The organism is Fulvimarina fulva (genome assembly GCF_039652615.1).
Lineage (GTDB): Bacteria > Pseudomonadota > Alphaproteobacteria > Rhizobiales > Rhizobiaceae > Fulvimarina.
Map to the genome: position 1 here is coordinate 1 of NZ_JBDJAC010000001.1, position 57,671 is coordinate 57,671.

45 protein-coding genes (1 of these 45 running past the window's edge) are annotated in these 57,671 nt (G+C 62.6%); 30 read left to right on the forward strand and 15 right to left on the reverse strand.

The window, feature by feature from the left end; genetic code table 11:
- The coding region (locus tag ABDX79_RS00005) for a WD40 repeat domain-containing protein (RefSeq protein ID WP_346218211.1) at positions 1-649 on the forward strand (649 nt) is incomplete at its 5' end.
- A gap of 60 nt (positions 650-709) precedes the next feature.
- Here the strand turns inward: ABDX79_RS00005 and ABDX79_RS00010 are convergent.
- On the reverse strand, positions 710-3,892 hold the full coding sequence (locus tag ABDX79_RS00010) for an EAL domain-containing protein (RefSeq protein WP_346218212.1): 3,183 nt from the start codon (positions 3,890-3,892) through the stop codon (positions 710-712).
- Positions 3,893-4,222: 330 nt separating this feature from the next.
- On the opposite strand from ABDX79_RS00010, the gene ABDX79_RS00015 reads away from it, so the two are divergent.
- Positions 4,223-6,316 (forward strand): PhoX family protein, encoded by a 2,094-nt coding sequence (locus ABDX79_RS00015; protein ID WP_346218213.1) that lies wholly within the window; start codon positions 4,223-4,225, stop codon positions 6,314-6,316.
- A gap of 144 nt (positions 6,317-6,460) precedes the next feature.
- Here ABDX79_RS00015 and ABDX79_RS00020 read toward each other — a convergent pair whose 3' ends face one another.
- Entirely contained in the window at positions 6,461-7,225 is a 765-nt protein-coding gene (locus ABDX79_RS00020; protein ID WP_346218214.1) for a L,D-transpeptidase, read from the reverse strand.
- Positions 7,226-7,327: 102 nt separating this feature from the next.
- Between ABDX79_RS00020 and ABDX79_RS00025 the strand changes: the two genes are divergently transcribed.
- Positions 7,328-8,245 (forward strand): LysR family transcriptional regulator, encoded by a 918-nt coding sequence (locus tag ABDX79_RS00025; RefSeq protein ID WP_346218215.1) that lies wholly within the window; start codon positions 7,328-7,330, stop codon positions 8,243-8,245.
- Positions 8,246-8,362: 117 nt separating this feature from the next.
- Here the strand turns inward: ABDX79_RS00025 and ABDX79_RS00030 are convergent, their stop codons facing one another.
- Complete coding sequence (locus ABDX79_RS00030) at positions 8,363-9,838, reverse strand: diguanylate cyclase domain-containing protein (RefSeq protein WP_346218216.1); 1,476 nt, start codon at positions 9,836-9,838, stop codon at positions 8,363-8,365.
- Positions 9,839-10,176: 338 nt separating this feature from the next.
- On the opposite strand from ABDX79_RS00030, the gene ABDX79_RS00035 reads away from it, so the two are divergent.
- Together ABDX79_RS00035 and ABDX79_RS00040 are read left to right on the forward strand one after the other, a co-directional pair.
- Complete coding sequence (locus tag ABDX79_RS00035; RefSeq protein ID WP_346218217.1) at positions 10,177-11,712, forward strand: cryptochrome/photolyase family protein; 1,536 nt, start codon at positions 10,177-10,179, stop codon at positions 11,710-11,712.
- Positions 11,713-11,797: 85 nt separating this feature from the next.
- The gene (locus ABDX79_RS00040; RefSeq protein WP_346218218.1) at positions 11,798-12,682 is read left to right on the forward strand and encodes an alpha/beta fold hydrolase; all 885 of its coding nucleotides are present in this window, start codon (positions 11,798-11,800) and stop codon (positions 12,680-12,682) included.
- On the opposite strand, the gene ABDX79_RS00045 is transcribed toward ABDX79_RS00040, so the two are convergent.
- Positions 12,679-13,206, reverse strand: a complete 528-nt coding sequence (locus tag ABDX79_RS00045) for a DUF1499 domain-containing protein (protein WP_346218219.1) — start codon at positions 13,204-13,206, stop codon at positions 12,679-12,681. The genes ABDX79_RS00040 and ABDX79_RS00045 overlap by 4 nt on opposite strands.
- A 180-nt stretch (positions 13,207-13,386) precedes the next feature.
- Between ABDX79_RS00045 and ABDX79_RS00050 the strand changes: the two genes are divergently transcribed.
- On the forward strand, positions 13,387-13,962 hold the full coding sequence (locus ABDX79_RS00050) for a superoxide dismutase family protein (protein WP_346218220.1): 576 nt from the start codon (positions 13,387-13,389) through the stop codon (positions 13,960-13,962).
- A 137-nt stretch (positions 13,963-14,099) separates the two neighbouring features.
- Complete coding sequence (locus ABDX79_RS00055; RefSeq protein WP_346218221.1) at positions 14,100-15,116, forward strand: mechanosensitive ion channel family protein; 1,017 nt, start codon at positions 14,100-14,102, stop codon at positions 15,114-15,116.
- 80 nt (positions 15,117-15,196) lie between these two features.
- Here the strand turns inward: ABDX79_RS00055 and ABDX79_RS00060 are convergent, their stop codons facing one another.
- Positions 15,197-15,409 (reverse strand): hypothetical protein, encoded by a 213-nt coding sequence (locus ABDX79_RS00060; protein WP_346218222.1) that lies wholly within the window; start codon positions 15,407-15,409, stop codon positions 15,197-15,199.
- Between the two features lie 579 nt (positions 15,410-15,988).
- Here ABDX79_RS00060 and ABDX79_RS00065 point away from each other — a divergent pair.
- On the forward strand, positions 15,989-17,194 hold the full coding sequence (locus tag ABDX79_RS00065; protein WP_346218223.1) for a pyridoxal phosphate-dependent aminotransferase: 1,206 nt from the start codon (positions 15,989-15,991) through the stop codon (positions 17,192-17,194).
- A gap of 88 nt (positions 17,195-17,282) precedes the next feature.
- Here ABDX79_RS00065 and ABDX79_RS00070 read toward each other — a convergent pair whose 3' ends face one another.
- A complete protein-coding gene (locus tag ABDX79_RS00070) occupies positions 17,283-18,680 on the reverse strand; it encodes a sensor histidine kinase (protein ID WP_346218224.1) in 1,398 nt (465 codons plus the stop codon).
- A 371-nt stretch (positions 18,681-19,051) separates the two neighbouring features.
- On the opposite strand from ABDX79_RS00070, the gene ABDX79_RS00075 reads away from it, so the two are divergent.
- The 10 genes from ABDX79_RS00075 to ABDX79_RS00120 all read left to right on the forward strand — a co-directional run bounded on the left by ABDX79_RS00075 (position 19,052) and on the right by ABDX79_RS00120 (position 31,523).
- Positions 19,052-20,431 (forward strand): aspartate aminotransferase family protein, encoded by a 1,380-nt coding sequence (locus tag ABDX79_RS00075; protein WP_346218225.1) that lies wholly within the window; start codon positions 19,052-19,054, stop codon positions 20,429-20,431.
- 93 nt (positions 20,432-20,524) lie between these two features.
- Positions 20,525-21,040 carry a hypothetical protein gene (locus tag ABDX79_RS00080; protein ID WP_346218226.1) on the forward strand — a complete coding sequence of 172 codons (516 nt, stop codon included), beginning with the start codon at positions 20,525-20,527 and terminating at the stop codon, positions 21,038-21,040.
- A gap of 90 nt (positions 21,041-21,130) precedes the next feature.
- Positions 21,131-22,069, forward strand: coding sequence for a LysR family transcriptional regulator (locus tag ABDX79_RS00085; RefSeq protein ID WP_346218227.1), 939 nt, complete (start codon positions 21,131-21,133; stop codon positions 22,067-22,069).
- 326 nt (positions 22,070-22,395) lie between these two features.
- On the forward strand, positions 22,396-22,869 hold the full coding sequence (locus ABDX79_RS00090; RefSeq protein ID WP_346218228.1) for a formate dehydrogenase subunit gamma: 474 nt from the start codon (positions 22,396-22,398) through the stop codon (positions 22,867-22,869).
- Positions 22,866-24,419, forward strand: a complete 1,554-nt coding sequence (locus tag ABDX79_RS00095; RefSeq protein ID WP_346218229.1) for a formate dehydrogenase beta subunit — start codon at positions 22,866-22,868, stop codon at positions 24,417-24,419. The genes ABDX79_RS00090 and ABDX79_RS00095 overlap by 4 nt, the downstream gene beginning before the upstream one ends.
- 40 nt (positions 24,420-24,459) lie before the next feature.
- Positions 24,460-27,306, forward strand: a complete 2,847-nt coding sequence (gene fdhF / locus ABDX79_RS00100) for a formate dehydrogenase subunit alpha (protein WP_346218230.1) — start codon at positions 24,460-24,462, stop codon at positions 27,304-27,306.
- A 109-nt stretch (positions 27,307-27,415) separates the two neighbouring features.
- Positions 27,416-28,261 carry a formate dehydrogenase accessory sulfurtransferase FdhD gene (gene fdhD / locus ABDX79_RS00105; protein ID WP_346218231.1) on the forward strand — a complete coding sequence of 282 codons (846 nt, stop codon included), beginning with the start codon at positions 27,416-27,418 and terminating at the stop codon, positions 28,259-28,261.
- Between the two features lie 26 nt (positions 28,262-28,287).
- Positions 28,288-28,536, forward strand: a complete 249-nt coding sequence (locus ABDX79_RS00110) for a formate dehydrogenase subunit delta (RefSeq protein ID WP_346218232.1) — start codon at positions 28,288-28,290, stop codon at positions 28,534-28,536.
- A 351-nt stretch (positions 28,537-28,887) separates the two neighbouring features.
- A complete protein-coding gene (locus tag ABDX79_RS00115; protein WP_346218233.1) occupies positions 28,888-30,210 on the forward strand; it encodes a hemolysin family protein in 1,323 nt (440 codons plus the stop codon).
- On the forward strand, positions 30,207-31,523 hold the full coding sequence (locus ABDX79_RS00120) for a hemolysin family protein (RefSeq protein ID WP_346218234.1): 1,317 nt from the start codon (positions 30,207-30,209) through the stop codon (positions 31,521-31,523). The genes ABDX79_RS00115 and ABDX79_RS00120 overlap by 4 nt, the downstream gene beginning before the upstream one ends.
- A gap of 233 nt (positions 31,524-31,756) precedes the next feature.
- On the opposite strand, the gene ABDX79_RS00125 is transcribed toward ABDX79_RS00120, so the two are convergent.
- The 4 genes from ABDX79_RS00125 to ABDX79_RS00140 all read right to left on the reverse strand — a co-directional run bounded on the left by ABDX79_RS00125 (position 31,757) and on the right by ABDX79_RS00140 (position 37,242).
- Positions 31,757-32,347: a hypothetical protein gene (locus tag ABDX79_RS00125; RefSeq protein WP_346218235.1), complete on the reverse strand. Its 591-nt coding sequence runs from the start codon at positions 32,345-32,347 to the stop codon at positions 31,757-31,759.
- A gap of 144 nt (positions 32,348-32,491) precedes the next feature.
- A complete protein-coding gene (locus tag ABDX79_RS00130; RefSeq protein WP_346218236.1) occupies positions 32,492-33,646 on the reverse strand; it encodes an osmoprotectant NAGGN system M42 family peptidase in 1,155 nt (384 codons plus the stop codon).
- Between the two features lie 5 nt (positions 33,647-33,651).
- Positions 33,652-35,448 carry an N-acetylglutaminylglutamine synthetase gene (gene ngg, locus ABDX79_RS00135; RefSeq protein WP_346218863.1) on the reverse strand — a complete coding sequence of 599 codons (1,797 nt, stop codon included), beginning with the start codon at positions 35,446-35,448 and terminating at the stop codon, positions 33,652-33,654.
- Between the two features lie 18 nt (positions 35,449-35,466).
- Entirely contained in the window at positions 35,467-37,242 is a 1,776-nt protein-coding gene (locus ABDX79_RS00140) for an N-acetylglutaminylglutamine amidotransferase (protein ID WP_346218864.1), read from the reverse strand.
- A gap of 311 nt (positions 37,243-37,553) precedes the next feature.
- Between ABDX79_RS00140 and ABDX79_RS00145 the strand changes: the two genes are divergently transcribed.
- Together ABDX79_RS00145 and ABDX79_RS00150 are read left to right on the forward strand one after the other, a co-directional pair.
- Complete coding sequence (locus tag ABDX79_RS00145; RefSeq protein ID WP_346218237.1) at positions 37,554-38,054, forward strand: peptidase associated/transthyretin-like domain-containing protein; 501 nt, start codon at positions 37,554-37,556, stop codon at positions 38,052-38,054.
- Between the two features lie 3 nt (positions 38,055-38,057).
- Entirely contained in the window at positions 38,058-38,678 is a 621-nt protein-coding gene (locus ABDX79_RS00150) for a ferric reductase-like transmembrane domain-containing protein (protein ID WP_346218238.1), read from the forward strand.
- A gap of 69 nt (positions 38,679-38,747) precedes the next feature.
- Here the strand turns inward: ABDX79_RS00150 and ABDX79_RS00155 are convergent, their stop codons facing one another.
- Entirely contained in the window at positions 38,748-39,788 is a 1,041-nt protein-coding gene (locus ABDX79_RS00155; RefSeq protein WP_346218239.1) for an alcohol dehydrogenase catalytic domain-containing protein, read from the reverse strand.
- 173 nt (positions 39,789-39,961) lie between these two features.
- Here ABDX79_RS00155 and ABDX79_RS00160 point away from each other — a divergent pair, with 173 nt between their 5' ends.
- The 3 genes from ABDX79_RS00160 (at position 39,962) to gph (ending at position 41,788) form a co-directional block, all read left to right on the forward strand.
- Positions 39,962-40,477: a MaoC family dehydratase gene (locus ABDX79_RS00160; protein ID WP_346218240.1), complete on the forward strand. Its 516-nt coding sequence runs from the start codon at positions 39,962-39,964 to the stop codon at positions 40,475-40,477.
- A gap of 76 nt (positions 40,478-40,553) precedes the next feature.
- The gene (locus ABDX79_RS00165) at positions 40,554-41,111 is read left to right on the forward strand and encodes a thioredoxin family protein (protein ID WP_346218241.1); all 558 of its coding nucleotides are present in this window, start codon (positions 40,554-40,556) and stop codon (positions 41,109-41,111) included.
- Positions 41,108-41,788, forward strand: coding sequence for a phosphoglycolate phosphatase (gph, locus tag ABDX79_RS00170; protein ID WP_346218242.1), 681 nt, complete (start codon positions 41,108-41,110; stop codon positions 41,786-41,788). Before ABDX79_RS00165 ends, gph begins: the two co-directional genes overlap by 4 nt.
- A 527-nt stretch (positions 41,789-42,315) precedes the next feature.
- On the opposite strand, the gene trxA is transcribed toward gph, so the two are convergent.
- From trxA to rcdA, 4 genes are all read right to left on the reverse strand, one after another.
- Complete coding sequence (trxA, locus tag ABDX79_RS00175; RefSeq protein WP_346218243.1) at positions 42,316-42,633, reverse strand: thioredoxin; 318 nt, start codon at positions 42,631-42,633, stop codon at positions 42,316-42,318.
- Positions 42,634-42,691: 58 nt separating this feature from the next.
- Positions 42,692-46,354 carry a double-strand break repair helicase AddA gene (gene addA, locus ABDX79_RS00180; protein ID WP_346218244.1) on the reverse strand — a complete coding sequence of 1,221 codons (3,663 nt, stop codon included), beginning with the start codon at positions 46,352-46,354 and terminating at the stop codon, positions 42,692-42,694.
- The gene (gene addB / locus ABDX79_RS00185) at positions 46,351-49,500 is read right to left on the reverse strand and encodes a double-strand break repair protein AddB (RefSeq protein WP_346218245.1); all 3,150 of its coding nucleotides are present in this window, start codon (positions 49,498-49,500) and stop codon (positions 46,351-46,353) included. The genes addA and addB overlap by 4 nt, the downstream gene beginning before the upstream one ends.
- Positions 49,501-49,579: 79 nt before the next feature.
- On the reverse strand, positions 49,580-50,110 hold the full coding sequence (gene rcdA / locus ABDX79_RS00190; RefSeq protein WP_346218246.1) for a protease adaptor protein RcdA: 531 nt from the start codon (positions 50,108-50,110) through the stop codon (positions 49,580-49,582).
- Positions 50,111-50,556: 446 nt separating this feature from the next.
- On the opposite strand from rcdA, the gene ABDX79_RS00195 reads away from it, so the two are divergent.
- The 7 genes from ABDX79_RS00195 to ABDX79_RS00225 all read left to right on the forward strand — a co-directional run.
- The gene (locus tag ABDX79_RS00195; RefSeq protein ID WP_346218865.1) at positions 50,557-51,543 is read left to right on the forward strand and encodes an NAD(P)H-quinone oxidoreductase; all 987 of its coding nucleotides are present in this window, start codon (positions 50,557-50,559) and stop codon (positions 51,541-51,543) included.
- Positions 51,544-51,662: 119 nt separating this feature from the next.
- Complete coding sequence (locus tag ABDX79_RS00200; protein WP_346218247.1) at positions 51,663-52,694, forward strand: sodium:calcium antiporter; 1,032 nt, start codon at positions 51,663-51,665, stop codon at positions 52,692-52,694.
- A gap of 163 nt (positions 52,695-52,857) precedes the next feature.
- The gene (locus ABDX79_RS00205) at positions 52,858-53,574 is read left to right on the forward strand and encodes a DUF1013 domain-containing protein (RefSeq protein WP_346218248.1); all 717 of its coding nucleotides are present in this window, start codon (positions 52,858-52,860) and stop codon (positions 53,572-53,574) included.
- A gap of 126 nt (positions 53,575-53,700) precedes the next feature.
- The gene (locus tag ABDX79_RS00210) at positions 53,701-53,991 is read left to right on the forward strand and encodes an HlyU family transcriptional regulator (protein ID WP_346218249.1); all 291 of its coding nucleotides are present in this window, start codon (positions 53,701-53,703) and stop codon (positions 53,989-53,991) included.
- A 176-nt stretch (positions 53,992-54,167) separates the two neighbouring features.
- Positions 54,168-55,979 carry a chloride channel protein gene (locus ABDX79_RS00215; protein WP_346218250.1) on the forward strand — a complete coding sequence of 604 codons (1,812 nt, stop codon included), beginning with the start codon at positions 54,168-54,170 and terminating at the stop codon, positions 55,977-55,979.
- Between the two features lie 36 nt (positions 55,980-56,015).
- A complete protein-coding gene (gene aroQ / locus ABDX79_RS00220) occupies positions 56,016-56,453 on the forward strand; it encodes a type II 3-dehydroquinate dehydratase (protein WP_346218251.1) in 438 nt (145 codons plus the stop codon).
- A gap of 96 nt (positions 56,454-56,549) precedes the next feature.
- Positions 56,550-57,671: the 5' portion of an FAD-binding oxidoreductase gene (locus ABDX79_RS00225; protein ID WP_346218866.1), read on the forward strand. The gene runs 300 nt beyond the window's last position; the window shows 1,122 of its 1,422 coding nt (coding positions 1-1,122); it begins with the start codon at positions 56,550-56,552; the stop codon falls past the right edge of the window.

Below are 57,671 nucleotides of genomic sequence, written 5' to 3' on the forward strand. Positions count from 1 at the left end.
ACATGGGAGGGGTGTCCAAAGCGCCGTTTTCTCGCCTGACGGGCAGATGATCCTCACCGGCGGCGACGATGGAACCGCGCGCCTTTGGGATGCGGGGACGGGTTCTGAGGTGCGCCGCTTCGAGAGACATGGGAGGGGTGTCCAAAGCGCCGTTTTCTCGCCTGACGGGCAGCTGATCCTCACCGGCGGCGACGATGGAACCGCGCGCCTTTGGGATGCGGGAACGGGTTCTGAGGTGCGCCGCTTCGAAGGACATGGAGATTGGGTCAGAAGCGCCGTTTTCTCGCCTGACGGGCAGCTGATCCTCACCGGCGGCAACGATGGAACCGCGCGCCTTTTGGATGCGGGGACGGGTTCTGAGGTGCGCCGCTTCGAGGGACATGGGAGGGGTGTCCAAAGCGCCGTTTTCTCGCCTGACGGGCAGCTGATCCTCACCGGCGGCGACGATGGAACCGCGCGCCTTTGGGATGCGGCGACGGGCGAAAAGCTGCAAGCCATGGTCGGATTGCCCGACTCCTGGGCCGTCCTCAACCCCGACCTGACCGTTCGCACCATAGGGCCGAACGCGTGGAAGTATGTCTATTCAGTTGAAAAGGACGAAACTGGCCGAGACAGGGTCGTCGTTCCGGAATTCATGCGCGCTGAGTGAGACGACCGGCCAAGCTCGCCTTCGAGACCTATGGTTGGGAGGCTCTGGGCGCCCGGATCTTCAGGCGCTGACTGCCTCGCGCCTTTCGCCGCCGGACCGTCCCAAAAGGGCGAGACAGAGTTCCGGCGGGAGTTCGCGCATCGCCTCGCAAACGGGGGATGGACGCGCGATGAGGAAGCCCTGAACCTCCGTGCAGCCCTCGCGGGCAAGGCGGAGGAGGTGCTCTTCGGTTTCGATCCCCTCCGCGACCACCGAGGCTTTCAGGCCGCGCGACATGGCGATCACCGATGATATGACGTGCCAGGCCTTTTCCTCGGTCGACTGGACGAAGCTCTTGTCGATCTTGATCGTGTCGAAGTTGAAGCGGGTGAGATAGCTGAGCGAGGAATAGCCCGTGCCGAAATCATCGAGGGCGAAGCGCAGGCCGAGTGCGCGCAACTCGCCGAGAATGCGCAGGGCGCGCCGGTCATCGTCGATGAGGACGCCCTCGGTGATCTCGATTTCAAGGCGCGCGGGATCGAGGCCGGAGGCCTTCAGATTGCGCTGGATCATGGGCACGAGGTTGGGATCGAGGAACTGGCGCGGGCTGACATTGACGCTGATCGCGGTATCGGTGAGCTCCTCGCTCGCGATGCGGCAGGCCTCCGCGAAGACCCATTCTCCGAGCTCGACGATCTGGCCCGAGGCTTCCGCGATGGGGATGAAATCGGCGGGCGAGACGAAGCTGTCGCCGCGCCGCCAGCGCAGGAGAGCCTCATAGGAGGCAATGCGCCCGGCCTTCAGATCGACGCGCGGCTGGACGTAGAGTTCGAAGTCGCCGCGCTCGATGGCCTGGGCGAGATCGGTCTCCAGCTCCTGACGCATGCGCTGGGCCTGGCCCATCTTCTCCTCGAATAGTTTGAACCCGTTGCGGCCCTCGTCCTTCACCGCATAAAGCGCGAGGTCCGCGTTCTGCAGCAAGGTTTCGGCCGTCACGCCGTCACGCGGGAAAACGGTGACGCCGATGCTGGCACGGGGCTGGATGATCGCGCCCGTGGGCAGGGTGAGGGGCTGCGAAATCGCGGCGAGCGCCCGGTGGGCGAGATCGGCCGTCTGGGCCGGAAAGCTGAGGCCCGTCTGGATGATGGCGAATTCGTCGCCGCCGAGGCGGGCGACGGTATCGCCCTTGCGCACGCAGGTTTTCAGGCGCTCGGCGACGGCGACGAGCACGGCATCGCCTGAAGGGTGGCCGTGGATGTCGTTGATGTCCTTGAACTTGTCGATGTCGACGAGGAGCAGCGCGGATGCCGTGAGGCCGTCCGGGTCGCCGAGCGCCTCCCCGAGGCGGCGATTGAAGAGTTCGCGGTTCGGCAGGTCCGTCAGCGTGTCGTGAAGGGCGAGGTGGAAGATGCGCTCACGCGCCGCGATCTTCTCGCTGAGGTCGAGAATGCTGACGATCGAAACCTGGCGACCTTCGAAATGGGTGGTGCGGACACGCACCTCGACGGAAACCGAACGGCCGTCATCGGCACGAAGCGTCGTTTCGGACGAGGTGCCATCGGACGCTTCGAGCCACTCGCCGAGACGGTCGAGCCCGTTGGTTTGCGCGAGCTGTTCCACCGTCCGCCCGGACAGGGCTTCGGAATTGGCGCCAAACAGCGCCTCGGCGGCGGGATTGACGCGGCGAACGCGCCCCTCGTGGAACAGCAGGATCGTCTCGGCGGTGATCTCGCCGAGGGCTGCGAACCGTTCGGCCTCGTGGCGGTTGCGGGCCGTTTCGGAGAGCTTGCGGCGTTCAGATTCCGACTTCTGAAGCCGGTCCATGAGGGCGTTGAGGCGGCGGGCGAGATCCTCCGAATCGTCGCCGGCCTGAACCGGGACGCGGAGCGCTTTGTCCGACACCGACCGGGTGAGGGAATCGAGCGCGAATTCGAGATTGCCGGTGCCGAGGCGCACGCCATGCTCGCTTTCGTTGAGACCGAGCGCCTCGTCGGCCGCAGAGACGCGAACCCGCATGAGACCGTCGACGAGCAGGATGAGGATGAGCCCGCAGCCGAAGGCCCAGACGAAGTTGAGGCCGACGCCGGCGGCCTGGATGTAAAACTGGTCGAGGCGCGATCCGGCCGGAAGCAAGGCTTCGGGAGCGACGAAAACGAGCCCGATCGTTCCAACGACACCCGCCACACCGTGGGCGCCCACGGCCCCCACGGCATCGTCGAGCTGGAAGTGCTTTTCGATCGTGCGGTTGGCAAGATTTGCAGCCGAGCCGCCCAGCGCACCAAGGAGGAGGGCTCCGTCCGGCCCGACGAGGTGACAGCCGGCGGTGATCGCGACGAGACCGCCGATCATGCCGTTGATCGCGCGGTCGGGCCTGAGTGCGCCGCGCCACCAGGCGGTGCCGTAGCTGACGACGCCGCCGGCTGCTCCGGCAAGGATCGTGTTGAGAATGATGCCCGGCACTTCCGGCGATGCCGCGAGGGTGGAGCCGCCGTTGAAACCGATCCAGCCGACAAAGAGTATGAGCGCGCCGGCGGAGGACAGCACCGTGCTGTGGCACCCGAAGCGAACCGGACAGTCTCCCTCGAAGCGGCCGGCGCGCGCACCGAGAACGATGATCGAGGCCAGCGCCATCCAGCCGCCGGTGGCATGAACGACGGTCGAGCCGGCGAAGTCCACGAAGCCTGCATTGGCGAGGAAGGCGCCGGGGGAGTCTCCGAGGGCCGCACCCCAGGCCCAATGGGCAAAGACCGGATAGATGACGCCGGCAAGAATGACGCAGAGAAGGATATAGGCGCGCAGGCCCATGCGCTCCGCGACGGCGCCGGAGATGATCGTCGCCGCGGTGCCGCAGAACATCACCTGGAAGATGAAGAAAGCGATGTCTTTCGGCGCAATGGCGTTGAGGAAGATGAGGCCCTTGTCCCAGCCGACATAGCCGTTGGGATAGGACATGCCGAAGGCCAGCATATAGCCGATGCCCGCGAAGGCCATGGTCGCAAAGGCGATGTCGAGAAGGTTCTTCTGTGCGACGCTGACGGCGTTCTTGGTGCGCACGGAGCCAGCTTCGATCATCATGAAGCCGGTCTGCATGAAGAGGACGAGCGATGCCGCAATGAGGACCCAAGTGGTGTCGAGAGCGGTGGCCAGACCGATGAGGCGCGCGTCGACGCCTCCGCCCGCGATCTCTCCGGCCTGGGCATGGGCTGTATCGGCAATGAAGACCAGCGCGACCGATGGGGCGAGAACCGGGACGGCGTTTCGCATCGAATGCTCCTCGTAACAGATGCAAATTATTTCGATACCTTCAAGTTTTCGTAAATTGCCGCGAAAGTTCGCTCTGCCTCCTGAAAGGCAGATTGCTCGTGGTGCCTGCAATGCAATCGCTCTGCGAGATGGAGCGCCGAACGGGATCCGCGAATCCGGGGTTCGGCGGGTGCGGCGCAGCATTTTCCGTCATCCACCTGTCATGAGAGGTTTATAACGGTTCCAGACAGGCCGAGGCGCCGACCGCCCGTGCGGAAAGGGCCGCATGGCGCGATGTGTGTTTCGCCGCGCCCAGCCTGCAGATTTCTTCCACCATAAGGGGCCACCTCAATGAACGAGCACGTGACACCGAAAGCCAATTTCAAGACAAGCCAGCTGGAAGAGGCCGACGGACCGGGCCTCAACCCGACGTCCAACGCGACCATGGGCGAGATTATCGCCAAGCGCTTCTCCCGCCGCTCCTTCCTGCAAGGCTCCATGGCCGCGACGGCGATTGCGGCGACCGTTTCTCCGATGGCTCTGATGGCCGCGGACGAAGCCCATGCCCAGACGAAGGCGATGCCGTTCTCCTTCGACGAAGTCACGGCTGGCGTCGACGCCGATCATCATGTGGCGAACGGCTATGACGCGGACGTTCTTCTGCGTTGGGGCGACAAGATCTTCGCCGATGCGCCGGAATTCGATCCGAAGAACCAGACGCCGGAAGCCCAGGAAAAGCAGTTCGGCTACAATAACGACTTCGTCGGCTATATTCCGATCGACGGTTCGTCCGAGCACGGCTATCTCGTGGTCAATCACGAATATACGAACGAACATTTGATGTTCCCCGGCATCGTGACGGTAAAGGGTGGCGCGCAGGCGGCAGCCGCAGGCGACGTCGCACCGGACGATGAAACGGCCGGGGCGAGCGAACCGACCTCGACAGAGGCCGCGTTGACGCCTCCGGAACCTGCAGAACTCGTCGTCGCGCCGGCCGACCAAAAGCGTGTCGACATCGAAATGGCCGCCCATGGCGGCACGATCATCGAGATCCGCAAGGAAAACGGCAAGTGGCAGCCGGTCCTCGATGGTGCGAACAACCGTCGTATCACGTCGAAGACGGAGATGGAGCTGAGCGGCCCAGCCGCCGGCAGCGACCGCCTTAAGACCAACGCAGACTCGACCGGCACCAAGGTGTTCGGCACGCTCAACAACTGTGCTGGCGGCGTCACGCCCTGGAACACCTACATCATGGCCGAGGAGAACTTCCACGGCTACTTCATCGGCGAACTGCCTGAGGGTCATCGCGAGGCCGAGAACTACAAGCGCTACGGCGTTCCGGATGGCTCCTACGAATGGGGCAACTTTCACGACCGGTTCGACATTTCCAAGGAGCCGAACGAGCCTAACCGCTTCGGCTGGGTGGTCGAGGTCGACGTCGAGAACCCAAACTCCACGCCGAAGAAGCGCACGGCTCTCGGTCGCTTCAAGCATGAAGGCGCAGAAAGCATCGTCGCGCCGGACGGCCGTGTCGTCTTCTATCTCGGCGATGACGAACGTTTCGACTATGTCTACAAGTTCGTGACCGCCGGCAAATACAACCCGGACGATCGCGCCGCCAATATGGACCTTCTCGACGACGGCACGCTCTATGTCGCCAAGTTCGATGAAGACGGCGGCGTCGAATGGATGCCGCTGACGTTCGGCGAAGGCCCGCTGACGGCCGAAAACGGCTTCGAAAGCCAGGCCGACGTTCTCATTGAAACGCGCAAGGCCGCCGATCTGCTCGGCGCAACGCCGATGGATCGTCCCGAGGATATCGAGCCGAACGGTTCGAACGGCCGCGTTTACGTCATGCTGACGAACAACACGAAGCGTGAAGAGGCGAACGCCGCCAATCCGCGCCTCGACAACGCGTTCGGCCACATCGTCGAAATCGCCGAAGAGGGCGGGGACTTCGCGGCGACCAAGGGAACCTGGGAAATTCTCGTCAAGTGCGGTGATCCTTCCATCGCGGATGTGGGGGCCACCTTCTCGACCGAGACGACGGATAACGGCTGGTTCGGCATGCCCGATAACTGCGCCGTCGATAGCGACGGTCGGCTCTGGATCTCGACTGACGGCAACTCGGCGGACAAGACCGGTCGCACGGATGGCCTCTGGGCCATGGAGACCGAGGGCGAAGGCCGGGGCACCTCGAAGCTCTTCTACCGCGTGCCAGTGGGCGCCGAGATGTGCGGACCGCGCCCCACGCCGGATCTCGCGACCTTCTTCGTCGCCGTCCAGCATCCGGGCGATGGCGGCGAGGAATGGGAAGGCTTCGGCCGTCCGTCCTATTACGAAGATCCCTCGACCCGCTGGCCCGACTTCAAGGACGACATGCCGGTTCGTCCGTCCGTTGTCGCGATCACCAAGCAGGGTGGCGGCAAGATCGCCTCGTCCTGATCCGGACCATCCGAGCGTGAATGAAGGGCGCGCTCCGAGGCAGGAGCGTGCCCTTTCACTTGGCGGGTCGGCGAAGCGTGATGGCGTGCCTGCCCGATCGGTATCGACTGACTGCGGGGCCTTCGCGTGATGCGGGAGCCGGGATCAGAGTGACGCGATCCGATCGTTCATCGCGGACTGATGAACGACGATGCGGGCGTGATGGGGTACGCGTTCGTAAAGATCGATGACATCCTGATTGACGAGGCGGACGCAGCCCGATGAATTCGCGCCGCCGATCGTCCACCATTCCGGGGTGCCGTGAAGGCGGTAGAGCGTGTCCTTGCCGTTCTTGAAAATGTAGAGCGCGCGGGCCCCGAGCGGATTGTCTATGCCGGGCGCCATGCCGCCGTTCTCGACGGAATAGATTTCCAGCGAGGGTTTACGGTCGATCATTTCCCGCGGCGGTTTCCAGCGCGGCCAATGCTGTCGCCAATGGATGATGCCTTCGCCGCCCCATTCAAAGCCGGCCCTTCCGATGCCGACGCCGTAGCGCATCGCCATGCCGTCCGCTTCCACGAGGTACAGATATCGGTTCGGCGTATCGACGACGACGGTGCCTTCGGGCTCTCCGGTCGGGTTCGCAACGCGCTGGCGATAAAAGCGCGGCTCCATCTTCCAGTAGGGGATCGCGGGGAGCTTGTGACCATCATCGACCAGCGCCGCGTATCGGGCGTCGAGTTCGTCGGTGCGAAGGGCTGTTTCGAGCGGATCGACGGGCGAGCCACGGGCGGCATTGCCGGCGGATTGCGGTGCGGCTGCGACAGGTGCCGCGATCTGCCGGCCGGGTGTCGTGCAGCCCGCAAGCCCTGCGGCGGCCCCGGTCAACAGGAATGACCGGCGCGAAATGAGGGAGCGGATGGTCGTCATGGATCGCCTCTGTGCCGTCACCTTTTGGATGCGACTTGAGAAGAGCACTCGCTCGCATTATGAGCAACGGCAATCGGGGTATGGTATCCATAACCATCAGGAATGATGATGGATGTAACATCGGCACTCAGGGCTTTTACGCGGACGATCGAGCGCGGGTCGATGACCGGCGCGGCGGAGGATCTCGGCGTGAGCCAGCCGGCCATCTCGAAGCATCTGGCCAATCTGGAACGCCATGTTCAGGCCCGGTTGCTGGAGCGCTCGCCGCGCCATGTCCGCGCGACAGCTGCCGGCCAGGCGCTTTACGAGGCGACAAGGCACGGGCTGGCGGCGATCGATGCGGCGATGGAAGGCATTCGCGTCGAAACCGGGGCGATCGAGGGGTCGTTGCGCATTCACGCTCAAAATTGCATCGGTGGGAAGGTTATCCATCCGATCGTGATGGCGTTTCAGCGTGATCATCCGCAGGTCTCGGTCGATCTCGTGCTCGAGAACCGGGCGATCGATCTCGTCTACGACAATTTCGATATGGCGATCCGCTATTCACGACCTGTGAATCAGGACGTCGTGATCCGCAAGCTGGGGACGGTCGAGCGCGTGTTGGTGGCGAGCCCCGCCTTTCTCGACCGGTTTGGCGGGATCGAACGGCCCGAACAGCTTGCGACGATGCAACTCGTGACCACGGCGCAGGTGATTTCCTCGCGCAAGACCCTGACGCTGATGCGGGACGGCGTTCAGCACGAGATCCCGGTGACACCGTTCATTCATACGAACGATGCGAATGTGATCCTGAACACGCTGCTCGAAGGTCATGCCTGCGGGCCGATCCAGACGCTGTTCGCGCGCGAGGCGCTGATGGACGGGCGTCTGGTGCGAATCCTGCCGGACTTCTCCGTGAAATCTGCGGAGATGGTGCTGGCCTATCCCTCGGTGCGCTTCATGCGGCCGGTGGTGCGTGCCTTTGCCGACCGACTGGTACAAGAGTTGAAGTTGGTGGAGGGTGTCGCCTGGCGCCGATGATGTAGAGCCGCACGCAGTATTTCGGCACCACCTGATGCCGGACGCCTGCCTTCAGGGGATGGTTCGCTCGAAGCAACAGGACCGCACTTTCTCGCCCCATGCTGGTGTCGCCGGCCTTCAGCCCGTCATCGAAGTCGGAGAGGTCGAATGGGTCTGAGCCTCACGCTGCTCCGCGAAGCGATCACGTTCGCGCCGGAGCATTTCCAAGACGATATCGGCGTAGAAGATCACCTGACGCTTACCTCGCGTCTTGCCGTGACGCAGCGCCTCGTCGGCTTTCTTCAAGAGAATATCGGGAGTGTCGCCGTCTTGCGGTGCAAGGGAAATTCCGATGGTTGCGCCGACGCAGACAGTGTCCGCACCGCCAAGGGAGATGGGCCTTTCGACAGACTCGATGATCGATTGTCCGATCGCCGCGATCTTTATCGGATCGAATTTGCTTTTCAGAAGGAGAATGAACTCGTCTCCTCCCAAGCGCACGGCGACTTCATTCTCGGCGGCAAAGGTGGAAAGCCGTGCGCCGATCTCTTTCAGCACATCATCTCCGACCTGATGGCCATGAACATCATTGATCTGTTTGAACCCGTCGAGATCGAGATAGAGAAGACAGAGGGTGTCGTCGGACGTGTTTTTCCCGCTCAGATCCGACGGCTCGAAGAAGTCATTGAGGAGGGCTCGGTTTCCAAGACCCGTTAGGCTGTCATGGGTCGCCCGATACTGGCTGACGCGGAGCCTATGAGCACTGGCCTTGGCGGTTTTTGCGAAATAGCGCATCAGGACAATGAAGACGGTGAACAGCACCGCCCAGATCGGTATGGCAGTTTTCAGCAATGTCGTCCCCGGCGTCGCGCCATCCCAGGTCAGGTGCCCGAGCGTCTTTCCATTTGCGAGGATCAAAGGGATCGACGTGCCGTTTCGCACGTCGTTGTCGAGGCTTTCGCTTCGCATGCGCAGGTCGGGGAGAAGATAGGTTTGTCCGATTTCGCTCAAGGTCGACGCATCCAGCGTCTGAGCGAAGATCAGAAGATAATAGTCTTTTCGGGGCTCTGGAAGTTCCGCAGTTGGCGTAATCGGCGCGATGGCGGTGACGACGGGCGCGCCATTGTCGGAAAGGAGCGCTGAAGCCGTTTTTTCTGAATCGCCGCTTCGGTATTTTGAGATGAGGTCGTCGACCCCGCCCTTGAGGATCGTCCGTAGATCGGCATCCGTGCGCACACCCCCGACATTGGCATAAATCGTTTCTCTGTCCGGAGTGATGATTGCCGAAACATTGAAATGATTGTTCTCGAAGACCCAATGGCCGATATTCTCATCGGCCCAGGCGTAATCCCTTTCGACCACAAACTTTTGAAACACGTCCTCCCAGGTTGAATAGTCCCAGGCGAGGTCTTCGATTTGCTTCCCACGAACGGTGAGCGCCGAGCTGGCGAGTTGCGCCTCGCGCTTTTGAGCACTTGTTGTCTGATACTGGCTCAAGAGAAGGATCGTGACAAAAAAGACGCCGAGAAGCATGAACATCAGCGCACCGATGCGCGAGAGGGCATCGTTGATGCTCTGCTCAGGATTTCTGGTGCGTGGCGAGTTCTTGGTCATGACTCGCGTTGTAGGAGAATTTCTTGAAGAATTCGTAGGCGAGCATCCTTGCTGATGTTGCGGTTTTCGCCCGATTTTCACCGGTGAGCCGTGGCTGCGCGCCGCAGTTGATGCCGTCCACTTTCCGGCCAACTCATCCGTGAAAGATGCGTAAGGGACGGCATATGGGACGATACCTGATCTACGGTGGCAATAGTGGGACCCGTTCGGCCATCGCGAGGCGGCTTACCAAGGCTGACTACGATCTGGCTCTTGCGGGCCGCAACGAAGCGGTGCCGAAACATATCGGTGGCGATGGTAAAGGCACTTCCAACGGCGTCCTGGGGGATTGATCCGATATGACAACCCTGCGTTTCGTTCTCGGCGATCAGCTGAGCCGCGATCTTTCGTCCCTCAAGGATATGAAAGGCGGCGATATCGTCTTCATGTGCGAGGTGGCGGACGAGGCGAATTACGTGCGCCATCACCAGCGCAAGATCGCCTTTCTGTTCTCGGCCATGCGGCACTTCGCGGACGACCTCAGGGATCGCGATGTGACGGTGGACTACATCACGCTCGACGATGACGAGAACACTGGCTCGTTCACGGATGAGCTGAAACGGGCGGTGAAGCGTCATGAGCCGGATCGCGTCGTCGTGACCGAGCCGGGGGAATGGCGCGTTCTTGAGATGATGAAGGACTGGCGGGAAGAGCTTGGCTGCGAGGTCGAGATCCGGCCCGACGACCGGTTTATCTGCGACCACGAGACTTTCGATGCCTGGGCCGAAGGCAACAAGGAGTTGCGGCAGGAGTATTTCTACCGCGAAATGCGCAAGTCCACCGGCTACCTGATGGAGGGCGACGAACCGGCCGGCGGCAAGTGGAATTACGACCACTCCAACCGGGAGCCCCTGAAGGAACGGATCACCGCGCCGGAGCGGCCGACCTACAGCGTGGATGAGACGACCGAGGCGGTGCTCGATCTTGTGGCGAGGCGCTTCGGCAATCACTTCGGGACGCTCGAAAATTTCGACTATCCGGTCACGCGCCGACAGGCCTTGCATTATCTGCGCTGGTTTCTGGACGAGGCGCTGCCCGATTTCGGCACCTATCAGGACGCGATGCGTGAGGGCGCGCCGCTCTTGTTCCACTCCCATCTTTCAGCCCTGATCAATTGCGGCCTGCTCGACCCGCGCGAGGTCTGCGATCGGGCCGAAGACGCCTATCGGGAGGGACACGCCCCCATCAATGCCGTGGAGGGATTTATCCGCCAGATCATCGGCTGGCGCGAGTTCATTCGCGGTGTCTACTGGAACCAGATGCCGGACTATGCCTCGTCCAACAAGCTGAACGCCCAGCGCAAGCTGCCGGATTTCTTCTGGACCGGCGAGACCGAGCTGAACTGTCTAAAGCAGTCGTTCAAGGAGGTGCGTGAGAGCGCCTACAACCATCATATCCAGCGGCTGATGGTGATCGGCAATTTCTGCCTGCTCTGCGGCTTCGATCCGCGCGAGGTGCAGGAATGGTATCTCGTGGTCTATCACGACGCCTATGAGTGGGTGGAAATGCCGAATGTGGTCGGCATGATCCTTTACGCCGATGGCGGGCTCTTTGCGTCCAAGCCTTATGCCGCTTCGTCGAACTATATCGACAAGATGAGCGATTATTGCGGCAACTGCACCTATTCACCGAACAAGAAGGTGGGCGAGGGGGCGTGCCCCTTCAACGTGCTTTATTGGGACTTCATCGCCCGCAACAAGGAGCGGCTGAAGGGCAATCCGCGCCTCAACCGCACCTATGCGACGCTCGACCGGATGAACGAGGAAAAGCTGAAGCAGTCACGCAAGGAAGCACGCGAGTTTCTCGACGGGTTGGTCGCGACGGGCGATTACTGAGGCGGGAGAGACGAGCGTCGCGCGCTTTCCTGTTGCGGCCAGCCGTCTAGCTTCTTCGGCACAGACCGGTTCGGGAGCCAATTGAATGTTCGAGAATTTCGAAACGCGCATGATCGAGGGCGAGGGTGCCGAGATTTTCGTGCGAACGGCCGGCAAGGGGCCACCGCTTCTGCTGCTGCACGGCTATCCGCAGACCGGGGCGATGTGGCATGGACTGGCCCCGCGTCTGGCAGAGGACTTCGCGGTCGTCGTACCCGATCTTCGCGGCTATGGCCGGTCGTCCGCGCCGGCGAACGATGCAGAGAACCACGCCTATTCCAAGCGCATGATGGGCCTGGATATGCTGGCCGTGATGCGGGCCTTCGGGCACGAGACATTCATGATTGCCGGCCATGATCGCGGCGGACGGGTCGGCTACCGAATGGCGCTCGATCACCCGGACGCAGTGACGAAACTCTCCGTTCTCGACATCGTGCCGGTGGCGGAGGTCTGGGAGCGGATGGATGCGGCGGCCGCCCTCAAGACCTATCATTGGCCGTTCTTCGCCCAGCCGCATCCGATGCCAGAGACGCTGATTGGCGCCGATCCGGTCTATTTTCTCGAGCACACGATGGCGAGCTGGACGAAGGCGAAGGATCTGTCGGCTTTCGCTGGTGCGGCAATGGACGAATACCGTGATAACTTTCGTCGTCCGGCCGCTATCGAAGCCTCCTGCAACGACTACCGCGCTGGTGCGACGATCGATTGGCGGCTCGACCGGGAAAATCGGGAGGCGGGACGCAGGATCGCATGCCCGACGCAGGCCCTTTGGGGTGCTTCCGGCATCCCGGCAGGCGGCGCCGATCTCGTGGAGATCTGGCGCCACTGGTGCGAGATAGTCGAGGGCGAGCCGGTCGATGCCGGCCATTTCATCGTGGAGGAAGCGCCGGAGGAGACCTATGCGGCGCTCTCGCGATTCCTGCGAGGTTAACTCGCCGGCAGGGCTTTCGGGCGCAGGGCGTCGATGATCGTCTGAATGCGTTTTTGGTTGGCGCCAAGATCGGATCGGCCGAGAAGCGCACGGGAGTAAAGAAGCAAACCCGCTTTACCCTCGACCGGCCGGACGGCGAGATTGAGCGTATCGGGATAACCCATCAACGGCGTGCGCACGACGTAGCGCTTGGCGAGCGGGTTCTGCCCGTCGTCGACGCGGTGGACCGTGCCGGACAGCGCGCCACCCCGGATGATCTCGTCGGCTTCTTTCAGAAGTGCTTCCGGCGTCGTGTCGTAGAGCGGCAGGGTGATCTCGGCAGGGGTCGCGCAGGCCGCAATCGAACAGGCGAGCGCGTCGTTGGGGTTCGGGCTTCGCTCGATCGCATCAAAGTCGACGGACCCCTGATCGGGATCGCCGGCGAGACGCCAGACGCGCTCGGGCCCGAGGAGATAGAATGTGCCGGCGGCGGCAACGCCCGCAATGCCGAGGCCGATCAGGGCCCTGTTGAAGATTTTTCCCATGGGTGGATACCTCTCTCGCGTTCTCGCGGGTCGGCCTTTGCAGCCGCCGCCTCCTCGCGCAAGCCGGAACAATCGTCAGGGGCCCGCCGTTCCCACCCCGACGCACGATGTCCGGTTCTCGCTGAGAATGGTGAAGCCGGATGTCCTCGACAGAAAAAAACATGCCCGGGAGGCATCCTCATGAAAACGATCGCACTTTCCGCCCTCGCTTCCGTTGCGCTCCTCGCGACACCGGCCCTTGCCCAGACCGATCAGTCGTCCAGCGACATGGGCAGCGCTTCGAGCGAAAGCGGTTCGAGCACCATGGAGCCCATGGAGGTGACAATGAATGCACCGGACGGATCGAACCGCGGAACGGTGACCGTGATTCCGACGCCCAACGGCCTGCTGTTCGAAGCGGAGCTGACGGGTCTCGAGCCGGGTCAGCATGGCTTCCATATTCATGAGACCGGTCAGTGCGGCAACGATTTCTCGGCGGCCGGCGGCCATTACAATCCGACGAACAAGGAGCACGGCTACAAGAGCGAAGGCGGTCCCCATGCCGGCGACATGCCGAACTTCACGGCTGACGACAGCGGCAATGCGACCTTCGCAGTCTTCAACCCGAATCTCTCCGTTTCGGATGGCGATGCACCGGTGATGGACAGCGACGGTTCGGCCATCATGGTCCATGGCGGCGCGGACGACTACCAGTCCCAGCCGTCGGGCGATGCCGGCGACCGTGTCGCCTGCGGCGTCATCGGCGGTTCTCAGTAAGCGCGTGTCAACGATGTCGCGCCCGGCTGTTCGCCGGCTCGGCACGCGATACTTTTAGGCTGTCGAGAGCGTCGGACGCAGGTCCGGCGCTTTCTTCATGAGTGCTTCCAACTCTTTCCAGACAAGGTTTTCAGTCGATGCAGGCAGTTGCTCAAGAGGCCGGGCAGGGGGCTGCAAGCCCCGATACACTGAACCAGGCCGTGGACTTCGATCCGTCGATCGCGCTCGGCAAGGTGGAGTCCTGGGTCATCGGCATCCAGAAGCTGCTTCCGAATATCGTGGTGGCGCTGGTCGTCATCGCAATTTTCTTTGTCGCCGGATGGCTGTTCGACCGCTTGTTCAACCGTTGGGCGCACCGCCGGGGCCGGGACAACCTTGGCGATGTGCTCGGGGCTTTCATCAAATGGGTCATCATCCTGTTCGGCATCCTCTTGGGCCTGACGATCGTGATCCCCTCGCTCAATCCGGCCGATCTCCTGGCCGGCCTCGGTATCGGATCGGTGGCGATCGGTTTCGCCTTCAAGGACATCCTCCAGAACTGGCTCGCAGGCCTGCTTCTTTTGATCCGTCAACCCTTTCAGGTGGGCGACCAAATCGTCGTCAACGGCTATGAGGGGACGGTGGACTGGATCGAGACGCGGGCGACGATCATCACGACCTATGACCGGCGGCGGGTCATCATACCGAATGCGGACGTCTATTCGAATGCTGTGACGGTCAACACCGCGCACGAAAAGCGGCGGTCGCAATATGATGTGGGGATCGGCTATGGCGACGATATCGAGACGGCGCGAACGGTCATTTTCGATGCCCTTAAGCGGGCCGAAGGCGTCGAGGCCGATCCAAAACCCGATGTGCTGGTCTGGGACCTTGCCGCCTCCTGGGTGACGCTTCGGGTGCGGTGGTGGACCCATTCCGTCCGCACGGACGTGGTTCATGCACAAGCGGCCGCGCTGAAGGAGATCAAGTCCGCGCTCGACGCGGCGGGGATCGACATGCCCTTCGAGACGCGCGTGACGCTCTGGCACGACCAGACCGAGACACTCGATGGTCAGAGAGGCAAGCAGCGCGAGGGTTGGCCGCTCAAGCCGGATCAGGACGCGCCGGGTCCGGCGCGGCTTGAAACCGTCAGCCATGACGAAGCCGGGCGCTGAGCCGCCCGAACGCAAAAAGGCGCGGATGGTCAAACCAGCCGCGCCCTGCGATCACTATCATTTGTTTCGGCTGAAAACGCTCAGAGGTTCGGGGCGCCGCCAACGCGCATCGCGATACCGGCATGCCCGCATTCGTCGATGATCAGCCGCTGAAGCATGATTGTCGCGGTGGTGCTTTCGCCGTCGATTTCCTCCGACATCCGCGCCGCGAGGCTTCCGACATCGATCACCGCTTCATGGGAACGACGCAGTTCGACCTCGCGCCGGACTCGTTCACGTAGATGATAGCTCATTCTGGCACCCATCCTCTCCACGGAGCGCGGGTTGTGTCCCGTCGCTAGCGAGCCTTTTGGGGTTGGCCCGCAATTATGATTTTGCGCATCGAAAGCCTTCGATCGTCGTCCGCCAGCCATAGGTTCGTCCGGCGCCGCCGCGAATTTCGCCGCAGGCCGATTGAAACAGATCTCTTACCCCCGGAAGCTTGTCCGAAGGTGGCGCTAAGATAGTAACGCCAGTGAAAGCCTCATAGGCTCAAGTGGTTAACGGATGCGATCAGGCAGGTCGGGCGTCTTTGGCATTCGCCCGGATTGCTTAGGGATTCTAGATGACGGCGGCATGAACAGGAAGGGCGAACTCTGTGCCCGACCACGATATTTTCATGGTTTGTTCCGCGAAACGGGCCTTGCGCGCCGGCTCTGACAGAGACGTGAGATTTGTGCCGAGAGCCGTGATCGATCCGTGATTCTTTCGGTGTTTTCGCGGATTGACCTGCTTGCGCAAGGGAAGTGGGAGGACTAGGGTCCGGCCGCATTTCGCACCTGCAATGCGGTCGCGAAAGATCCACCTATTATCATGCAGCCGGAGTTCTTCCCATGGCATTTCTTGCCGACGCCCTCGACCGCGTAAAGCCGTCCGCCACCATCGCCGTCACGCAGAAGGCGCGCGAATTGAAGGCGAAAGGCATGGACGTCATCGGTCTCGGCGCGGGCGAGCCGGATTTCGACACGCCGGACAATATCAAGGAAGCCGCGATCGCAGCGATCGCACGGGGCGAAACGAAGTACACGCCGGTGTCCGGCATTCCGCAGCTGCGCGAGGCGATCGCCGCCAAGTTCAAGCGCGAGAATGGCCTCGACTACGAGCCGGCCCAGACCATCGTCGGCACAGGCGGCAAGCAGATCCTTTTCAACGCCTTCATGGCGACGCTCAACAAGGGCGACGAGGTCATCATCCCCGCGCCCTACTGGGTGAGCTACCCGGAAATGGTCGCGATCTGCGGCGGCACGCCGGTCTTCGTCGAAGCCGGGATCGAATCGAACTTCAAGCTGACGCCGGAAAAGCTGGAAGCGGCGATCACCCCGCAGACCAAGTGGTTCCTGTTCAACTCGCCCTCCAACCCTTCGGGTGCGGCCTATACGAAGGACGAGATCAAGGCGCTGACCGACGTTCTTCTGCGCCATGAGCATGTGTGGGTGCTGACCGACGACATGTACGAGCATCTCGTCTATGGCGATTTCACCTTCCATACGCCGGCGCAGGTGGAGCCGCGTCTATACGAGCGGACGCTGACCATGAACGGCGTCTCCAAGGCCTATGCGATGACCGGCTGGCGGATCGGCTATGCCGGCGGCCCGCTGCATCTGATCAAGGCGATGGACATGATCCAGGGCCAGCAGACCTCGGGTGCGGCGTCGATTTCGCAATGGGCCGCCGTCGAGGCGCTGAATGGGCCGCAGGACTTCATTTCGAAGAACCGGGAGATCTTCCAGGGTCGCCGCGATCTCGTGGTCGGCATGCTGAACCAGGCGAGCGGCATCGAATGTCCTTCGCCTGAGGGGGCCTTCTACGTCTATCCCTCGTGCAAGGGCCTGATGGGCAAGAAGACGCCGGACGGCAAGGTGCTGAACACGGACGAGGATTTCGTGACGGCGCTTCTGGAGACCGAGGGCGTTGCGGTGGTGCACGGCTCGGCGTTCGGTCTTGGGCCGAACTTTCGGATTTCCTACGCGACGTCCGAGGCACTTCTCGAAGAAGCCTGCTTACGAATCCAGCGCTTCTGCGGCTCTCTGAAGGACTGAGGCTCAATGAGCCCGCCGGCTTGAACAGTCATGTCGGCGGACCTTTGTAACCAATCGTTTCTTGGGGCTGCCGGAGCCCCGAGAAATGTCAAAGCACGCCTTCGAGCCGATAGACGAAGCCTTCCGGTCGGTAGTCCAGCATAGCCGCTCCGGCGAAATAACCCGGAACGCCGCGCTCGAGCAGTTGGCGGCCGAAGCCCTTGCGCTCGGGGTTCGTAACCGCCGGACCGCCAGTCTCCACCCATTCAAAAGTGAACGCCCGGTCGCCGTTCCCATCGGCGTGGGTGGACCAGCGGAGCGAAAGCTTGCCGCCATCGACGGACAGCGCGCCATATTTGACCGCGTTCGTCGCGAGCTCGTGCATCGCAAGCGACAGGCCGAGGAGCTGGTTCGACCTTAGAACGGTTGGGACACCCTCCACGGAGAGGAGGGTGGTCTTGCGAAGATGCGGCTCGACGGCAGCCGAGACGACATGGTGGATCGACGAGCCGCTGATCTCGTCCTTCAGGAGAATATCCTGGGCGCGGTCGAGGGCCTGAAGCCGCTGCGCGATCGCAGTCTGTCCCTCCGCTGGCGTCCGCGTGTAGCGAAGGGTCTGTGATACGATCGCACCGACGACGGAAAGCAGGTTCTTGATCCGGTGGGCGAGTTCGCGATTGACGAGCTGGCCGCGCTCCTGTGCAAGCTTGCGATCGGTGATGTCGACGACCGCTCCCGAGAAGCGGGAGACCACACCCGTTTCGTTGCGGCTCGCGCGTCCACGCGCCAGCATCCATCGAAGGGATCCGTCCGTGCCGGCGATGCGAAATTCGCACTCGAATTCCAGAGCGCCGGAAATCGCAGCGCTGAATTGCTCGCGATAGAGCGCGACGTCATCCTCGTGGATGCGGTCTTCGATCTCGCGCGGATCGAAACCTTGCATTGGCGAGGTCTTCTTCAGACCGTACAGCTTGAGAAGGTTTTCATCCGCGTGAATGCGGTCGGCACTGATATCGTAGTCCCAAACCCCGACGACGCCCGTGGCACTCAAAGCAGCTGCAAGACGTTTCTCGCTCTCGGCGAGGCGGGTCTGTAGCAGCTTTTCCTCCGTGACGTCGCGAGAGATGGACAGAAGGCGAGAGATCTTGCCGTCTTTCTCGAAGATCGGCGAGACCCGGACGTCCCACCACTTCATGGTGCCGGCAAGGGTCGGCGCACTACCCTGGAAATGACCGGTTCCTCCGGCCTTGGCCGTCGCGATGGCGCGATCTACCTTTTCGCGCCACTCGTCGATCCAGAAAGCCGGCCACGGACATCCACGGACGGCTTCAAAGTCGCCGACTTCCATAACGCGTTTGCCGCCCTCGCTCATGAAGAGGAGATTGGCATCAAGATCCAGGATCTTGATGCAATCGAGAGAAGACGCGAGGACGGTGCGCAGGAACGCAGTATCCGCTTCGACGCTTTCGGCACTGGCGAGGAACTCGCAATCAGCAGTATGGAGCATGTGAGGCAAACTCCCGGCATCGATCACGCGATGATCGCGAAATCGTGTAGGCTTTGATGTAAATGGGTTTTTCAGGTTTCACAACCTCCGTTGTCGAAATGGCTACGATTACAGGGTTTTGTGGGTTCTGCGCGTATTCTGACGAAACTCTTTTCACGCCGAAGTGATCTGCAAGCGCGCAGTTTGACAGAAATGAACGGGTTTTCCCGAGGCATTCGGGCGAGAACCGCAGTCTCTGCGGGAGAACGAGAAATCGTTGCGCTCCGCGAAGACCTTTATGTTCTCGATCCGGTGCCCGATCGGACTTGCGCGGTGGTCGAGCTTCCGATTTGGTCGCGACGACCGAGACATATTCGCCGAAAGCCCTCCAAATGCCCCCACTGCCGAATTCCATCGAAGCGCGCGATATCGCGCATCATCTGCATCCCTATACGAATGCGCGGCGGCACGAGGAAGTCGGGCCGATCGTGATCGCGAAGGGCGACGGCGTCTATGTCGAGGACATCGACGGCAAGCGCTATATCGAGGCGATGAGCGGGCTCTGGTCGGTCGCCGTCGGCTTTTCGGAAAAGCGACTGGTGGATGCGGCCGCAAGGCAGATGGCCGAACTGCCTTATTACCACGCCTTCACCCACAAGACCCATGCGCCGGTCGTCGATCTCGCCGAAAAGCTGATCAAGCTGGCACATGTCCCGATGTCGAAGGTGCATTTCACCAATTCGGGCTCAGAAGCGAACGATCTCATCATCAAGCTTCTGCGGTATCGCTCGAATGCTATGGGCGAGCCCCAGCGCAAGAAGGTGATTTCCCGACTTCGCGGCTATCACGGCATCACGCTGGCATCGGCGAGCCTGACAGGTCTGCCGGCAAATCACGCCTCCTTCGACCTGCCGATGGAGGGCATTCTCCACACGATCTGCCCGCATTACTGGCGCGAGGGCCGCGAAGGTGAGAGCGAGGAGGAATTCGCAAGCCGCTGCGCGGCCGATCTCGAAGCGATGATCGAGTGGGAAGGGCCCGAGACGATCGCCGCCTTCATCGCCGAGCCCGTGATGGGGGCAGGGGGCGTCGTTGTGCCGCCCGCGACCTATTGGCCGAAGATGAAGGCGGTTCTCAAGAAATACCCCGACATCCTGTTCATCGCCGACGAGGTGATCTGCGGATTCGGGCGAACCGGCGAGATGTTCGGCTCGGTGACCTACGATCTGGAGCCCGACTTCATCACGGTTTCCAAGGCGCTTTCGTCATCCTATCTGCCGATCTCCGCGGTGATCATGAATGACCGGGTCTATCAGCCGATCGCCGACGAGACGGCGCGGATCGGAACCTTCGGCCATGGCTTTACGGCGTCCGGCCATCCCGTCGCGGCGGCCGTGGCGCTGGAAAACCTCAAGATCATCGAGGAGCGAGATCTCGTCGCCAATGCGCGAGAGCGCGGCGTGCGGCTGCAGGAAGGATTGCGCAGCCTCATGGATCATCCACTGGTCGGGGAGGTGCGCGGTGTCGGCCTGATCGCGGCGGTCGAACTCGTCATGGACAAGGCCGGAAAGACGACCGCGCCGCACGCGCCGGGTTTTCTTGGCCCAAAGGCCTTCGCCCATATTCAGGAGCGCGGCGTGATCTCCCGCGCGATCGCCGGCGATACGCTTGCCTTCTGTCCGCCGCTGATCATCGAGGACGACCATATCGACACCATCGTTTCGACCGTGCGCGAGGGACTGGATGCGCTGGCGGCGGAGATGGGGAAGTAGGGGTTTGAAGAAGGGTTCGGCGAACAATCGAAGCCCTCGGGCGTATTGATCGAAGCGTTCGAACGCGAACGACATCTATCAGCTGAGGGCGACATGACCGTCGAGACACATCTATTCTCCGCCACCAAGGACATCCCGAACAGCTACCTTCCGCTTCTTGTCGTCACCGGCGAAATCGAGGCTGACAACGCGACCGCAGACGGCGTTCAGAAGCGCTTCCGGGAGAATGGCTGGCAGGGGACATGGGTCTATACGGTTTTCGACTACTGGCATTTTCATCTCGATGGCCATGAGGTGCTCGCCTGTGTGTCGGGCGAGGCGGTGGTCGGGTTCGGCGGCGACGAAGCGGATGGCGGTATCGCTTTGCCGATGGCGCCGGGCGATACGGTGATCGTTCCCGCCGGCGTCGGACACAAGCGACTGAAAGCGAGCGACGATTTTCAGGTCGTCGGCGGCTATCCGCCCGGCCAGTCCGGCACGATCACGCGGGCAGGTTCGGTCGATGTCGAGGCTGCGAACGCGAAGATCGCCAAGCTCGCGCTGCCTGAGACCGATCCCGTGACGGGCGCAGCACCCGGTGCGATCGGCGCCTGGTCCGGGCGCGCGTAAAAATATGTGAGGCCGCCCCACAACTGGAAGGACTGGACCGAACCGGCAGCGCATGGGCTATAGTCGCGGCGGGACGGGAGGCCCACACACGTGATCGACAAGCTCGAATACCTGATCATGCTTTCGCATGAGCGCCATTTCGGGCGAGCAGCCGACAAGCTCGGGATCACGCAGCCGACCCTGTCGGCCGGCATCCGGCATCTGGAAGAGCGCCTCGGCGTCACCCTCGTCAATCGCGGGTCGCGGTACAAGGGCATGACGAGCGAGGGCGATCGGGTGCTCGCCTGGGCCCGTAAGATCACCGACGATGTCAGGACGATGCGCGAAGAAGTGCGCAGCGTGCGGCGCGGCCTCACCGGGCATTTGCGGATCGGTGCGATCCCGACCGCGCTGTCCCTGGTCGCCCGCCTGACGACCCCGTTCCGCGAGCGCCATGCGGATGTCACCTTCGACGTGACCTCCATGTCGTCTGTCGATCTTCTGGCGGCAGTGGAGGATTTCGAGGTGGATGTCGGGCTCACCTATCTCGAGGACGATCGTCTGCGGCGCATCGACTGCAAGCCGCTTTACGACGAGCGCTACAGCCTCGTGACAACGGTTGGCAGTCCGCTTTCCGAGCGACAGGAAGTGACATGGGAGGAGGCGAGCCGCGTGCCGCTCTGCCTGCTCAGTCACACCATGCAGAACCGGCAGATCCTGAACCGGCATCTTGGCGTGAAGGACGGGACTTTCGAGACCGTTCTGGAATCGAATTCCATGCTGGCGATCCTGTCCCAGGTGCGGATGGCCGGGCTCGCGACGATCATGCCCCATCACGCGACGGTGATGCTGGGGCTGGCGCCGCCCATGGTGTCGATCCCGCTCGTGAAACCGAGCGTGAGCTATCCGATCGGCCTCGTCACGGCGCGGCGTGATCTGCGGCCTCCGATCGTCGCGGCGTTCTGGAGCGAGGCGGGGGCAGGGTTGGACGACATCACCGAATTGGGCGACATTCCCGTTGCGGCTCCTGCGATCCGGCCCGGTCCCTGAGACGTGCGGCATCGGAAGATATGTCGCATCGCGCTTGAGGCTGCACTCCCCGCTCGTGCGGGCAGACGCTTGCGGACATGATTGCGAAAGGAAATCCTATCGATAGAACCCTTCCAAGCTGGCAAAATCGCGGGGAATTGCATGATTTTCGTCCTCGCTGGTAAGGTTCGGGTCATTTGCGCTGTGGAACGGACCATGCGAGCCGACGATCCTGACTGTACATCAATAGAAAAAATCTATCGAAACATGGAAAGCGGCGCTTGATCATGGGTTTGCGTCCGTGGTTCCCTCATCCAAAGACCCATTCGCACCCGGGAGGAGCCGGCGTGGCTCATCACGTTGAATTCGACGAAGACGACGCGGCCGCGCTCGTCGAGGAGCATAAGCATCTGGAGGGTCCGCTCCTGCCGATCCTCCATGCCTTCAATCATCGCTATGGCTATATCAGCGACGAGGCCGTTCGGCTGATCGCGGGGGAATTGAACCTCACGCGCGCCGAAGTCTACGGCGTCGTTTCGTTCTATCACGACTTCAAGCGAGAGCCCCATGGGCGGCACGTTCTGAAGGTCTGCCGGGCTGAAGCCTGTCAGGCGGCCGGCGGCGACGCAATCGCCGATTCGCTCGAACGGGCGCTCGGGGTGAAGTTCGGCGAGACCTCGGCCGATGGCGCCGTGACGCTCGAAGCGGTCTATTGCCTCGGCCTTTGCGCGACCGCGCCTTCGGCCATGCTCGATGACCGGATCGTCGGCCGGCTGAACGACACGCGCGTCGAAAAGCTCGCGGCGGAGGCGCTGCTATGATCAAGGTTTACATCCCGCTCGATTCCTTCGCCGTCGCCAACGGCGCCGACGAGATCGCGGAAGAGCTCAAGAAGCTTAGCGATGATCGTGGTCTCGGCATCACGATCGTGCGCAACGGCTCCCACGGCATGGCCTGGCTCGAACCGCTCGTCGAGGTGGAGACCGCCGAGGGGCGGATCGGTTACGGGCCGGTCGAGCCCGGCGAAATGGAGGCGCTGCTCGATGCAGGCTTCCTGACAGGCGGCGACCACGACAAGCGGATCGGCGACGTCTTCGAGCATCCCTTCATGAAGGGGCAGACGCGCCTGACCTTCAAGCGTTGCGGTATCACGGACCCGTTGTCGCTCGATGACTACGAGGCCCATGGCGGCCTTCTCGGCCTGCGCCGGGCGATCGAGATGGGCTCCGAGGCGATTGTCGAGGAAGTCAAGGAATCCGGCCTTCGCGGCCGGGGTGGTGCAGGCTTCCCGACGGGCATCAAGTGGGAAACGGTCATGAAGACCGAAGGCCCGAAGAAATACATCGTCGCCAATGCCGACGAGGGCGATTCCGGCACCTTCGCCGATCGCATGATCATGGAGGGCGATCCGTTCTGCCTGATCGAGGGCATGACGATCGCAGCCCTCGCGACCGGTGCCACAAAGGGTTACATCTATCTTCGCTCGGAATATCCGGTCGCGATCCGCGTCATGCGCGAGGCGATCAAACGGGCCGAGGACTTCGGCTGGCTCGGCGTTTCGGTGCTGGGTTCGGCGCACGCCTTCGACCTGGAGGTCCGGGTCGGTGCCGGCGCCTATGTCTGCGGTGAGGAGACCTCGCTGCTCGACAGTCTTGAGGGCAAGCGCGGCCAGGTTCGGTTCAAGCCGCCGCTGCCGGCGATCAAGGGCCTGTTCGGCAAACCGACCGTCATCAACAACGTGATCTCGCTCGCCTCGACGCCGGAGATTCTGGCCAAGGGTGCGAAGGTCTACAAGGACTTCGGCATGGGCCGCTCTCGCGGCACGATTCCCTTGCAGATCGCGGGCAACGTCAAGCATGGCGGGCTTTTCGAGGTCGCCTTCGGCCTGACGCTCGGCGAGATCGTCGATACGATTGCCGGTGGCACGAATTCCGGCCGTCCGATCCGGGCCGTTCAGGTTGGCGGGCCGCTGGGGGCCTATTTCCCGCGCTCGCTGTTCGACACGCCCTTTGACTACGAGGCCTTTGCCGAGAAGAAGGGCCTCATCGGGCATGCGGGCATCGTCATCTTCGACGACACGGTCGACATGATGAAGCAGGCGCGGTTCGCTTTCGAGTTCTGCGCGGTCGAGAGCTGCGGCAAGTGTACGCCGTGCCGGATCGGTGCCGTGCGCGGGCTCGAAACGGTCGAAAAGATCATGGCCGGCGAGAACGTGGACGAGAGCCTCGAACTGGTCGAGGATCTTTGCAACACGATGGAATTCGGATCGCTTTGCGCCCTCGGCGGCTTCACACCTTATCCGGTGATGAGCGCGATCCGGCATTTCCCGGAAGATTTCAACGGCAAGTCGATGCGCGAAGCGGCCGAATAAAGCCTGCGATCGCGCGTTTCGCCTATGGGAGGACGATTTTATGTCCCTGATTGAAGAAAAAGATTACGGCACGCCGGCCTCGAAGTCCGAAAAGACCGTCACGCTGACGATCGACGGCAAGTCCGTCACCGTGCCGGAAGGCACCTCGATCATGCGGGCTGCTGCGGAAGCCGAGATTTCCGTGCCGAAGCTCTGCGCCAGCGACATGCTCACCGCATTCGGATCGTGCCGCGTCTGCGTGGTCGAGATCGAGGGCAAAAACACGACGCCCGCCTCCTGCACGACGCCGGTGGGCGATGGCATGGTCGTTCACACGGAAAGCGACCGGTTGAGCCGCATCCGCAAGGGTGTGATGGAGCTCTACGTCTCCGATCATCCGGGTAACTGGGACGAGCGCAAGGGCGGCGGCGACTGCGAGGTCCACGATGTCGCCGAGCGCGTGGGCCTGTCCGAGGTTCGCTACGATCCGTCAGAACGGAACCATTTCGACGCGCCGGTCGATGAGTCGAACCCCTATTTCACCTTCGATTCGTCCAAATGCATCGTCTGCTCGCGCTGCGTCCGCGCCTGCAACGAGGTGCAGGGAACCTTCGCGCTGACGGTCGAGGGTCGTGGCTTCGACAGCCGGATTTCGGCCGGCACGCCGGTCGACGAGTTCCTCACCTCCGAATGCGTCTCCTGCGGTGCCTGCGTGCAGGCTTGCCCGACCGAGGCGCTTCAGGAAAAGACGGTGAAGGAAAAGGGACTTCCGACCTCGTCGAAGGTCACCACATGCGCCTATTGCGGCGTCGGCTGCTCCTTCAAGGCGGAAATGCAGGGCGAAGACGTCATCCGCATGATCCCCTACAAGGACGGCAAGGCCAATCGCGGCCATTCCTGCGTGAAGGGCCGCTTCGCGACCGAATACGCCAAGCATGAGGAACGCGTCCTCGAGCCGATGATCCGCGAGACCTACAAGGACCCGTGGCAGGTCGTCTCCTGGGACGAGGCCATTTCCTTTGCGGCGAACAAGATCAAGGATATTCAGGCGAAATATGGTCGCGGTGCCGTGGGCGGCATATCGTCCTCGCGTTGCACCAACGAGGAAGTCTACGTGGTCCAGAAGATGGTCCGCGCCGGCTTCGGCAACAACAATATCGATACCTGCGCCCGCGTCTGCCATTCGCCGACGGGCTATGGCCTCGCGACCACCTACGGCACGTCGGCAGGTACGCAGGACTTCGATTCCATCGAGTATACCGACGTCATCCTCGTCATCGGCGCGAACCCGACGGATGCTCACCCGGTCTTCGCCTCGCGCATGAAGAAGCGCATCCGCGAGGGCGCGAAGGTGATCGTCATCGATCCGCGCCGGATCGATCTCGTCAAGACGCCCCATGTTCAGGCCGATGTCCATCTGCCGACGCGGCCGGGCACCAATGTCGCGGTCCTGACGGCACTCGCCCATGTGATCGTGACCGAGGGGCTCGTCGACGAGGCGTTCGTGAAGACCCGCTGCGAGGTCGACGAGTTCGACGACTGGAAGGAGTTTGTCTCCGCCGACAACCGCTCGCCGGAAGCCGTCGAGATCGTCACCGGCGTGCCGGCAGACCTGGTGCGGCGCGCGGCTCGGCTTTATGCGAAGGGCGGGAATTCCGCGATCTATTACGGTCTCGGTGTCACCGAGCACAGCCAGGGCTCGACATCGGTCATCGCGATCGCGAACCTTGCCATGGCGACCGGCAATATCGGCCGCAAGGGCGTGGGCGTGAACCCGCTGCGCGGCCAGAACAACGTGCAGGGCTCCTGCGACATGGGCTCGTTCCCACATGAGATGCCGGGCTATCGCCACATCTCGCAGGACGAGACGCGCAAGATCTACGAGGATCTCTGGAACGTCAAAATCGATAAGGAGCCGGGGCTTCGGATCCCGAACATGTTCGATGCGGCGGTCGAGGGCACGTTCAAGGGGCTCTACTGCCAGGGCGAGGACATTCTCCAGTCCGATCCCGATACCAAGCATGTGTCGGCCGGTCTGGGCGCGCTCGACCTTCTCATCGTGCAGGATCTGTTCCTGAACGAGACGGCGAACTATGCCAACGTCTTCCTGCCGGGCTCGACCTTCCTGGAAAAGGACGGGACCTTCACCAATGCCGAGCGCCGCATCAACCGCGTGCGCAAGGTGATGGAGCCGAAGAACGGCTATGCCGACTGGGAGGTGACCCAGCTGCTCGCTAAAGCGATCGGTTTGGACATGAACTATTCGCACCCCTCCGAGATCATGGCCGAGATCGCCGCGACGACGCCGTCCTTCGCCGGTGTCACCTACGAGCTTCTCGACAGGGAGGGCTCGGTGCAGTGGCCTTGCAACGAAGAGCATCCGGTCGGCTCGCCGGTCATGCATGTGGGCGAGTTCATGCGCGGCAAGGGCAAGTTCGTGCGGACGGAATATGTCGCGACCGATGAGAAGGTGGGACCGCGCTTCCCGCTGCTTCTGACGACGGGCCGTATTCTGACCCAGTACAATGTGGGCGCGCAAACCCGGCGCACGCAGAACACGGTCTGGCATCCGGAGGATCTCCTCGAGATGCATCCGCACGACGCCGAGCAGCGCGGCATTCGCGACGGCGATTTCGTGAAGCTGCAGAGCCGCGTGGGCGAAACTTCCCTGAAGGTGCTGATCACCGAGAAGATGGCGCTCGGCGTCGTGCACACGACGTTCCACCACCCTTCGACGCAGATCAACGTCATCACTACGGACTTCTCCGACTGGGCGACGAACTGCCCGGAATACAAGGTGACTGCGGTGCAGGTCTCTCCGACCAACGGCCCGACCGAATGGCAGGAAGACTATCGCGAGCTGTCTGAGCAGAGCCGGCGGGTTCGTCCGCTGGAAGCTGCGGAATAACAGGCTTGGGGCCCGGCCGGGTAGAGCGCCCGGCCGGCCTCGTTTTCTGCAAGCTGGAATTCGGATAAGAGCCCGTAAACGACACGTGTTTTGAGAGTTTCGCTCTTTCATGAATGAAGAGATCAAGCCCGCCCGTTCTCTCGCCTCGATCGCCTTTCGCGACGGGGCGTTTCGCCGTGAAACGCGCAGCGTTCCGGCCGAGCGTGCGGTTGCCATCTCGATCGGCGGATCGACCCATGCCGTGATGATGGCAACGCCCGCCGAGATCGAGGATCTCGGGGTCGGGCTGGTTCTCAATGAGCGGATCGTCGACCGGTTCGACGAGATCGATGCGGTCGAGATCGTGGAGACCGAGGCGGGGACGGATTGTCAGGTTCGTCTCGTGCCGGAGCGGGCCGAGACCTATGTGGCGCGCAAGCGGCAGATGACCGGGCCGGTGGGCTGCGGGTTGTGCGGTGTGGAGTCCCTCGAGCTCGCGGGCCGCGTTCTACCGCAGGTGACAGCCGGGGAGGTGATCTCGCCGCAACGTCTGGTGCGTGCGATGGACGAGATGTCCGCCAGGCAGACGCTGTCGCGCCTGACCCGTGCCGTGCATGCGGCTGCCTTCCACGATCGCGACGGTTCCATGGTGGTCCTGCGCGAGGATGTCGGCCGGCATAACGCGCTGGACAAGGTTACGGGGCATCTGGCGCGAAACGGTGTCGATCCGGCATCCGGCTTCATCACGATCACCAGCCGTGTCTCGGTGGAGCTGATCCAGAAGGCGGCAGTGATGGGCTGCGGTTTGATCGCGGCGATCTCCGCCCCCACCGAACTTGCCATTGCCGAGGCCGAGGCCGCGAAGGTGACGCTGGTCGCCGTCCTGCGTGGCGCGGAGTTCGAAATCTTCACATCACCGGAACGGATCGAGGGCGCTCTGGAACCTTTCGGTGCGACCGAAACCCTGCTGGCATAAACGGAACCCGAGTGGGAGAGACTTTCATGGAGCGCGACAAGCTCGTCTATATGGGAAACCAGATCGCCAGATTCTTCGAGACGACGCCGGAAGGTGCGCGCTCGGAGGGCGTTGCGGACCATATCAACAAGTTCTGGGAGCCGCGCATGCGCACCCAGCTCTTCGAAAAGGTCGATGCCGGCGAGACGAGCGCCTTCCATCCGCTGTTGCTCGAAGCCGTTTCGCATATCCGCCGGCCTGATCAGCCGCTCGAAGAGCGCGCCACCCATCAATAATCAATAGATTTCTGTACGTCCGACCCAGTAACGGGGCAGGTTGCGAAGCTTTGATCTCTTGGCTTCGCATCAGTTTTTATAAAATCAGTGCCTGCTGTTCGGTCCGATGCTGTAAAACCGGCAAACCAGCTTTTTGCGATCATTGCGGAACCGTTGGCCGAAAGGATGCTTCTCCAAGCGTCGACCGTTTTCGCTGAAGGTGTGCGAGCGGGGCTGATCTGCCCTTGCCTCTGGCACCTTGCTGCCCTCTTTCCCGAGAACGACGTTTGAAACCGCCGCCATTGGCACGGTGCTCGTGCCCATCCGCGGTATCATGAGCCTGCCGGGCGGGTCCTTGGAGTGTTCGCCGGCATGGAATTGCTCGTCATTCTTCTCGTTATCTGTCTCATGCTGCTCGGCAATGCATTCTACGTTGCCGCAGAGTTTGCGGCGGTCTCGGCGAGCAAACCGAAGCTCGAGGCGAAGGCCGAGGACGGCAATTCGAGCGCCGCCTATCTGGAAAAGACCGTCACCGACGAAGAGAGGATGGACCGTTATATCGCCTGCGCGCAGGTGGGCATCACGCTGACCAGTCTCGTTATCGGCGTTTACGGACAGAAAGCGCTGCTTCCCTATGTCAGCCCCACGCTTGATGCCGTGCTGCCCGCCGGATGGACGAGCGCCGCCGTTGGTGCGCCAATCGTGCTGATCGTGCTGACGGCGCTTCAGGTGATCTTCGGCGAACTCTTTCCAAAATCGATTGCGGTCCGCGCGCCCGAGATGGTTGCCGTTGGAACGACGCGCCCCATGCGCTGGTCGCTGCTGCTGCTTGGGCCCTTCATCACGCTGCTGAACGGCTCGGCGATGCTCATCATGCGCTGGGGCGGGCTCGACAAGCCGAAGGAGACCGGCGACGAGCACAGCCATGACGAGCTGCGCCAGCTGATCGAGGACAGCCTCAAGGGCGGTGTCATCGAGCGTGACGCCCATGAAATGCTGCATCAGGTTCTCGCCTTTCAGGACCGGAAGGTGAGTGAGGTCATGGTGCCGCGCGCGCGCATGAAGTTCATGCCATCGGCGCCAAAGGCGAGCGAGGCTCTGCGCGTGATGCTGGCGACGCCGTTCACGCGATTTCCGGTGATCGATGGCTCTGAAACCGAAAAGCCACTGGGTTTCGTCCATATCCGTGATCTCTACGATCTCGCGATGAAGGATGGTGATGCCTCGATCGAACCGGCCATCCGGCCGGTGCGGATTCTTCCCGACAGCGTCACGCTAGCCGAGGCCTGGCACGTGCTGGAAGAGAACCGCGACACGATCGCGGTGGTCTTCAACGAATACGGTATCGTATCCGGTATCGTGTCGGTGGAAGATCTCGTGGAAGAGATCATCGGCGAGGTTGTCGACGAATTCGACGACGAAGCGCCTCGCATCAAGCATGAGAATGACCGTGTCGTCGTGCGGGGCGATATGCTGATCAGTGAGGTCAATCGGGAGTTCGGCTTCGAATTGCCTGAGGAACACGCGGACTCGATCTCCGGTCTCGTCAGGCTCGAACTGGGTGTGGAAGACGTGATGCGCGGTGCAACGGTCGAACTCGATGGCGTGAGCATAACCGTGGAGGATGTCGAGAACGGTCTGCCGCGCCTAGTGTCCTTTGCCAAATCCGCCATCAAGAAGGAGGAGCAGGCATGATCGGGCTCGCCATCATCATTCTCCTCATTGCAATGAACGGCCTGTTTGTCGCGATGGAGTTCGTCATCGTCGGAAGCCGGCTCTCGCGTCTCGACGCGCGATCGAGCCGTGGCCATTCCATTGCCGAGCAGCTGGACGGCGCCGAAGCGCAGGATCGCTACGTCGCCGTCGCCCAGCTCGGCGTCACGCTCGCCTCGATCGGGCTTGGCATGTATGGCGAGCATCAGATCGCCATGTGGCTGGAAGAGCCGATGGCCGCGCTCGGGGTCGACGGGGCCTTCGTTCATATCGTCGCGCTCATTCTGGCGATTGTTATCCTCACCTATTTCCACGTGGTGTTCGGCGAGATGATCCCGAAGGCGATGGCGCTCAAGGGGGCGGAGAAGCTGCTGATCATGATGTGGCCGCTGATCCGGTTTTTCGAGATTCTTTTTCGGCCCTTCGTCTGGGCGCTCAACGTCATCAGCCAGTCGCTTCTCTCGCTGTTCGGTCTCGATCGAACCGAGGCGCGATACTATACGCCGCGCGAACTGGCGGCGATCGCCGAGGATTCCAGCGAAGGCGGGTCGATTGCCCAGGAGCAGGCCGAATTCATCCAGAACATAGTGCGCATGCAGGGGCGGCGCGCGGAGGAACTGATGACGCCGCGCCGGCATGTCATCACGCTGGACCTCGCGCAAAGGCATGAAGATGACTATTCCGACACGATCCTGTCCGCCGGTCCAAGCCGCCTGCCGGTCACTCGCAACGGTCTCGACAATGCGCTAGGCGTCATTCACGTGAAGGACGTCATCCGCCACAAGACCGAGACCGGAACGGCGCTCGATGCGGAATCGCTGGCGCGCATGCTCCATCCTCTGCCGAAAACGCTCTCAAGCGTGGATACGGCCAGCCTTCTCGACGACATGCGCAAGCACGGAACGCACATGGCGCTGGTGACGGACGAATATGGCAGCGTTCTTGGTGCAGTCGCCTTCGAGGATGCGATCGAGGAAGTGGTCGGCGAGGTTCATAGCGGGTTCGAGATCGACGTTCCCGATGCCGAGGATATCGCAGGCCGCCGGTGGAAGATCCCCGGCACGACGCCGATCTCGCGGTTGAAAGAGCAGTACGGCTGGAAACTCGAAACCGGAAAGTCGCGAACCATCGCCGGCTTCATGCTCGAGCATCTCCGCCGGGTCCCCGAGGTGGGAGACAGCGTCGATGCGCACGGCCTGCACTTCGAGGTGACGTCGGTCGATGGTCTCTCGATTGCCGAGGTTTTTGCCGAAAAAATCGAGGCTGACGAAAGCGCTGGCGAGAACGCGTCGTGAATGGGAAGAGGCGAGCGAGATGTCACCGGAGTTGAGGGCGTGTAATACCGAGGGGCCTTTGAAGCCAACGTTTTCATAAGGCCGCCGGAAACCCGAGCGGCGCCTGAGCCAATCGTCGGACGGAAATTGACCTCTGGGTCAATTCATTTGTCCGGCGGTATAATCGCCTCGCATTGTCTCCAAGTATTAATGATGCTTCCGCTTTTCCGGCCTCGGATGCGCCGCATCAACTGCTAGGGAGCCTTGGTTTGGAGAGGCGCGCCATGGGGCGCATTCGCCGTTTGAGCAGAAGCCCGGGGCACGGGGGACGCCGATCCTTCAGACGATTTCTCCTCGGCGGGCGGCGCTGGGCGCCTTTCAGCCATTCGCCATCTGACTTCGCTGTCGTAGCGTTCCTGCAGAGATGAGAGCTTCGCCTCTGTCTCCTTGATCTCACGGCCAAGCCGGCGAGACCGCCGACGGTGTCGGGCGATGACCGTCAAGAGAAACCCCAAGCCGGTCAAGCATCCGATGGGAAAGGCCAGCCGCGCGAGCGGGTCGGTGACGGGCTCCGTGCCGACGAGAGCCGCAATCGAGAAGAAACCGGCTGCGATCAGGGCGAGGACGTTGCGCGTGACGAGGAGCGTTGCGACGATCGCGGCGACCGCGAACGCGGCGACGACGGGATGGTTTGCGGCTCGCTCCTGAAGCGTTGCGAGCGCTTGATCGAACAAAACGGGCGCGGGACCCGAAAACCAGTCGAGAGCGGTGGCGGTCATTGCCTCGATGTCCGCCCAAGCCTCGGCAAGCCAACGACCGGCTTCATTGGAAAAACCGTTATCCATTGCTGCTCGTTCAAATTCGCTGGCTTTTGTCGGCAGAGGGGATATGCCGCCGCGATCCTGGGTGAACGTAGCCCAGCCCTCACCGGACTCGCAAGCGGCAATGCGACACGCGAGTGCGCCTTGGCTAAAAACCGAACGGGCGAGCTATTCCGCCGGGTTCGAATCCTCTGCGAGCTCCTGCTGCGCTTCGTCGTTCGGCTGGCGCGTGAAGCCCTTGAGGCCGGCATGGAGATTGCGGTCGCGCTCGATCTCGACGGGGGAGGTGGCATAGGCCGTCACCAGCTCGGCGAGGGAGCGCAGCGCGTGTACATGGATCCGCTCATAGCCGTGAGAGGCGTCGACGCCGAAGGTGATCAGACCCGTTCGAACATCATGGCCAGCTTCGATCGCGGACGCCGAATCCGAGCGATAATAGCGGAAGATATCGCGCTGGTGCTTGATTTCCTCCTCTTCGCAGAGGCGGATCAGCTTCTTCGTCAGGTGATAGTCGAAGGGACCGGTCTGATCGGCCATCGCCACCGTGACGCCGAATTCGGACGAATTCTGTCCCGGTGCCGAGGTTCCGTTGTCGATCGCGATCATCGAAGCGATGTCGGGCGTGAGGATGGAGGATGCACCGACGCCGACCTCCTCGGCGATGGTGAAGAGCCAGTGGATGTCGACCGGGGTCGAGACACCGTCGCGCTCCATCGCGTGGATCGCTGCGAGCATCACGGCGACGCCGGCCTTGTTGTCGAGGTGACGCGAGACGATGAAGCCGTTCTCGAGGAACTCCGGCTGGGGATCGATGGCGACCATGTCGCCGATATGAATGCCGAGCTTTTCCAGTTCGTCGAGGTCGCGCGATAACGCGTCGATCCGCAGTTCCACATGGTTCCAGCCGATCGGAGCTGTGTCGATCTCGTCGTTATAGGTGTGACCCGAGGCCTTCAGCGGCAGGATCGTGCCGCGATAGATGCCGCTGTCGGAGAAGATCTGGGCGCGTGCCCCCTCTGCAAAGCGGGCAGACCAGTTGCCCACTGGAACCAGCTCCAGCCTGCCGTTCGATTTCAGGTATTTGACCTGCGCACCAAGGGTATCGACATGGCTGACGATGGCGCGCGCCGAGGCGCGCCGCGAGCCCTGACGAAGCGCCGTGATCGCGCCACGCCGGGTGAGCTCGATCTTCAGGCCCAGCCGTTCGAGCTCCTTGGCGACATACCGCACGACGGTATCCGTGTAGCCGGTGGGACTTGGAATTTCGAGAAGTGCCTTCAGTTGCTCCGTCAGATAATGGGTGTCGATGACGAGGCGTGGCACTTCAATTATTCCTTTTGTTTCCGTTGCTTGTTGCGGGCGCTGCGCGCCGCATAGGGGATCGAGAGCGGAAAGAGAAGGTCGATGAACCTCTCGGCGGTCGGCTGCGGTTCGTGATTCGCAAGTCCGGGCCGCTCGTTTGCCTCGATAAAGACGTAGTCCGATTGGTGCGGTTTCTTGATCATGAGGTCAATCCCCGTCACCGGGATTTCGATCGCCCGTGCCGCATTCACCGCAGCCTGCGCCAGATCCTCGTGAAGATTGCCGGTCACATCGTGGATGGTGCCGCCGGTATGGAGATTGGCCGCCTTGCGCACCGCAATCGTCTCGCCCTCGGGAAGGATGTCGTCCATGTCGTAGCCCGCATGCTTGACACAGCGTGCGGTCTCCGCGTCCATGGGGATCCGGCTCTCGCCGCCAGTCGCCGCGGAGCGCCGACGTGACGTAGCCTCGATCAGGTCGCGGATGCTTGTCTGGCCATCCCCGCTGACCTGGGCCGGCTTGCGCAAGGCAGCGGCGACGACCCGGTAGTCGATCACGATGAGGCGGAGATCGTCGCCTTCGAAGCAGGCTTCGAGAAGCACCCGTTCCGAGACTTCCGATGCGGTCTTGATCGCCGCCTTGGCATCCTCGAGATTGTCGATGCCAACCGCGATGCCACGACCCTGCTCGCCGCGCGCCGGTTTGACGACGATCGAACCGTGCTCCTCGATGAAGGCCGCAATATCGGCATCGTCCGCCGTGTCGCCGTCGATCTGGTCCGGCACCTTGACGCCAGCCGCCTCGACCATGCGCCGCGTCACCGTCTTGTCGTCGCAGATCGACATGGCGACGGCGGAGGTCAGCTCCGAGAGGCTTTCGCGGCAGTGGATCGATCGCCCGCCCTGGGTGAGACGGAAGAAACCGCCTGGCCCGTCGGTCACGTCGGCATGGATCCCGCGGCGGCGGGCCTCGTCGACGATGATCCGGGCGTAGGGATTGAGCTCCTCCAGACCATCTTCCGGACCGGTGAACAGCTTTTCGTTGATCTGGTTCTTGCGCTTGACCGCGAAGAAGGGGACCCGCTGGAAGCCGAGCTTGTCGTAGAGTGCGATCGCCTTGTCGTTGTCGTGCATGACCGAAAGGTCCATGAACGAGCAGCCGCGCGCCTGGAAGTGCTCCGAAAGTCGGCGCACGAGGCTTTCCCCGATGCCCGGATGCACGGCCTGCGGATCGACGGCGAGACACCAGAGCGAGGAGCCGTTCGCTGGATCGTCGAAGGCCTGGCGATGATGAACGCCGGTCACGGTGCCGACGATGGCGCCGGTCGTCTCGTCCTCGGCGACGAAATAGGTCAGGGCGCGGTTGTCATGATTGGCGGTCAGGAAGGCTGGATGGACCTGCACCATGTTCCGGGTCTGGTAGATGCGGTTGATCTCAGTCCCGTCCTGCTCGCTCGACATGCGACGGATGAAGTAACCGCGCGGCCGCCGCGAACTCGGCCGGTAGGTCGAAAGATTCAGCCGGTAGGTATGGGACGGATCGAGAAACAGCTCCTGCGGCGCATAGGCGAGGACGACATGGGGATCGGCGACATAAAACGCGATGTCGCGCCGGTCGGGCCCTTCCTCTCGAAGGTTCGCGACCAGATTGCCGGTGTCCTGAAAGGTGTGCGCGAAGACAAGTCGTCCCCACCCGCAATCCAGGAACGCATCCTGCTTTGCATCCTTCAGGTGCCGGCCGATCTGCGACGACGGCGCGGTCAGGCTCGTCGAGCGTTTGCGCCGCAGTCGGAGTTCGGCATTGGATTTGGGTCTTGGCTGCATTTCGTGTGAGACCAAGTCTTAAATCCCCTGCGCCTGAAGCCACATCTCAAGAAGGGCCACCTGCCAGAGTTCCGAGCCGCGCAGCGGCGTGATATGGTCGGACGGGTTCGCAAACAGCGCGTCGGTGTATTCCTTGCGGAAAAGCCCGCGCGATTTCGCGGCGTCCGAATGAAGTGCGTCCTTGACGAAATCCAGCGTCGGGCCCGACAGGTATTTGAGCTGAGGGACCGGGAAATAACCCTTCTTGCGGTCGATCACCTCGGACGGGATCACTTGACGTGCGACTTCCTTGAGAACGCCCTTGCCGTCCTGCTTCAGCTTCTCGTCGGCGGGAACGCGCGCCGCGAGCTCGACCAGCTCGTGATCGAGGAAGGGCACGCGGGCTTCGAGACCCCAGGCCATCGTCATGTTGTCGACGCGCTTGACCGGATCGTCCACCAGCATGACGTGAGCGTCGATGCGAAGCGCCTTGTCGACGGCCTCGCTCGCGCCCTTCATGGCGAAGTGGTTTGCGACGAACTCTTTCGAGACATCCGTATCCGGCATCCATTCTGGATTGAGGTGTGTGCCGAGCGTTTCGTGGTCGCGGTCGAAGAAGGCGCGCTGGTAGGCCGCGAGCGGATCGTTCGCGCCGTGGACCTTGGGATACCAGTGATAACCGGCGAAGATCTCGTCCGCGCCCTGTCCGGACTGCACGACCTTGATGTGTTTGGCGACCTCGCGGGAGAGGAGGTAGAAGCCGATATTGTCGTAGGAGACCATCGGCTCGGACATCACCTCGATGGCTTTGGGAAGTTCCTGAATGAGCTCGTCGCCCGGCACGAACAGCTTGTGATGCTCGGTGCCGTAATGCTTGGCGATAAGATCGGAATATTCAAACTCGTTGCCGACCTCGCCATTGGCGTCCTCGAAGCCGATGGAGAAGGTGTTGAGATCCTTCTGGCCCTTCTCGGCGAGAAGGCCGACGATGAGCGAAGAATCGACGCCGCCCGACAATAGAACGCCGACCGGAACGTCGGCGACCATGCGGCGGTCGACCGCGAGCTTCATGGCGTCCATCACCATGTCCCGCCAGTCGTCGGAGGTGAGCTTCTCGTCGCCGGCATGGGGCGCGAATTCCGGCCACCAGAAGACTTCGTCCGTGAAGGACCCGTCGGCCTCGATCATCCGCGTCGTTGCGGGCGGAAGCTTGCGCACGCCCTTGACGATGGTATGCGGCGGCGGAACCACGGCGTGAAACGTCATGTAGTGGTGCAGCGCGACCTTATCGATGCCGGTATCGACGTCCCCCGATTTCAGGATCGACTGCAGCGAGGAGCCGAAGAAGAGGCGCTTGTCGTTCTGCGACAGATAAAGCGGCTTGATGCCGAAGCGGTCGCGGGCGAGCATGACCCGGCCGGTCTCGCGCTCGTGGATCGCGAAGGCGAACATGCCGTGGAAGCGCTTGACGCAATCGCGGCCCCAGGCGTGATAGGCCTTGATGATGACCTCGGTGTCGCCGGTAGAGAAGAAGCTGTAACCCTTCGCCTCAAGCTCCTGCCTAAGTTCGGGGTAGTTGTAGATGCAGCCGTTGAAGGCGATCGTCAGCCCGAGAACCGGATCGACCATCGGCTGCTCTGCCTTTTCCGACAGGTCGATGATCTTGAGGCGCCGATGGGCAAGGCCAACGCGGCCACGCATGACCTGGCCCGAACCATCCGGCCCGCGCCGGGCGAGGCAGTCGCCCATGCGTTGTACCCGCTCCGGCGAGGCGTTCTCTCCGTCGAAGCGGATTTCACCGCAAATGCCGCACATAGTGCCTCCGGTCGTCGTTTCTGCCATTGTTGGCGACACATATAGATGACCGATCAGGATCAGAAACCGCCAAAGCGCTCAAAAATTTTGCAGTGCGAGAAGCGTATGAGGCGCCAGATGTACGCGGATAACCGATGGGATCGGTCTTGAGACGGGGCGAAAAGCGGACCGCCAGCCTTCTCATCGCTGCAACATTACCGTCCCGGAGATCTGAGACTCGGTCGTACCGAATTGCGCCACTGTTTCAACGGATTATCAGTGAAGATGCGCCGAGACACCTTGAGACACTCGACCAAACCCGGAGGACCGACATGCTTCAAACCCGAGTGAACCGCCGAACCATCCTCTCCTCAGCAGCCGTCTCGGCCTGTGCGGCGTTCGCGGCGGGGCCGTTCGGTCTCATCATGCCGGTCAGGGCTCAAGGACTTGAACCGACGCCCTCCATGCGCGGCGGGTCGAACAATTACAGGCCAGGCGCTCCGCTCGTCGAGAAGATCGGCAAGGGCGGGTTCTGGATGTCGGGCACGGTGCGCCGGGCGGGGGATGGTGCGCCCCTGGAAGGTATCCGCATCCAGATATGGGCGCATACAACGGAAGGTTACGAGAGCGATCCGGAGAGCCACGGCGCGACGCTGACGAAGGCCGACGGCACGTTCCGCCTCGAAATGCCGCAGATCGTGCCGGCCTTCGGCCAGGCCCATGGCCATCTTGCCTATGACAGTCCAGAATTCGAGACCGTTTTCCTGCGGCCGGTCATGTCGAGCCCGAAGGACACAAGCCTCAGCGCCGACTTCATCCTGAAGCCGGCCTGATCGATGCCCTCGGGCCTTCGGCGAGGTCTCGTCTGGATAGCGGTGGCATTCGCAGTCATCGTGCCGCTCGCGATTGCCGCAGGAAGCGAATACCTCGCCTATCGAAGCTGGGTCTATATCGCGGCGGGGTTTGCCGGCATCGCCGCGCTGGTGCTCATCATGCTTCAGCCCTTACTCGCCGCAGGCTTCCTCCCGGGACTTTCGATGCGGCTCGGTCGGCGGATCCATCGCTGGGTGGGCGTCGGTCTTCTCGCCGCGATCATCATCCATGTGGGCGGGCTCTGGGTAACCAGCCCACCCGATGTAATCGATGCGCTGACGTTTTCCTCACCGACGCCGTTCTCGGCCTGGGGCGTCGTCGCCATGGGAGCGCTGTTTGTCGCGGCGATGCTGGCCGTGCTGAGGCGCCCCTTGCGCATCCGGCCGACTGTCTGGCGCTTCGCGCACACGGCCTCGGCACTGGTCGTCCTCATTGGAAGCGTCGTTCATGCCGTGCTGATCGACGGCACCATGGGAACGGTTTCCAAATACGTTCTGTGCGCGCTCGCTGTCGCGGCGCTTCTCAAGGCGATCGTCGATCTTCGCAGCTGGGCCGTTCTCAAGCGCCTGAAGGCGCCGTTCTGACAACAACACGTCGGAACAGGCTATCGAACGTTCTTCGCCGGATCACCGGGAGGTTTCATCGCCGACCCCTCAAGGCCTGAGCAGAGCCTTTCCCTTGTTCATGCCCTCAAGTGCCCCGGCCAAAGCTTTCGGGGCATCCGCGAGCGTGATGGTCTCGGAGACATCCGTCTTCCACTTGCCTTCGACGAAGCGGCGCTGCACACTTTCGAACGCGGTCTTCTTTTCCTCCATCGATGCCTTGCCCATCCATTCGGAAAGCCAGAAGCCTTCGATCGTCTTTTTCATGAAGACGAGTTGGCCGAGATTTGGCAGGTCCGGCACTTCCGGGCTCATCTTGCCGTAGATGATCCACCGGGCGCCGGTCGGCATGGCAGCGAAGATGGCGGCGGAGGCCTTGTCGCCGACCGCGTCGAGCATGACTGTCGGCGCGTGCTGCTTCATCGCCTGATCCAGCATGGTCGGGAAATCGTCGCGCGCGGTGTTGAGCACCGTGCCGACCCCGAGACCCTCCAGCGGCGAGCGATGCTCCTCCCGGCGAACCGTCGCGATGGAGTGGAGACCGCGTTCCTTGGCGAGCGATGCCATCAGCTTGCCGAGCTGGCTCGACCCGGCGGTCATGACAAAGCTCTTGGCGCCGGACTGCTTGACGAGATCGATCATCGCCCAGGCGGTCAACGGGTTGACGAAGAGGGCGCTCGCATCCTCGTCACGCAGCTGGTCGGTGACCGGGACGGCGGCAGCCATGTCGGTCATGGAATATTCCGCCCATGTGCCCGAGCCTCCCTGGCTGGTTGAGACCGCGACCCGCTTGCCGACGAGGTCCTGGGCCTTCTCGCCCGCTGAAACGACAGTGCCGCAGCCCTCGAAGCCGGCCGGCGTGCCCTTGTCGCGCGGTTTGCCGTATTCGCCCTTGATATAGTGGAGATCCGACGGATTGACGTTGGCGAGCGTCGTCTTGACGACGACATCGCGCGGGCCGGGTTTCGGAACGTCGATCTCCTTCAGGCTGACCCATTTCGAGAGGTCGTCGATGGTCGGTCCCTCCATGGTGTCGGCATAGCCGTCATGGTTGAGAACGAGGGCTTTCATCGTGGTGGGAAGATCGGTCATAGCGGGCCTCGCCTGGTCTTGTCTGTTCGGATGCTGCACGGAGAAGGGCGTGAGACGCGATTTCGTTGCCGATTGTGAGACCTGATAAAGGTCGAAATTCTGCGGCGCAGCGATATAACGGGCCTTGATGCCGGACAATCCGGTGCTTCAAACCGTAAAGCGAACGGAAAGCCATGCCCCTGACATCGGTCGAAGAGACGGAGCGTCGCCTCAAGGAGAGGCTGGTGCCGCTCGATACCTATCGCGCTTATGTCGACGGCGAGCCGTTCATCTCCGATTGGCTGACCGTCGATCAGCCCATGATCGATGCCTTTGCCGGCGCGACGCACGACTACCAGTTCATTCATGTCGACCCCGAGCGCGCGAAGGCGGAGAGCCCTTTCGGCGGCACGATCGCCCATGGATTTCTAACGCTCTCGCTGCTGTCGACGCTTGCCTACGACGCGCTTCCGGGGGTGATCGGCACCAAGATGGGGGTCAATTTCGGTTTCGATAAAGTGCGCTTCCTGACGCCGGTGAAGACGGGCGCGCGGGTGCGCGGCGTCTTCAAGATGATCGGGCTCAAGGAACGGGCCGTCAGCCTGCAGACCTCGTGGAACGCCGAGATCACGATCGAAGGCTCCGCGCGGCCGGCGCTTGCCGCCGAATGGATTACGCTGGCGATGTTCGACGGGCCGGTCGAAGGATAAGGCGGCTTCAAATCCCGACGCGGCGTTCATACCTCTCGCCTCGAATGGTCAGCTTGCAAGAATACGGAGAGACACGATGGCAGCCCATCCACCCGTCTGCGATTTCGGCTGGAAGGCCGTCGATGCCGAACTGCCCGGCGTGGACGGTGCCACGCATCGTCTGTTCGACCTGAAAGGCGACAACGGTCTCATCGTCGTCTTCATCTGCAATCACTGCCCTTATGTGAAGGCCATCACGGACCGGCTGGTGCGCGATGCGCGCGATCTCAAGGCGCTCGGTGTCGAGACGGTCGCGATCTGCTCGAACGATGCCGAGGCCTATCCGGCGGACTCCTTCGACAACATGATCCGGTTCTCCGAGGAGAACGGTTTTCCCTTCCATTACCTTCACGATGCCGACCAGAGCGTCGCGAAGGCCTATGGCGCGGTCTGCACGCCCGATTTCTTCGGCTTCAACGGTGAACTCGAGCTGCAATATCGTGGCCGCATGGACGAGGCGGGTGCCAAGAAGCCAACCGGAAATGAGCGGCGCGACCTCTTCGAGGCGATGAAACAGGTCACTGAGACGGGCAAAGGTCCGCGCGAACAGGTGCCATCCATGGGCTGCTCCATCAAGTGGAAAGAGGCAGCATGACGGTCGCGGGCAACTGGCCGCGCGCGCTTCTCTTCGATCTCGACGGGACTCTGGTCGACTCCGCGCCGGATCTTCGCGATGCGCTGAACGAAACGCTGGCGGAGAGGGGCATTGCGCCCTTCGACATTGAGGACGTTCACACTTTGGTCGGCGGCGGCGTGGCGGTATTGATCGAGCGCGCCCTGAGCCGCCGAAACCGTGAGTTCGGGGAGGCTGACAAGGCCGAGATCACTGACCGGTTCGTCGAACTCTACGAGCCGCGCGCCACCCGTCTCACAAGATTGCTCGATGGCGCTGCCGAGGCGCTGGCGGCAAGCCGTGCCCATGGTGCCAAGGTCGCGCTGGTAACGAACAAGCCGACCGCACCCGCCTTGGCGATCCTTGAGCATTTCGACATCGCCGACCAGTTCGATCTCGTGGTCGGCGGGGATGCCGGGCCACCGAAAAAGCCGGCGCCGGATCTCCTGCTCCATGCGGCAGCTGAGCTTGGCGTCCAGGTCACCGAGTGCCTGTTCGTCGGCGACAGCGAAAACGATGTGAATGCTGCCAAGACCGCTGGGATGCCGGTTGCAGCCTTGAAGGGTGGCTATACAGCCCTTTCTATCGAGTCGCTCGATCCGACCTATCCTCTTGAAAATCTGGGCGAACTTCCCGCGCTTTTCGCGCCTGTCACGTAGATGTGATGGACGGTCTATTTTTCGCCAAAATTGGCTTGATAGCCTGGAAAACCTCGGTTTTTCAGTGAATTCCGAGGATGTGGCCGATGCGGGCGGGGTGCCTGCGACCACCAAATTCTTGCGATTGGTAAGGCGAGCGATAATTTCTGAACATGATGCGGCACAGCACCGATGAGGACGGTGCAAGAAAGGGCACCATGTTGATGAGTTATCGAACTGCGGAAAACGCCGTACTTGCTGCCTCGGTCTTGGGATGGGCAGCCATTGTCTCTATCGCGTTGATGTCGACCTGACGCAGAAAAGCCCGGCTTTTTCAGCCGGGCTGCGTATCATACCGCCGGACGAATGAATTGATCCGTTGGGTCAATCCACGCCCGGCAAACGGCTCAAACGCCGCTTGGGCTGCCGACGACCCATGAAACCGATGGTTTCAAAGGTCCGCCGGTATCAGAGCAATTGTAGGCTCTAAACGTTTTCGAAATCCGCCGCAGGCACGCGGCAAAACGGATTTCAAATGTGGGAGCTGCTTACTTTGCGCTCTCGATCCAGGATGCGAGCTTCGACTTCGACTGCGCGCCCATGAGGGTATCGACGTGCTGGCCGTCCTTGAACATCATCAGCGTCGGGATCGAGCGGATACCGAACTGGACCGCAAGTTCCTGATTTTCGTCGATGTTCACTTTGGCGATTTCGACATTGCTGTTTTCTTCCGAAATCTCTTCGAGGCTCGGAGCGATCATCTTACAGGGACCGCACCACTCGGCCCAGAAGTCGACGACGACGGGCTTCGATGCACCCAGAACATCGCTCTGGAAGGTGTCTTTGGTTACGGTCTTCGTGGCCATGGGATCGGCTCCATTCGGTTCGCTGTTGGCAAACAGGTAGACGCTGGGTCACCCGGATTCAAGCCGTGGGCGTACCCTGATTTGGCTTCGATTGAGAACCATTTTCCGGAATTCCGAGCGCTGCCTCCATCACCGCCGTGTCAAGGGTGATGAAGTGCGGGCCTTCCGTGAAAAGCAGTGCCGCGCGCACGTCGCGCCCCGGATAGATCTGAAGGATGAGCGCCCGATAGATGGCGAGCTGACGAATATAGTCCTTCGGGACATCGGCGAGCGTTTGCGGCGGTGGCCGGTTTGTTTTGAAGTCGACGATCAGCACCTCGTTCTCGGTCACCGACAGCCGGTCGATCGTGCCGTTCACGGCATAATCCGTCCGGCCGATCCGGACCATGCCCGCGATCGCGACTTCCGCGCGGCTTCCTTCGGCAAAGACATGGGCAAAGGCTTCGTCGTCCATTAGCCGGTGAACGGATGCGAGGAGCCGTTCGCGATGGGCGTTGCCTGCTTCGGGGAGGGCACGTCTTGCATAGGCCTCGGCGATGGCTTTGCGTTCCTCGCGCGGGACCGTCGGCAGATGCTGGAGAAGGCGGTGGACGAGTAGACCGCGCTGAATGCCGAACGAAGGCGTCGCCGAGGCGCCGAGGACCGGCGAGACGTAAGCCGACGCTTCATCTCCTGAGATGTCGGGATCTCCCGACATGGCAGGCGCTTCGTCCGTATCGGGATCTGCCTCGTCCGCCTCGAAGGCAGCACCGGCCGAGGATGGCGTGAGCGGGCGAGGGGGCGGCACGTCTTCTTCAAGCTTCGACAGATCGAGGCGCCGCGCCGCAGGCTTATGGGGTTCGGACAGGACGTCGCCCACCGGCCCCGTCCGCCTGCTTCCGATGCGCCAGCACATGGTTTCGCCAGCCTCGTTCGTGATGTGCTGAGCGCGGGGCAACAGGGCCGCCTCGACGCGCTCGCGCCAAGCCTCTTCACTGGGGCCGCGTGTCCCCGACATGCCGCAGACGACGAGACGCTCGGCCGCACGTGTCATGCCCACATAAAGAAGGCGGCGATACTCCTCCTCAGCGCGCTGTTTCTCGGCTTCCCGCAACGCAGTGATTGCCGAACTCTCCACCTCTTTCGACGCGCGCCAGAGGAAGCCGGGCGCCTGATCGGCGATGAGACCGGGCATCTCCTCCCACCGCATCAGGCGGGACCCATGCGAGCCGTGAAACGGCGCGGACCCCGGATCGACCAGGAAGACGACGGGCGCTTCGAGACCCTTCGAGGCATGGGTCGTCATGATGCGCACCTCGCGGCGGCCGCCCTCCATCTCGCGCTTGATTTCGGGCGGCGAGGCTTCGAGGTCGCTGAGAAAGGCGTCCAGGCCCGAGACGCCAGCCGTATCCTCGGCAAGGGCGAGATCGAGAAAGGCGTCGATGACATCGCTCGTGTCGCGCCCGAGGCGGGCCATGAGCTTCGACCTTCCGCCTTCCGGGCCAAGAATGCGGGCATAGAAGGTGAAGACGGATTCAAAACCCGTCCGGTTTCGAAGGTCGTCGAGGCGGACGATCGCGTATCTCGCCTTTTCAAGAAGGCGCTCAGAGGCCTCGCCGTCAGGATACCAGTCGGGAATGCGTCCGGGACCATCCTCCCCGCCGAGCTTGCGCAATCCTGCCGAAAGATGCTCGCGCTCGCCACGGGACAACGCGAGCGCCATCAGTTCGTCGTCGGTGAATGCGAAGAGCGGGCTCTTGAGGAGCGCGGCAAGCGAAAGATCGTCCTCGAAATTCGTCGCGACCCGGCCAAGCGCCACGAGATCCTGAACGGCGATGTGCTCGGTAATGGTCAGCCGGTCGGCGCCGGCGACAGAGATATCGCGATCGCGCAGGGCCGCCGTCATGGCCGGGATGAAGCTCGTGCGCTTGCGCACCAGGATCATGACATCGCCCGCATCGAGCCGCCGCGTCGTTCCCTTTTCCACGACCGGATCGCCGATCCATTCCGCGATCTGATCCGCGATACGCTGGGCGAGCCGATAGGCGGGCGAGGATTTCGGCTCCTCGTCCATCGGATCGAGCCAGCTTTCCGGCTCGACGGCGCTCTCGGCCTGTATGGTCGGCCAGATCTCGACGAGGCCTTCACCGTCCTGCCGCGCGGAGGTGTGGACGGGTTTCTCTCCGCTCGTCGAAAGACCCTGCCGACTCTCGGGCGCTTCGAAGACCTGATCCACCGCGTTGAGGACGGTTTCGAGGGTGCGGAACGACTGGTTGAGCGAGACCGGCGCGAATTCGAGGCCCGCCGCATCGGCCTTCGCCTTCACCGTCCGGCGTTCGAGATCGAACATGTGGGGCGAGGCGCCCTGGAAGGAGTAGATCGACTGCTTCTCGTCGCCGACCGCGAAGACGGTTCGCGTGCGGTTGTGGGTGGAGCGGCCCACGAAGAACTCGTCGACGAGCTGGCGCATCACCTGCCACTGGCGCGGGCTCGTATCCTGCGCCTCGTCGATGAGAATGTGGTCGATGCCCTGATCGAGCTTGTAATGGACCCATGCCGCAGCTTCCGAGCGGGTGAGGAGGTCGGCGGTCCGGGCGATGAGATCGGTGAAATCGAGCCGGCCCCGGCGGCGCTTCAGGAGAGCGTAGTCGCGCTCCAGCGCATCGGCGATGACGAGGGCGGCCCGCGAGGCGCGGAACAGCCTCAAGGCGGCGAGGCGATCCTCGGCCGTCTCCACATAATCCTGAGCTTCGGCAACGCGTTCGGGCAGATCGGGAAATTCGCCGGTGACGGCTTTGGTCGCGACCGAGGCGCGGCGCGTACCGGCCTGGGTCATGACGATTTGCCTGAGGACGGTGAGCCGTTCGCTGGGATCGTTCGCGGCCTTCAGAGCGGGCAGCAAGTCGATGAGGCGTTGATCTGTCTTCTTGTCGCTTCGCTCGGCGAGATGGAGGGCGATATCGCAGGCGCTCGGGTCAAGGCCCGGAATGGGACCGAGGCCCGAGAGAATGGTCGCCTCGTCGGCAGCCGGATCGATGTCGAGGCCGGCGGCGAGAGCGGCAATCGCGCCGTTGAGGCCGCCCTGCTCATCGATATGGCGGCGGATATCGTCCCGCTTCTGGACGATCTCGCCGAGCAATCCGTCGAAACCGAATTCGCCGCCGATCGCGAGCGCCTCCGCGAAGGCCTCGCGCAATTCTCGTGCGGCGTCCCGCCCGGACGCCAGCGCGGCAGCCCCCGTGACGAGGCGGCGTCGCACCTCGCCCAGCATGAGGCGGCTTTCGGCATCGTCCAGAACCTCGAAATGGCCGGCGACATTGGCTTCGAGCGGAAACTGGTGGAGGATCGCCTCGCAGAAGGCGTGAATCGTCTGGATTTTCAACCCGCCCGGCGTCTCCAGCGCGCGCGCAAACAGCTGGCGCGCCTGATTGATGCGCTCTGGCTTGGGAGCGCGACCTTCGAGCTTCGCAATTTCGCCGGCAAGCGCGTCTTCGTCCATCACCGCCCAGGCGCCGAGGCGTGCAAAGACACGGTTCGACATCTCGGCAGCCGCCGCCTTGGTGAAGGTGAGGCACAGGATCTTCGACGGATCGAAGCCCGCGAGCAGGAGCCGCACCACGCGCTCGGTGAGGACATGGGTTTTGCCGGCACCGGCATTGGCGGAGACGAAAACCGAAAGGTTCGGATCGGCGGCAATCTTCTGCTGCTGCGCCGTGTAATCGCTGACGGCAAACGTACTCATTCGTCCGACGTCCCTTCGGTCGCACCGCCCGCGACGGCCCATTCGCGGGCCCGCGCCAGATGATCGTAGGGGCCCGTGAACTCACCGGCATAGGCGGGGCGGAAACGTGAGGTGAAGGGCGTGTCTGCCATCTGGTATTTCGCGGCGAGAGCTTCGAACTTCGTGATGGCTGCGATGGAAAGATCCATCGGATCGACGGGTTCGGCGGTTTTCGTCGCGGGTTTGGCGAGACCTTCCGGGTAGACCTCACGCTCGCGCAGCCGGACATAGGTGAGATCGTGAATGCGATCGGTATCCTTCACGGCTTCAAACCCGCCGCGCAGAGCCATGCCGCCTTCGAGCGGCATCTGCGGTGCAAGAAGCGCGCGGGCCTGCGCGACCGACGGCGCGGTGCCGGTCTTGAAGTCGATGATCTCGATCGAGCCGTCCTTCATGGTGTCGATCCGGTCGGCCTTGCCGACGAGTTCGATGTCGATGCCGGTGACCTTGATACCCCCAGAGATTTCGGCATTTCGGACGACGACCCCGGCGTTTCGGCCCCGCTCCCAGTCGAGATAGCCAGCCGCGATCGCCTCCATGCGCGGCCCCCAGAACGCTTCGATCTCTGCGGGCAGCTGCTCTTTGTCGAAGCGGGTGCGGGCGATCTCCAGCAGGTGATCGAGTGCGGTCTCTGCCATGGGATCGTGATGGTTCTGAACGAAGTCCGAGAGGATCGCGTGATAGAGCGAGCCGCGCTCGGCGGCATCGGGTGAGCGCATCAGCGGATCGAGCGGTTCGAGCTTGAGGATCTTCGCCGCGTGAATGGCGTAAGGGTCGCGGATGAGAGTCTCGACTTCGGTGACGGAATAGCGTTTCGGGCGCTTCTCGACCGGCGGTTTGGGTTTGGGGCGCGCGGCGGCCTCGCTGCGCCCGGCGTCTTCCAGCCGGCGCGCGGCCTCGACATAGATCGCGCCGCGAGCCTTGAGCGCGCGCGTCATCTCTTTGCCGGCGAGTGCGCTCATGCGCTGAACCCAGCGTGCGGCGATGGTGGGGGCGCCGCCCTCTTTGGTCGAGCGGGTGAGAATGACCCGCCTTGCGCCCATGGCCATCCAGAAGTCGTGGGCCGCAAGGCCAATGCGGCGCTCCGGCGGATCGAGCGCGATATCCCGGCGCATCATGCGCGAGAGGAAGGCTCCGTTTCGCGCACCGGCCGGCCAGGTGCCTTCGTTGAGACCGCCGAGTATAGCGGTGTCGACACTTTGAAGCCGGGCTTCGAGCGTGCCCCAGACGAAGGCTCTCGCCGAAAGACCGCCGCGCGGGCGCACCGTGATCCCTGCCATCAGGGCGTCGATCACGTCCTCCAGCTCGCTGGCAGGAAAGGCGAATCCCGTGCGCGGTGCCGAGACGAGGCCGGACAGAAACTCCTGGAAGGCGCGTCCCGGCTCTTTGGCATAAAGTTCGCGCGGTCGGCCCTTCTCGTCTGAGGCAAGGGCTTCGAGGACGCCGGCCAGCACCGTCGCGTAATCGGCGAGCTCGCGGGGCTGTTCGCCGCGTAGGGCAACCAGCGGGGCAATCGCGTCATGGAAGGATTGCGCGAATGTCTGGGCGAGTGCGCGGTCCTCGTCCGTCACGAGTTGCGCTGGCCGCGACAGACGCACCCGGTCCTCTTTCGGGATGTCGGGCGTTGCCGCGTCGTCGCCGGCTCGCGCGGAACCCAGAAGCCGCCGTTCGACGATCTCGGAGAGTTTCGCGGCATCGGCGAATTCGACCGATCCACGAAGGGCGATGAGCTCTATCGCGCGGGCCGCACGCCGGGCTTTGGCCGAGGTCATGCCGAGCCGGACCAGCGGATGCTTCAGGAGCGCCAGAAGCGGGATTGGGTCGCCCGGTGCGAAGGCGACTGACACGAGGGTCGAGGCGAGGGTGCCCGGCGCGGTCGTCGTGAGAGGCCGGCCGGCGGAATCGTTTGCGCGGATCCCGAAGCGTTCGAGCTCGATGACGACACGGCGGGCGAGATTGCGGTCCGGCGTGACGAGGGCGCAGGTGGCTTCGGGCTCGGAAAGGGCGTCGCGCATGGCGCAGGCGATGGCGAGCGCTTCCTCGCGTGGCTCGGCGGCCTCGATCAGCGAGACCTCGTCGAGCGCAGAGTTTCCATGCTCTTCCGCGCTCTCGCTCCAGTGTTCGGTTGTCTCCGCAGGTCGGAGCGCATCGGAGAGAAAGCGTTCGCGCGCAAGAAGGCGGTCGTCAGCGCTGAGCACGCCCACGCTGTCCCGGCCGATCACGAGGCCGTTCAGAATACGCTTCAGCCCGTATTGCGGATGGCCCGGCGAGGCGATGGCGAGGCTGCGATCGATCAGCGAGAACGCCTTGTCGTTCAGCGCATGATCAAGGCCGGGAAGAACGACCGCGCCTTTTTCCATATTCGCGATGACGCGCATCAAGGCGATCGTCTGCGGTGCGGTCGCCGTCGAACCGGCGAGAATCACGGGGCCGGCCGGGGGATGCTCGCGCAGCCGATCCGCCTCGTTCTTCAGCCATTCGTTCTTGGCGCGCGCTTCGCTGATGCGGCCATCCGCCTCAAGCTGATCGGGCCAGTGCTTTGTGACGATGGAGAGGAAGGTGAGGGTCAGTCGCCACCACTCCGTCAGCTCTTCCGGCGCGAGATCGCCGAGCTGCGAAAATGAAACGCCCTCGGTCTCGATCTCATCGAGAAGCGAACCGAGGTCGGCGGCGAGATAGAGGGCATCGGCGGCCGAGGCGGGCAAGGCCACATCCTCCGATCCAAAGAGCGCCTTCAGTTCCGCCTCGCGTGTCATGGAGCGCCAGCGGCGCACGAGACGGGCGAGTTCCAGACGGCGCTCGAGTTCGCCCATCACCGGCTTTAGCGCCATCGCCGGGTCAGCGCCCGGCATGAGCTCGGCCTCATCACCTTCGCCGATCGGACGGATCTGCGGCAGGATCGCGGCCTTGTCGCCAAGGCGTGCCTGAAACGCGAAGGCAAGGGATCGGGCGGCGCGCCGCGTCGGCACATAGATCAGGACATCGGCAAGGGAAAGCGGATCGCCGTCATACCGATAGCCGACATCCAGACTGCCATCGAGCAGGCTGCCGGCGAGCGTCGGAAGAAACGGAGAGCGAAGCGGAATCGAGAAGAGGTTGGCGCGCATGACAGAGACGGTAGGGGCTCGCTCCCGGTTTGGGAAGGCGTGCCGCCCACGCATCAGGCCTTTGTTTTGGCGCGGGAAACTACCGGTGGAAGACGGTCTTCAAAAGGTTGAGCTGTTCGCCGACGGGATTGCCCACGGGCCGGTCGTCTAAGGTTCGCGAAACGCCGTAAAGCTCGCGGTCGAGAATGGCGATGCGGCGCTCCAGCAGCGTGGCACGCATGACGAGATCGCGAAACTGATCCGGAAGATAGGCGAAATTGGCGTCGTCGGAGGTCTCGGCATCGCCGTTGAGACGGACCTTCTGCTTTTCCGACTCGACCTGCGCGCGGGTCATGTCGCCCTCGTTGAGGGCGCGCTGGAGAAGAAGCCATGAGGCCATCTGCATGAGGCGCGTCGTCAACCGCATGGATTCGGCGGCATAAAGCGTAGACACCGGCTTCGGCAGAGCCTTGGAGGCCGAACGACCATCGCCGTCGAGATAGCTGGCCGTCTCGTCCACAAGCGCCATGCCCTCGTCGAACATGGGCTGGAACGCGCGGCTATTGGCCTTGTGTTCGGCGAGGCGCACCGGCGCCGCAGCGTTCGTGCTGTCGTTCGTGCTATGGCTCATAAAATCGAAAAGTGCTCCACCCGCCTGGCATCGTCAATCATAAGCCGGCTCTGATTACCGCCTGCGAAGATGCCGGGTTAACGGCCCAAACGCAATAATCGGTGGTTAAGAACGGTTAACAGGTTGAACGTGCTTGTGGATGAATAGCATGCGCCGACGGTAAGTTACAGGGCCGGCCTGCGCGAGAAAGGAAACTCGGGCGAAAAAAAAGAGCCGTTGAAAACGGCTCTCAGGAGTTTCAACAGGGAGGCGTCAAACGAGGCGCTCGCAGAGAGCCTCATCTATCCGGCACCCGCTCGAATGAACCGGTTCCGAACTATCTTGATTAAACACTGTAAACCTTGATCGAGAATTAACGGGCAGCCTCCCCATCATCGATTTCTTCACTAAGTGCCGCCCGCAGTGGAAAATCGCGGAAGGACCAGGACGTGGCTGAAGCAAACGACATGCGGATTATCGGGCTGAAGGGGTTTGGCGGCCCGGAGGTGCTCGTCCCCGAGACGCGCCCGAAACCTCAGCCCCGCGCTGGAGAAATCGGCATCGCGGTGGCGGCCGCCGGCGTCAACCGGCCGGATGCGATGCAGCGCAAGGGTGTCTATCCGCCGCCGGAAGGCGCGCCGGAATGGCCGGGGCTGGAAGTCGCCGGCACCGTCGATGCGCTGGGCGAGGGCGCCTCGCGTTTCGAGATCGGCGACCGTGTGATGGCGCTCGTTCCCGGCGGCGGCTATGCCGAGGCGGTGACGGTCCACGAGACGAACGCCATCCATGTGCCGGAAAGCATGAGCTTCGAACAAGCTGCGGCCGTGCCCGAAACCTACTTCACCGTGTGGAGCAATGTCTTCATGCGGGCCGGGCTGACAAAGGGCGAGGTGTTTCTCGTCCATGGCGGCACGAGCGGCATCGGGACTACCGCGATTCAGCTTGCGAAGCACTTCGGTGCCCGCGTCTTTGCAACAGCCGGAAGCGCGGAAAAATGCGCGGCAGCGGAAAAGCTCGGTGCCGAACACTGCTTCAACTACAAGGACACTGACTTCGTCGAAGCCCTGAAGGCGGCGACCGACGGTCATGGCGCCGACGTCATTCTCGATATGGTGGGCGGCGATTATGCGAACCGAAATCTCGAATGCGCCGCGGTAGAAGGCCGGATCGTGCAGATCGCCTTCCTCAAGGGTCCGAAGGCGGAGATCGATCTCAGCCGGATCATGGTGAAGCGTCTCGTCTTCACCGGATCGACGCTTCGGGCGCGGCCCGTCGAGTTCAAGGCCGAGATTGCCCGCGATCTCGAACGGCTCGTCGTGCCGCTTCTGGCCAGCGGCAAAGTGGGGCCGGTCATGGAGAAGACTTATCCGATGGAGGATGCAGCAGAGGCGCACCGGCATCTCGATGAAGATCACATCGGCAAGATCGTGCTGAGGACCGGCAAAACCGGCTGAACAATCGCTTGCTCCGGTGGCGGCTTTTGCAGGATTTGCAGAGGCCCCAGACCGAATTCGAGCCGTGCAAAGCCATCTGACGCCGCGAGGCGGCACCTGTCATCGATGAAGGTTTATCAATGTTCGACTTTGCAAGCTTGGGGCTGACGGCGAACATCGTCCTATTCATCCTCTCGGCCGCCGCGATCGCGTTCGCCGGCGTGAAGCTCTCGACGATCGCGGACGAACTGGCCGATCGCACGGGCATGGGGGAGGTGGTTGCCGGCGCTCTCTTCGTCGGCGTCTCGACCTCGCTGCCGGGCGCGATCACCTCGGTCTCGACGGCCTACCAGGGCTTTCCGGAACTTGCGATCGGCAATGCGCTGGGCGGGCTGACGGCGCAGACGCTGTTCATCGCGGTCGCCGATCTCTTCTACCGCCGCGCCAATCTCGAGCATGCCGCGGCAACACCTGTCGCGCTGGCGCAGGGCATTCTTCTCAATGCGCTTCTGTGCATGGCGCTGATCGGCTCGGTGACGACCGGCATCAGCGTATTCGGCGTCCATCCGATCTCGGTGCTCCTGCCGATCACCTATATCGGCGGTCTCATTCTTTTGCGGCAGGTCCGCGCCGAGGACATGTGGTTCGCCAAGCAGACGGACGAGACGCGTGAGGAGGAATCCGATGCGTCCGAAAGCGACGAGGACCGGCCAGACAGGACGCTCTGGCTGCTTTTCCTCCTCTATGCCGGGATCACAGCTTTAGCGGGCTATGCGATCGGCGAGGTGTCGATCGCCCTCGTTGGGCTGACCGGCGTTTCGCAGACCGTGTTCGGTACGACGTTCACGGCCATCGCCAATTCCCTGCCGGAACTGGTGACGGCGATCGCCGCGGTGCGGATCGGTGCGGTCGGGCTTGCTGTCGGCGACATCATCGGCGGAAACGCTTTCGAAGTGCTGTTCCTGTCGGCGGCCGATTTCGTCTCCGAGGAATCGATCTACAAATCGGCGACGGACGACGACCAGGCGACGGCGCTCTTCGCCATGCTGATGGTGACGTTGATCCTGCTCGGCATGATGAAGCGGGAAAAGCGGGGCTTCCTCAATATCGGCTTTGAGTCCACCGGCGTGTTCCTTCTCTATGGCCTGTCGGTGCTGATCCTGGTGATCTGAGCTGCGAAACTCGGGGTGCCTGCTAACATATGTTTCAATTTTGACGGGTCGGTCTTGTTGCGGCGAGGCTTTCGAAGCCTTATAAGACACACCGATTTCCCGGACATCGTGGTGATACCCACAGCCCGCCCCTCCGGAGCGGCGCAAGAGAAGGATTGTATTCGTGGCCCAGCAACTTTTGATGCCGAAAGCGACCGCCGTCTGGCTCGTCGACAACACGTCTTTGTCCTTCGACCAGATCGCCGATTTCTGTTCCATGCATCCGCTCGAGATCAAGGCCATCGCCGATGGCGAAGCCGCAACGGGGATCAAGGGGCTCGATCCGATCCTCAACGGTCAGCTGACGCGCGATGACATCGAGCAGGCGGAAAAGAACGGCAAGCTGAAACTGAAGCTCGCCCCGCCGAAGGTTCGCGTGCCGGAAGCCAAGCGCAAGGCGCCGCGTTATACGCCGGTCTCCAAGCGCCAGGACCGGCCGAACGCCATCCTCTGGCTGGTGCGCAACCATTCCGAGCTTGAAAACGCCGCGATCTCGCGTCTCGTCGGCACGACGAAGAACACGATCGAAGCGATCCGCGAGCGCACCCACTGGAATTCGGCCAATCTCGTGCCGATGGACCCCGTGACCCTCGGCCTCTGCACCCAGATCGACCTCGATCTCGAAGTCGAGAAAGCGATGCGCGGTCTGCCGCCGAAGCCCGAAGATCTGGCCGAGGAAGAGCGTCTGCTCTCCGCCTCCCAGACGGAAAACTGGGTCTCGGCCGGTGCCGGCACGAGCAAGGCCGACAGCGACGACGAGGAACTGGACGCGGCCGCGGTCTTCGCCAAACTCTCCTCCATGAAGAGCAAGAGCGAAGACGAGGACAGCGACGACCGCTGATCTGCGTTTCACCTGACGTTCCAGAACGGGCGGAATGACCAAGGCGTCGCTTTGAGGCGGCGCCTTTTTGTTTGTCAGGCGATTTTCCGTTTTGCCGAGAGCCGGCGTCCACCCTAAATCGGCTGCATGGCATCTTTTCTGAAACGCCTTTTCGGCGGTGGTTCCAAATCCGAAAGCGCAGCCGAGCTGCGCGGCGAGCCCGAAGACTACAAGGGCTTCACGATCACGCCCGCCCCGATGGCCGAGGGCGAGCAGTTTCGTCTTTCCGCGATCATCGAAAAGGACATCGGCGGCGAGACGAAATCCCATCGTCTCATCCGCGCCGATCTCTTCCCGTCCCGCACCGACGCCGAGAGCGCGGCTCTCGCCAAGGCGCGCCGTGTGGTGGACGAGCAGGGCGAGGCGTTGTTTGGGTGAGTCGTCGGCCGTCTTAAATGAAGTAGCCGGTTCAAAGTAACGATAATGCGATTGCTGTGCGCTTAACAGTGCGGCTCGCATCGTTCGGAATCCTGGTTTGCGTGACGGCGGAGAGCGGTCTAAGACGGCGGCAAGGTCATTTTCCTCACCGCCCAACCCAGTTCCGAGTTTCTTTCATGTCCGCCGTCGAACCCGTCCCATCGTCCGAAGCGCAAGCCGGCGGGGAGGGAGTCGAGCCGGCTCCCGAGCGGGAGGTGCGGATCTGGACGCTGCTCGTCCTGGCGCTGATCGTCGGGGTCGTCGCCGGGCTCGGGGCGATCGTCTTCAAATATCTGATCGCGGTGATCGGTAATTTTGCGTTCTACGGCGTCTTTTCGTTCGAGCTCGAACCGCTGGAATATGGGCCGCCCAGCGTCTGGGGCGCTGGCATCATTCTCGTTCCGGTGCTCGGCGGGCTGATCGTCGTCTGGCTGGTTCGGAACTTCGCGCCGGAGGCAAAGGGGCACGGTGTGCCCGAGGTCATGTTTGCGATCTACCACAAGCGCGGCAATGTGCGCGGCGTGGTCGCGCTGGTGAAGTCGCTCGCCTCGGCGATCTCGATCGGCACCGGGGCTTCCGTGGGCCGCGAGGGACCGATCATCCAGATCGGGTCCTCGTTCGGATCGACCTTCGCGCGGCGGCTGAACCTCGTTCGGCCGCAGAAGATCACACTGCTTTCGGCGGGCGCGGGTGCCGGTATCGCTGCGACCTTCAACACGCCGCTTGGCGGCGTGCTCTTTGCCTCCGAAGTTTTGCTGCCGGAAGTCTCCACCCGAACCTTCCTGCCCGTCGTCGTCGCAACGGCCACGAGCACTTATGTCTATCGCCTCGCAATGGGCGTGGAATCGGCCTTCTTGGTGCCGATCAGCGGTTTGCCGACGCAGGCCGTCAACGGCTGGGAACTGGTGCTGGCTGCATTCCTTGGCGTCGTCATAGGCCTCGCCGCCTGGGCCTTCGTGAAGGTCCTCGCCTGGTCCGAGGACGTGTTCGAGCAGTCGAAGATGAACCCCTATCTCCAGAACATGCTTGGCATGACGTTCGTCGGCCTGTCGGGTTATGCCTTCTATCTCGGCACGGGCCATTACCACGTGATGGGCGTCGGCTATGCGACCATCCAGGACATCATCTCCGGCGGCATCCTGTCGGTCGGGCTTCTGCTTCTGCTCTTTGCGGGCAAGCTCTTCGCCACCTGCGTGTCGCTTGGTTCGGGTGCGTCGGGCGGTGTCTTCTCACCCTCGCTCTTCATGGGCGCGACGGTCGGCGGGGCGATCGGGCTGCTCGGCAACATGGTGATCCCGGAAAGCGGGCTGACCGTGGAGACCTTCGCGATCATCGGAATGGGTGCGATGGTGGGAGGCGCGACCAGCGCCGCGATGACCGCGATCGTCATGATCTTCGAGATGACGCGCGATTACGAGATCATTCTTCCGCTGGTGCTTGCGGTGGCGATCGCCATCGGCACTCGGAGGGCGCTCATCACGTCCGACATCTACACGATCAAGTTGCGCTCGCGCGGCCGGCCGATCCCGACCGACCGGACGACCAACATGTTCCTCGTCCAGCGGGCGAGCGAGGTGATGGCGACGAATGTGACAGTGCTGCAGCAGAGCATGCTGGTCGCCGATGCGCTGAAGGAGATCGAGGTCGACAAGACCCGCGTGATCGTTGCCGATGGCCAGCGCATTGTGGGCTTCGTGCGCTTTGGTACCGTTCCCTACAGGCCGGACCGGTTCGCCAACCAGACGCTCGCCGACATTACCCAGCTCGACTACGTGATCGTTTCGGCGCGGGACAACCTCAATTCCGTCATCACCCGCATGAATCGCCGGACACGCTCTACCGCCATCGTCATCGGACATACGGCAGGCATTCCGCGCGCCGACGATATTCGCGGGATCATCGCCCGCGAGGAGATCGCGCAGGCCGTCGTGCAGAACCACTACGGCTGATGCTCGCCTCCGTCCCCGCAAAACAGAGGAAGCGCCATGGCCGAGATCATGATCCTCAACGGGCCGAACCTCAACCTGCTGGGCAAACGCCAGCCGGAGATCTACGGCACCGAGACGCTCGCCGATGTGAAGCGCGATTGCGAGGCCCTGGCGGGCGAAGCGGGGCATAGCATCCGCTTCCACCAGTCGAACCGGGAATACGAGATCATCGACTGGATTCACGAAGCGCGCGAGACATCGGCCGCGATCGTCATCAATCCGGCTGCCTTCACCCACACCTCGGTCGCGATCCTGGATGCGCTGAACGCATTCGAGGGGCTTGTCTTCGAGGTGCATATCTCGAACGTCCACAAGCGCGAGGCTTTCCGGCACCATTCCTTCGTCTCGGGCAGGGCCAACGGCGTGATCGCGGGCTTCGGCGTCGAGGGCTATCAGGCAGCGGTGCGCCGCGTGTGTACGCTTCTTTCTCTATGAAGCCATAGGGCATCACGCGCTTACCCTCGTGAAGACATTGCATTGCAGGGATACGAGCCCCAAACTCCTTTCAGCAATTTCGTGGGAGAACATATGATGGCGCTGGCGGACATCCTGGCCGAGGACAGGCCCAGACGGCCGGGGACGGAGGCAGCGCTTGCCGAGCTATCCGAAACCTTCGGCGACCAGCTCGCGACCGGCGAGGACGTGCGCCGGGCTCATAGCCACACGACGACCTATATTCCGAACCAGCTGCCCGATGCGGTGCTGTTCGCGAGAAGCGAGTCCGAGGTTCAGGCGCTTGTGAAGATCGCGGCCCGGCACGGCATGCCGATCGTGCCTTTCGGTGTCGGCTCGTCCCTTGAGGGGCACGTAAACGCGCCCTTCGGCGGCGTGTCGCTCGATCTGTCCGGCATGGACAGCGTGCTTTCGGTCAATGCCGAGGACCTCGACTGCACCGTCGAGCCGGGCGTCACCCGCGAGGCGCTGAACGAGCACCTGCGCGACACAGGTCTCTTCTTTCCGATCGACCCCGGCGCCAACGCCTCGCTCGGCGGCATGGCCGCAACACGCGCCTCCGGCACGAACGCGGTGCGTTATGGGACGATGCGAGACAATGTGGTGGCGCTCCATGCCGTAATGGCCGACGGAACGGTTATCCGCACCGCGCGCCGGGCGAAGAAGACCTCTGCCGGCTACGACCTGACACGGCTCCTTGTCGGCTCGGAAGGCACTCTCGGCGTCATTACCCGGCTCAACCTGAAGCTCTACGGAATTCCCGAGCAGATCCTGTCCGGCATCTGCCCGTTTGAAGACGTGACCAATGCGGTGAATGCGGTGATCCAGACCGTGCAGATGGGCCTTCCGATCGCGCGGATCGAGCTTCTCGACGGGCTGTCGATTAAGGCGACGAATGCCTACTCGAAGATGGACCTGCCCGAGACACCGCATCTCTTCGTCGAGTTTCACGGAAGCCCGGCCTCGGTCGCCGAGCAGGCCGAAACCTTCGCGGCTATCGTCGAGGACAACGGCGGCGGGAAGCTGAAGTCGGCGAGCCGGGCCGAGGAGCGATCGCGGCTATGGAAGGCGCGGCACGACTTCTACTGGGCTTCCCTGGGGCTGAGGCCGGGCGCAAAGGCGGTTGCGACGGATGTGTGCGTGCCCGTATCTCGGCTTGCCGACTGTATCGACGAGACGCGGGCAGATGCGGAATCGGCC

Coding starts and splice junctions, on each gene's coding strand:
- ABDX79_RS00010 (WP_346218212.1), bottom strand. CDS start 3,892: ATGCGAAACGCCGTCCCGGTTCTCGCCCCATCGGTCGCGCTGGTCTTC.
- ABDX79_RS00015 (WP_346218213.1), top strand. CDS start 4,223: ATGAACGAGCACGTGACACCGAAAGCCAATTTCAAGACAAGCCAGCTG.
- ABDX79_RS00020 (WP_346218214.1), bottom strand. CDS start 7,225: ATGACGACCATCCGCTCCCTCATTTCGCGCCGGTCATTCCTGTTGACC.
- ABDX79_RS00025 (WP_346218215.1), top strand. CDS start 7,328: ATGATGATGGATGTAACATCGGCACTCAGGGCTTTTACGCGGACGATC.
- ABDX79_RS00030 (WP_346218216.1), bottom strand. CDS start 9,838: ATGACCAAGAACTCGCCACGCACCAGAAATCCTGAGCAGAGCATCAAC.
- ABDX79_RS00035 (WP_346218217.1), top strand. CDS start 10,177: ATGACAACCCTGCGTTTCGTTCTCGGCGATCAGCTGAGCCGCGATCTT.
- ABDX79_RS00040 (WP_346218218.1), top strand. CDS start 11,798: ATGTTCGAGAATTTCGAAACGCGCATGATCGAGGGCGAGGGTGCCGAG.
- ABDX79_RS00045 (WP_346218219.1), bottom strand. CDS start 13,206: ATGGGAAAAATCTTCAACAGGGCCCTGATCGGCCTCGGCATTGCGGGC.
- ABDX79_RS00050 (WP_346218220.1), top strand. CDS start 13,387: ATGAAAACGATCGCACTTTCCGCCCTCGCTTCCGTTGCGCTCCTCGCG.
- ABDX79_RS00055 (WP_346218221.1), top strand. CDS start 14,100: ATGCAGGCAGTTGCTCAAGAGGCCGGGCAGGGGGCTGCAAGCCCCGAT.
- ABDX79_RS00060 (WP_346218222.1), bottom strand. CDS start 15,409: ATGAGCTATCATCTACGTGAACGAGTCCGGCGCGAGGTCGAACTGCGT.
- ABDX79_RS00065 (WP_346218223.1), top strand. CDS start 15,989: ATGGCATTTCTTGCCGACGCCCTCGACCGCGTAAAGCCGTCCGCCACC.
- ABDX79_RS00070 (WP_346218224.1), bottom strand. CDS start 18,680: ATGCTCCATACTGCTGATTGCGAGTTCCTCGCCAGTGCCGAAAGCGTC.
- ABDX79_RS00075 (WP_346218225.1), top strand. CDS start 19,052: ATGCCCCCACTGCCGAATTCCATCGAAGCGCGCGATATCGCGCATCAT.
- ABDX79_RS00080 (WP_346218226.1), top strand. CDS start 20,525: ATGACCGTCGAGACACATCTATTCTCCGCCACCAAGGACATCCCGAAC.
- ABDX79_RS00095 (WP_346218229.1), top strand. CDS start 22,866: ATGATCAAGGTTTACATCCCGCTCGATTCCTTCGCCGTCGCCAACGGC.
- fdhF (WP_346218230.1), top strand. CDS start 24,460: ATGTCCCTGATTGAAGAAAAAGATTACGGCACGCCGGCCTCGAAGTCC.
- fdhD (WP_346218231.1), top strand. CDS start 27,416: ATGAATGAAGAGATCAAGCCCGCCCGTTCTCTCGCCTCGATCGCCTTT.
- ABDX79_RS00110 (WP_346218232.1), top strand. CDS start 28,288: ATGGAGCGCGACAAGCTCGTCTATATGGGAAACCAGATCGCCAGATTC.
- ABDX79_RS00115 (WP_346218233.1), top strand. CDS start 28,888: ATGGAATTGCTCGTCATTCTTCTCGTTATCTGTCTCATGCTGCTCGGC.
- ABDX79_RS00120 (WP_346218234.1), top strand. CDS start 30,207: ATGATCGGGCTCGCCATCATCATTCTCCTCATTGCAATGAACGGCCTG.
- ABDX79_RS00125 (WP_346218235.1), bottom strand. CDS start 32,347: ATGGATAACGGTTTTTCCAATGAAGCCGGTCGTTGGCTTGCCGAGGCT.
- ngg (WP_346218863.1), bottom strand. CDS start 35,448: ATGCAGCCAAGACCCAAATCCAATGCCGAACTCCGACTGCGGCGCAAA.
- ABDX79_RS00140 (WP_346218864.1), bottom strand. CDS start 37,242: ATGTGCGGCATTTGCGGTGAAATCCGCTTCGACGGAGAGAACGCCTCG.
- ABDX79_RS00145 (WP_346218237.1), top strand. CDS start 37,554: ATGCTTCAAACCCGAGTGAACCGCCGAACCATCCTCTCCTCAGCAGCC.
- ABDX79_RS00150 (WP_346218238.1), top strand. CDS start 38,058: ATGCCCTCGGGCCTTCGGCGAGGTCTCGTCTGGATAGCGGTGGCATTC.
- ABDX79_RS00155 (WP_346218239.1), bottom strand. CDS start 39,788: ATGACCGATCTTCCCACCACGATGAAAGCCCTCGTTCTCAACCATGAC.
- ABDX79_RS00160 (WP_346218240.1), top strand. CDS start 39,962: ATGCCCCTGACATCGGTCGAAGAGACGGAGCGTCGCCTCAAGGAGAGG.
- ABDX79_RS00165 (WP_346218241.1), top strand. CDS start 40,554: ATGGCAGCCCATCCACCCGTCTGCGATTTCGGCTGGAAGGCCGTCGAT.
- gph (WP_346218242.1), top strand. CDS start 41,108: ATGACGGTCGCGGGCAACTGGCCGCGCGCGCTTCTCTTCGATCTCGAC.
- trxA (WP_346218243.1), bottom strand. CDS start 42,633: ATGGCCACGAAGACCGTAACCAAAGACACCTTCCAGAGCGATGTTCTG.
- addA (WP_346218244.1), bottom strand. CDS start 46,354: ATGAGTACGTTTGCCGTCAGCGATTACACGGCGCAGCAGCAGAAGATT.
- addB (WP_346218245.1), bottom strand. CDS start 49,500: ATGCGCGCCAACCTCTTCTCGATTCCGCTTCGCTCTCCGTTTCTTCCG.
- rcdA (WP_346218246.1), bottom strand. CDS start 50,110: ATGAGCCATAGCACGAACGACAGCACGAACGCTGCGGCGCCGGTGCGC.
- ABDX79_RS00195 (WP_346218865.1), top strand. CDS start 50,557: ATGCGGATTATCGGGCTGAAGGGGTTTGGCGGCCCGGAGGTGCTCGTC.
- ABDX79_RS00200 (WP_346218247.1), top strand. CDS start 51,663: ATGTTCGACTTTGCAAGCTTGGGGCTGACGGCGAACATCGTCCTATTC.
- ABDX79_RS00210 (WP_346218249.1), top strand. CDS start 53,701: ATGGCATCTTTTCTGAAACGCCTTTTCGGCGGTGGTTCCAAATCCGAA.
- ABDX79_RS00215 (WP_346218250.1), top strand. CDS start 54,168: ATGTCCGCCGTCGAACCCGTCCCATCGTCCGAAGCGCAAGCCGGCGGG.
- aroQ (WP_346218251.1), top strand. CDS start 56,016: ATGGCCGAGATCATGATCCTCAACGGGCCGAACCTCAACCTGCTGGGC.